General features: G+C 28.5%; 30 protein-coding genes and 4 pseudogenes. 4 read left to right on the top strand and 30 right to left on the bottom strand.

The annotated features are described in order from the left end of the window. The 3 genes and pseudogenes from HF850_RS09365 to galU form a co-directional block, all read right to left on the bottom strand. Positions 1 to 90: pseudogene (locus HF850_RS09365) on the bottom strand (IS607 family transposase); the annotation flags it as partial. Between the two features lie 141 nt (positions 91 to 231). After that, a complete protein-coding gene (locus HF850_RS09360) occupies positions 232 to 1,281 on the bottom strand; it encodes a diguanylate cyclase (RefSeq protein ID WP_169105175.1) in 1,050 nt (349 codons plus the stop codon). A gap of 519 nt (positions 1,282 to 1,800) precedes the next feature. Next, entirely contained in the window at positions 1,801 to 2,682 is an 882-nt protein-coding gene (gene galU, locus HF850_RS09355) for a UTP--glucose-1-phosphate uridylyltransferase GalU (protein ID WP_169105174.1), read from the bottom strand. A gap of 351 nt (positions 2,683 to 3,033) precedes the next feature. On the opposite strand from galU, the gene brnQ reads away from it, so the two are divergent. Beyond that, on the top strand, positions 3,034 to 4,317 hold the full coding sequence (gene brnQ, locus HF850_RS09350; RefSeq protein WP_169105173.1) for a branched-chain amino acid transport system II carrier protein: 1,284 nt from the start codon (positions 3,034 to 3,036) through the stop codon (positions 4,315 to 4,317). A gap of 45 nt (positions 4,318 to 4,362) precedes the next feature. Here brnQ and HF850_RS09345 read toward each other — a convergent pair whose 3' ends face one another. The 10 genes from HF850_RS09345 to HF850_RS09300 all read right to left on the bottom strand — a co-directional run bounded on the left by HF850_RS09345 (position 4,363) and on the right by HF850_RS09300 (position 17,361). Next, complete coding sequence (locus HF850_RS09345) at positions 4,363 to 5,490, bottom strand: Gfo/Idh/MocA family oxidoreductase (protein WP_169105172.1); 1,128 nt, start codon at positions 5,488 to 5,490, stop codon at positions 4,363 to 4,365. A 115-nt stretch (positions 5,491 to 5,605) separates the two neighbouring features. Then, positions 5,606 to 6,211 carry a sugar transferase gene (locus HF850_RS09340; protein WP_169105171.1) on the bottom strand — a complete coding sequence of 202 codons (606 nt, stop codon included), beginning with the start codon at positions 6,209 to 6,211 and terminating at the stop codon, positions 5,606 to 5,608. Between the two features lie 52 nt (positions 6,212 to 6,263). Continuing rightward, entirely contained in the window at positions 6,264 to 7,514 is a 1,251-nt protein-coding gene (locus HF850_RS09335; protein ID WP_169105170.1) for a glycosyltransferase, read from the bottom strand. Positions 7,515 to 7,932: 418 nt separating this feature from the next. Continuing rightward, positions 7,933 to 9,375 carry an O-antigen ligase family protein gene (locus tag HF850_RS09330; protein ID WP_169105169.1) on the bottom strand — a complete coding sequence of 481 codons (1,443 nt, stop codon included), beginning with the start codon at positions 9,373 to 9,375 and terminating at the stop codon, positions 7,933 to 7,935. A gap of 9 nt (positions 9,376 to 9,384) precedes the next feature. Next, entirely contained in the window at positions 9,385 to 10,266 is an 882-nt protein-coding gene (locus HF850_RS09325) for a LicD family protein (RefSeq protein ID WP_169105168.1), read from the bottom strand. 244 nt (positions 10,267 to 10,510) lie between these two features. Further along, positions 10,511 to 12,454, bottom strand: coding sequence for an MBL fold metallo-hydrolase (locus tag HF850_RS09320; protein ID WP_169105167.1), 1,944 nt, complete (start codon positions 12,452 to 12,454; stop codon positions 10,511 to 10,513). 18 nt (positions 12,455 to 12,472) lie between these two features. Then, positions 12,473 to 13,459 carry a glycosyltransferase gene (locus HF850_RS09315; RefSeq protein ID WP_169105166.1) on the bottom strand — a complete coding sequence of 329 codons (987 nt, stop codon included), beginning with the start codon at positions 13,457 to 13,459 and terminating at the stop codon, positions 12,473 to 12,475. Positions 13,460 to 13,565: 106 nt separating this feature from the next. Next, positions 13,566 to 15,035, bottom strand: a complete 1,470-nt coding sequence (locus HF850_RS09310) for an oligosaccharide flippase family protein (RefSeq protein ID WP_169105165.1) — start codon at positions 15,033 to 15,035, stop codon at positions 13,566 to 13,568. Positions 15,036 to 15,081: 46 nt separating this feature from the next. After that, positions 15,082 to 16,068 (bottom strand): glycosyltransferase, encoded by a 987-nt coding sequence (locus HF850_RS09305; RefSeq protein WP_169105164.1) that lies wholly within the window; start codon positions 16,066 to 16,068, stop codon positions 15,082 to 15,084. A 72-nt stretch (positions 16,069 to 16,140) separates the two neighbouring features. Further along, positions 16,141 to 17,361 carry a glycosyltransferase family 4 protein gene (locus tag HF850_RS09300; protein WP_169105163.1) on the bottom strand — a complete coding sequence of 407 codons (1,221 nt, stop codon included), beginning with the start codon at positions 17,359 to 17,361 and terminating at the stop codon, positions 16,141 to 16,143. Between the two features lie 288 nt (positions 17,362 to 17,649). On the opposite strand from HF850_RS09300, the gene wecB reads away from it, so the two are divergent. After that, entirely contained in the window at positions 17,650 to 18,720 is a 1,071-nt protein-coding gene (gene wecB / locus HF850_RS09295; protein ID WP_169105162.1) for a UDP-N-acetylglucosamine 2-epimerase (non-hydrolyzing), read from the top strand. Positions 18,721 to 18,806: 86 nt separating this feature from the next. Here the strand turns inward: wecB and HF850_RS09290 are convergent, their stop codons facing one another. From HF850_RS09290 to HF850_RS09280, 3 genes and pseudogenes are all read right to left on the bottom strand, one after another. Beyond that, positions 18,807 to 20,669 carry a nucleoside-diphosphate sugar epimerase/dehydratase gene (locus HF850_RS09290; protein WP_169105161.1) on the bottom strand — a complete coding sequence of 621 codons (1,863 nt, stop codon included), beginning with the start codon at positions 20,667 to 20,669 and terminating at the stop codon, positions 18,807 to 18,809. A 469-nt stretch (positions 20,670 to 21,138) separates the two neighbouring features. After that, positions 21,139 to 21,792 (bottom strand): annotated as a pseudogene (locus HF850_RS09285) (sugar ABC transporter permease); the annotation flags it as partial. After that, positions 21,786 to 22,238, bottom strand: a pseudogene (locus tag HF850_RS09280) (PTS transporter subunit EIIC); the annotation flags it as partial. The pseudogenes HF850_RS09280 and HF850_RS09285, both read right to left, overlap by 7 nt. A gap of 6 nt (positions 22,239 to 22,244) precedes the next feature. Between HF850_RS09280 and HF850_RS09275 the strand changes: the two are divergent. Together HF850_RS09275 and HF850_RS09270 are read left to right on the top strand one after the other, a co-directional pair. After that, entirely contained in the window at positions 22,245 to 22,460 is a 216-nt protein-coding gene (locus HF850_RS09275; RefSeq protein ID WP_169105160.1) for a hypothetical protein, read from the top strand. A gap of 88 nt (positions 22,461 to 22,548) precedes the next feature. Then, entirely contained in the window at positions 22,549 to 23,283 is a 735-nt protein-coding gene (locus tag HF850_RS09270; protein WP_169105159.1) for a MurR/RpiR family transcriptional regulator, read from the top strand. A gap of 82 nt (positions 23,284 to 23,365) precedes the next feature. Here HF850_RS09270 and HF850_RS09265 read toward each other — a convergent pair whose 3' ends face one another. From HF850_RS09265 to HF850_RS09200, 14 genes and pseudogenes are all read right to left on the bottom strand, one after another. Beyond that, positions 23,366 to 24,337: a DMT family transporter gene (locus HF850_RS09265; RefSeq protein WP_169105177.1), complete on the bottom strand. Its 972-nt coding sequence runs from the start codon at positions 24,335 to 24,337 to the stop codon at positions 23,366 to 23,368. Between the two features lie 257 nt (positions 24,338 to 24,594). Next, positions 24,595 to 25,296 carry a sugar phosphate nucleotidyltransferase gene (locus HF850_RS09260; protein WP_169105158.1) on the bottom strand — a complete coding sequence of 234 codons (702 nt, stop codon included), beginning with the start codon at positions 25,294 to 25,296 and terminating at the stop codon, positions 24,595 to 24,597. A gap of 128 nt (positions 25,297 to 25,424) precedes the next feature. Beyond that, positions 25,425 to 27,275, bottom strand: coding sequence for an NTP transferase domain-containing protein (locus HF850_RS09255; RefSeq protein ID WP_169105157.1), 1,851 nt, complete (start codon positions 27,273 to 27,275; stop codon positions 25,425 to 25,427). A gap of 159 nt (positions 27,276 to 27,434) precedes the next feature. Continuing rightward, a complete protein-coding gene (locus tag HF850_RS09250) occupies positions 27,435 to 30,554 on the bottom strand; it encodes a cadherin-like beta sandwich domain-containing protein (RefSeq protein ID WP_169105156.1) in 3,120 nt (1,039 codons plus the stop codon). 276 nt (positions 30,555 to 30,830) lie between these two features. Further along, positions 30,831 to 31,229: a hypothetical protein gene (locus HF850_RS09245; RefSeq protein WP_169105155.1), complete on the bottom strand. Its 399-nt coding sequence runs from the start codon at positions 31,227 to 31,229 to the stop codon at positions 30,831 to 30,833. Between the two features lie 194 nt (positions 31,230 to 31,423). After that, positions 31,424 to 33,652, bottom strand: coding sequence for an N-acetylmuramoyl-L-alanine amidase (locus tag HF850_RS09240; protein WP_169105154.1), 2,229 nt, complete (start codon positions 33,650 to 33,652; stop codon positions 31,424 to 31,426). A 441-nt stretch (positions 33,653 to 34,093) separates the two neighbouring features. Further along, positions 34,094 to 36,367 (bottom strand): N-acetylmuramoyl-L-alanine amidase, encoded by a 2,274-nt coding sequence (locus HF850_RS09235; RefSeq protein WP_169105153.1) that lies wholly within the window; start codon positions 36,365 to 36,367, stop codon positions 34,094 to 34,096. A gap of 247 nt (positions 36,368 to 36,614) precedes the next feature. After that, positions 36,615 to 38,207 carry a peptide chain release factor 3 gene (locus HF850_RS09230; RefSeq protein WP_169105152.1) on the bottom strand — a complete coding sequence of 531 codons (1,593 nt, stop codon included), beginning with the start codon at positions 38,205 to 38,207 and terminating at the stop codon, positions 36,615 to 36,617. Positions 38,208 to 38,581: 374 nt separating this feature from the next. Then, a complete protein-coding gene (locus HF850_RS09225; RefSeq protein ID WP_169105151.1) occupies positions 38,582 to 39,628 on the bottom strand; it encodes an InlB B-repeat-containing protein in 1,047 nt (348 codons plus the stop codon). Between the two features lie 51 nt (positions 39,629 to 39,679). Further along, complete coding sequence (locus HF850_RS09220; RefSeq protein WP_169105150.1) at positions 39,680 to 42,685, bottom strand: Ig-like domain-containing protein; 3,006 nt, start codon at positions 42,683 to 42,685, stop codon at positions 39,680 to 39,682. Between the two features lie 197 nt (positions 42,686 to 42,882). Then, a complete protein-coding gene (locus tag HF850_RS09215; RefSeq protein ID WP_243159451.1) occupies positions 42,883 to 44,733 on the bottom strand; it encodes an N-acetylmuramoyl-L-alanine amidase family protein in 1,851 nt (616 codons plus the stop codon). Positions 44,734 to 44,996: 263 nt separating this feature from the next. Next, positions 44,997 to 47,240, bottom strand: coding sequence for a cadherin-like beta sandwich domain-containing protein (locus tag HF850_RS09210; RefSeq protein WP_347564424.1), 2,244 nt, complete (start codon positions 47,238 to 47,240; stop codon positions 44,997 to 44,999). Between the two features lie 251 nt (positions 47,241 to 47,491). Beyond that, on the bottom strand, positions 47,492 to 48,916 hold the full coding sequence (locus tag HF850_RS09205) for a cadherin-like beta sandwich domain-containing protein (protein WP_169105148.1): 1,425 nt from the start codon (positions 48,914 to 48,916) through the stop codon (positions 47,492 to 47,494). A 228-nt stretch (positions 48,917 to 49,144) separates the two neighbouring features. Beyond that, positions 49,145 to 49,420: pseudogene (locus HF850_RS09200) on the bottom strand (choline-binding protein A); the annotation flags it as partial.

Below are 49,420 nucleotides of genomic sequence, written 5' to 3'. Positions count from 1 at the left end.
CTTTAATATATTTTTCTTGTCCCAGTTCCTAAGAGTTTGAATAGTCTTTCCTATTCTGTTTGCAAATTCTCCTATTGAGTAATATTTCACAACTTATCACCTCAATAAGATTATATCATAAATAGAAATATATTTTTATATATTTTTATAGATTATTTTTAACAGTTAAAAGCCCCCTTTATATAAAAAAAGCATTCTTACTTTTATAATAAGCTTGCTTTTAAAAATGGTTTATTTTTTATACACATGATTACAACTTATAGTATTCTTTCCGTTCTTCTTAGACATATATAATAAATCGTCAGCGCATTTTATCAAACTACTTATATCTTGTCCATCAGCAGGAAAAAATGCAATTCCAAAACTGCCTGTAATGTTAATTGAATTATTATTATTAACTATACAAGTTTCTTCTAATTCTCTTCTTATCTTTTCTATATTATTATATACATCCTCTTTATAATTATAATTATTAATACATATTATTATTTCTTCTCCACCATATCTAGCAACAATATCTTTTTTACTAATATTTCTCAAAATAACATTAGTAAAAGTCTTCAAAACTTTATCTCCAAACTGATGACCATAAGTATCATTAACTTTTTTAAAGTCATCAATATCTATCATTATTATTGCAAATTTTTCTGAATTTTTTTTATTAATTTTCTTTTCTAAACTGTTAAAAAAATACTTTCTATTATATATGTCAAGTAATGGATCATACATTGTCATCTTTTTAAGCTGCTTATACAAAGAAGCATTTTCTATGGATATAGCAACCTGATTTGCTATAGACCTTAAAAATAACATTGAATCATCTGTAAGCGAATTATATACTTCATGTTCAACTAAAATATATCCTAATGGCTTTTCTCTTAATTTAATAGGCATACCAAGAATACAATGTATATCATTTTTTGAACTGCCTTCAAATTTAATAGCTTCTTTTTCATTAATCAAGAAATCTTTATAATGCATTATATTATATCTTTCTATATCAGTCAGATTTATATTTTCTATATTCTTATTTGTTGACTTTATTTTTATTTTATTATTTTCAACAATAAATATAGTAGAATATGATACTCCTAATATCCCTATAATCATATCATTAATCATATCTATTAAATTTTCACTTCTAAAATATATATTAATATAATTACTTATCTCTACTATATTATATAAAGAATCAACCTTTTTCTCTAAGATTCTATTTTCATTACTAATATCTATATATCTCTTTTTTATATTATTATAAAGACTCTTGTACCGTTCCATATATTATCCACTTCCATTTAACAACTATTACTTATATTGAAATTATACGTTATTTTTCCCTATTTTTCCACCCAGATATTCATTTTTATATGAAAAATTATTATTTTTTACTAAAATAGGTTATTTTTATAAAAATTAACGGAGTATTTATATTTATAATCTGGAGATACTAGTCTAATAAAAATCAAAGGAGAATATAATATGAATATCTTTAAAGCAATTCTAAGCTGTTTAGTTTTTTTACTTTTCTCTATTTTATTTTTAAAATTTGGCTGGTATATTTTAAATATTATTTTGATAATATCACTTTTTATTTTAAGCATAGAATTCTTTTACCTTAAATTCTACAATAATTAATTTAAGTGAACCTACAGCAAAAAACTCTAGGAATATAGTAAATACATGCTATAAAGCACTTTATATTTCCCAGAGTTTTACCTAAAATTTATTATATTTTTTTAATATAGAGTTATACATATTAAGTATTAACCCAATATTATTTATTAATATGACTAAAAATTAATCTTTTTTATATACATCCCATGGTCTAGTATTTAAGTACTGTATAAAACCATCTCTAAGTTCTTCTTTCTTTAAAGCAAATTCAACATTAGCCTCTAAAAATCCAAGCTTATCACCTACATCATATCTCTTTCCATCGAAATTATATGCATACATTGCTTCTTTACTTATTAAAGTTTTAAGAGCATCTGTAAGCTGGATTTCGCCATTCTTACCTGGTACAGTATTCTCCAATATATTAAATATTTCTGGAGTTATAATATATCTTCCTAAAATTGCAATACTGCTTGGAGCTTCTTCAATAGATGGCTTTTCAACAAGATCTCTTACCTTGTATACTCTATCCTCAATATGGATACCATTTATTATTCCATATTTAGATACACTCTCTTCTGGTACCTTCTGTACACCCAGTATTGTAGTTTTATACTCATTAAAACAATCAAGAAGCTGTTTTAAACATGGCTTTTTACTATCAACTACATCATCACCTAATAGTACTGCAAATGGTTCATTTCCTACAAAAGTTTTAGCACAATGAATTGCATGCCCTAATCCTTTTGGCTCCTTTTGTCTTATATAATGGATATCAATCATATCAGAAATATTCTTAACTATCTCTAATAATTCTTTTTTGCCACTTTTCTCAAGTTCTAATTCTAATTCTATTGATTTATCAAAGTGATCTTCTATACACTTTTTATTTCTTCCATTAATAATAAGAATTTCTTCAATTCCAGAGGCAACTGCTTCTTCAATAATATATTGAATAGTTGGCTTGTCAACAATTGGAAGCATTTCTTTGGGTTGAGCTTTTGTTGCTGGCAAAAATCTAGTTCCAAGCCCTGCTGCTGGTATAATAGCCTTTTTTACTTTCATTTTTATCGTCCTCTCATTAGAGATTTTAATCCTTTTCATCATTATGTTATCACTTTTGTACTACCAAATCAATTCACTTGAACATATCCCCTAGTATTCCTTCTACATTATTCCTATTTGAAATAATGAACTACTTAACTATATAAATTTACAAATAATTCACACAAATATAATATTCAATACATAATATTTAATTTTTTTGATGTTTTGTTAACGCTATCGTCTCTTTTTGTATTTTTTTGTTGATAAATTAATAATTAAGTGTTAAGATTAGTACATAATTATTTAGGTATTGAAAAAAGAATCAATTTATGAGAATAGTATATAAATTAAATTTAGGAGAAACACGTTATGAGAAAAAATTCAAAAGATATTTTAATAATAGGTTTTGCACTATTTGCTATGTTCTTTGGTGCAGGTAATTTAATATTCCCTCCATTTTTGGGAAATGCTATAGGAAGTCAATATATAATTGCAAGTATAGGATTTATATGTACAGGGGTAGGTCTACCACTACTTTCCATAATTGCTGTAAGTAAAGGTGAGGGAACATTTGAAGCAATGGCCTCAAGAATAGGTGTTAAATTCGCTATTGTTCTAAATACTATTTTATTTATTGCTATAGGACCAATGCTTGCTATTCCAAGAACAGCAGCAACTACGTATGAATTAGCTATATCACCTAATTTCCCTAAAATACCAGCAATTGTATTTATGGTGATATATTTTGCAATAAACTTAATTTTTGTATTAAAAAAATCATCAATTGTAGATACAATAGGTACATACCTTACACCATTATTATTAATTCTTCTTGCAGTAATAATAATCAAAGGTATAATATTTCCAATTGGTAATGTAGTAGATACTGGTGCAGTTAATGTATTTGCTACATCATTTACTGAAGGATATCAAACAATGGATGCACTTGGTGGTCTGTTATTTGCTACTATGATTTCTTCAAGTATCTTGGCAAAAGGTTATTCAAAAAAAGAAGTTATACCTATGACATTAAAGTCAGGATTAGTTGCTACAATAGGTTTAGCATTTGTTTATGGTGGATTAATGTATTTAGGTGCTCAAACAACTGGCGTTTTTACAGGAGAACTTACTAAATCAAATCTGTTATTATTTATTTCACATAGTGTTTTAGGAAATATGGGTCCTATAATCATTGGATTAGCAATGGCTCTTGCATGCTTAAGTACATCAATAGGATTATTATCTGCTGGAGCATCTTTTTTTGAAACACTTACAAAAGGAAAGTTATCATATAACTTTAATGCAATAGTAATTTCATTAATAAGTATTGTAATTGGATCACTTGGTGTAGATAAAATAGTTGGTATTTCAGCTCCTGTATTAAGTATCCTATATCCTGTTGCTATTACATTAATATTCACTACATTATTTAATAAAATCATAACTAATGATAAAGCAGTAAGACTAGCCGTTTACGTTTCACTAATATTTGGTATATTAGAAATAATACCTATCATAAATCTTTCATTTATTCCTTTAGGAAGTGCAGGATTTGCATGGTTATTACCAACAATTGTTGCTCTATTAATAGGATATATAATTTTTCCAATGAAGAAAAATCCACATATAAAATCATCAGCATTAGAAGATTAAACAAAAATAAACCTGAGTTTTCTCAGGTTTATTTTTGTTTAAAAATTAATTATTTTCCTTATTTCTAAATTCAATTCTTCCACGGAATTGTTCTTCCATATCAGTTGTCTTAAATTCAGTAAATGGGAATTGTACAGGCATTCCAGTCTTTCTTGATTTATAAGCTGCAAGGATTATAGACATAGCCTTCTTACCTTCTTCACCACTAACTAATGGCTCTCTATCTTCATTTATAGCATCTATTAAATCTTTAAATAATGGAGTATGACCTTCTCCATAAACATTTTCGATTTTAACATTTACTTCTTCTTTTATAGCTTCTTCATCATCGCCTTCAAATCTCCAAGTTTCTAACTCATTATTTGCAAGACCACCTATACATACAGCACCATTTTGACCAAAGATACTTAATGTTTCTTCTAAATTTTTAGGATATACGCATGCAGAACCTTCTACAATACCAATAGCTCCATTTTTAAATCTTATAATTATAGCACCAAAATCTTCTGCTTCTATATCTCTTAAAAATGTATCACATTCTGCATAAACTCTTTCAATTTCTCCACCCATCATCCATTGAAGCAAATCGATATTATGTATACATTGATTCATTAAAGTACCACCATCTAAAGCCCATGTACCTCTCCAAGGTGCTTGGTCATAGTAGCCCATATTTCGGTTCCATAAGATTCTAGCAGTACCATTTACTAATTTACCAAACTTTCCTGCTTCCATTGCTTTTCTTAATTTTTGTATAGGCTTATTAAATCTATTTTGATGACATACACAAAGTTTAACATTGTTTTCTTTAGCTACTCTTATCATTTCATTTGCATCATCAATTGACATAGCCATTGGTTTTTCAACTAATGCACTTGCCCCTTTATTCATGCAGTATATAGCTATTTCAGCATGATATCCACTTTCAGTTGCTATAGTAACAACATCAATATCTTCTTTCTCCATCATTTCTTTATAATCAGTATATACATGAACTGAATCTGCAGATACACCTGTCTTTTCTATATACTCACTTTTCTTAGCTTCTGCTTTCTCTAAAACAACATCACAAGTTGCAACTAATTCTGCTTCTTCTATATTCTTTGATAAAGCTTCAACATGTTTATAAGATATTCTTCCACAGCCAATTATGGCAAATCTTAATTTTTTCATTATTTCTCAACCTTCTTTATATAATATTAAAATCTACTTCTTTAAAATTATACACATATTTTATAATGCAAACAAATATTATGCACAATATTAATATTATCTGTTAATTATTTTTCTACAGACATTTTATAATTGTTTCTATTATTATGTATATATCATAGAATACATTACTCTTCTTTATATATTCCATATTTAGTGCAAGTTTATCAGGCATTATAGTATTAATGTAAAATTCATCTGGATTCTCTGCCTTACCTAAAAGTTCATTTTCATCTCTATATCTTATAGAAGCTAAATCAGTTATCCCTGGTTTTACACTTAATACTTTTCTCTGCTCTTCTGTATACATCGCTACGTATCTTGGTACTTCTGGTCTTGGTCCTACAAGACTCATATCTCCCTTAAAAACATTAAAAAGTTGTGGAAGTTCATCTAACTTATATTTTCTTAAGAAACCTCCCACTTTAGTAATTCTATTATCAGCTCCAACAGTAATTTGTCTTCCAAGCTTTTCAGCATTAACTACCATTGTTCTAAATTTAAGTATCTCAAATTCCTTACCATCTTTCCCAACTCTAACCTGCTTAAAAAATACTGGACCATCTGAACCAGTTTTAATTCTCAATGCAATTATTAAAAGTAGAGGACTTAAAACTATTATTCCAATTCCTGAAGCTACTATATCAAATAGCCTTTTTATTATTCTATTAACAATATTCATCTCTTCTCTCCTTTTTATACAGGAAACTATATATACTAGATATATAACTCATCTATTTAATATCACTAGTAAACTTTTTAAAATTATTTTCTCCAAAAAAGTGTTCCTGCCAAAATTCACGGCATCTTTTTCTGTAAGCAAGTTCTTCATCCTTACTCATTAATGCCATCTTTTTGATTCTATTACTTAAATCTTCTGGCTTAAAATCTACATCTAAAAGCATACCAGTTTTATTTTCTATTACTATTTCTGATGTACCACCAACATCTGTAGCTATTATAGGAATTCCAAAAGAACATGCCTCCATTATGCTTACTGGAAGACCTTCAGAACTACTTGTATTAACAAATAAATTTATAGATTCATTCTTATAATAATTCATAAGTTCTACATTCTTTACATTACCTTTAAAGTCAACATTTATATTAGTAAGATTTTCTTGTGCATAAGTTTTAATTTCATCTAAACCAGCACCATCTCCAAAATGAATCCATTTAATCTTTAACTCTGGATCATCATTTAATAATTTTAATGACTTAGCTAATAAATCCACACGTTTAACTGGAGACACATGACAACAGCTTGCTATTGTATACTCTTTGTTATCCTTTAATTCTGCAATCCCATGATCCTTAGTCCCTAGATATGATGTTTTAATTTTATTAGAATACTTCGGATATAATTTCTTTAAATATCTACTACCATCGTCAGAACATGGATATACAGAATCAATATTCTCTAATATATAATATCTAAGTGGTATGTAGTTCATAGAATTTTTATCTGCATATAAATCATATCTATGAGCTCTGCTTACTGTTTTTTTTCTTTTGTTATTATACAACTTGTTTAATTTTATTGCAGCTAAAGCTGTATCATATAGCCAATAACTATAAAAAGTTATGTTTTCATATGATGATATATCTGTTTTCTTCAAAATATTCATACATTCATCATATACACTTAAGCCTTTAGCAATAAAATACTCTAAATAAACTCTCTTTTTTAATGACCCTTTTACATCATATTTTTCATCCTTTGATATGTACTCTTTATCTTGCCCTGTACAAAATAGTTTAATAGAATTCTTAATTATCTTCTTCTTTATAAAAGAAGATTTTATTCTATGTACTTCAAAATTTTCTGGTACTTTTCTAGTCATAACTGCATTATCAGCTGTACTAGTAGCTATCAATATCACTTTATCAAAAGCATTTGATAATTCTTTTATTTCATCTTCTATGAATTCTTCTCCTTTGTCAAAAGGATATACTTTAGTTAAAAGCACTAAACAATTTCCCATTTAAATCACCTCTGTCAATATTATGAGAATACCATAGACTATTAGCTATTTCAATAATTAATTCCTTTCATATCATTATTTAAGATTTATTATATATTGGAAATATAATTAAATTATTCAATTTCCAAAAATGAAATAAATCAAAAACATTTTTATTCTTAAATTAGTTCATCTCCAGTATTGATATTTCTTTATTATAATTAACAATATTAATAATATAAACACTACTGTTCTTAAATATTCAGTTCTAATATGAACATACTTATACCCCTATAGATTATAGAAAAATATTATTTTAATAAAAGCAAAATAAAAAGTGTAGCAATAATTAGTTATTCTACACTTTTTATCATACATATGTGTTACTTATTATATTTTAATATTAATATTTGTTTAAATATAATATATGTGTTAAAAATTATCTATTCTTATATACTTGTATTGTAGAAATTGATAATGCTATTAATAACCAATATGAAAATACATATGTTATTGAACTTGGTCCAAAGCTTGCTGGTGCAAATATCATTAAACCTGCAAATGATGCAAAGCACGCAACACTTTTATTTTTAATAGCTAAAATTAAATTCTGAATAGATAAATATAAGTAATAAACTCCATAAAGTAATATTCCAAACACTCCAAAGTCCCCAAGTATCTCCATAGCATAACAATGTGGACTATATATATTACCTGTATTTCCTTGATCTTTTATAAATTGCTCTACATTACCTACACCATAACCTTGATATCTATGTCCTTTAATAACTCCATTATAAACATCCTGAATTATAGTAAATCTTACATTAAGAGATCCTTCTCCACCAACTGTAATTTGTTGTTCTTCTAAAGTATTCATTTTATCTACTAATCCATTTTGAGTTACTGTTTGGCCTTCAACTGGTTTTACATTCATTATAAGATGACTGTACTTATATGATAAAACTAAGCATACAGCTAAAATAACAGGAAATACAAGATTCTTAACTCCAATTCTTTTCACACTACATACAGAATATATACAATAAATCACAACTCCAACAGCAGCTGCTATAAATCCTGTTCTTGATGTAGTAGTTCCTATTAAAACAAATGATATACATGAAACAACAGTAAACCATACTTTTCCTATTATGCTTTCAATCTTATATATTGCATAATAACAGAAAGGCATTAATATAGCTAAAGTAGCTGCAAGATTATTAGGATTAAATGAAAATACTATAGGTCTTGCATTTATTTGATTTTGGTCCTTCTGAGGCAGATATTCCATAAAAGCATCAGCATAATGTTTTATAGGTAATTGCTTTCCTAATAAAACTTCTATAAATCCAATTATTGTAATAAGCGAAATCAAAAATAATACAATCTTAAATGTCTTTTGCATTCTTTCTTTTGAAATATTGTATATCATAATATTTCCTATAAATGCAAACATCATTAAATATATTGCAATATATTTAATAGAAAGTGATTTACTTAAACACCAAGTTATACTTAAGCACATATAAATAAACCATATTATATATATTACAATTATCTTTTTATCTAGCTTCTCAAATATAGTTCTATCTTTTATAAGCTTATATATTGATAGTAATGAGAATATTCCAAGTACTATATGAAACATATATGCACTAGAAACCCTTGGGACATATAATGCATAATCATAAAAACTTGCTACTAAAAGTACCATGTATAAAGTATCATATATCTCATTATCTACAAAATATGAACCTGCTAATAATGTTAGTATAAACATAACAGGAATTATATAATTACCATTAAATACGCCCATTATAATAGCTAAAATAGATATTAATAATAATACTTTAATCTTGTTGTTAATTTGACTAGTCATAATTACTCCTTAATTTATATTAATATTTTTTAATTTTTTTAGCTCTTTTGCATGCCAAACTCTATCTTCTTCTTTAGGAAGAGTCATATAATCTCCATATAACCTTGACAGAATAGCATCATAATTTTTAGGTGCACAAAATCTTTCACCTTCAAATTCTAATCTTACTAAATCGAAATAATCCTCCTTTTTATGAATATATTCACTCCAGGCAGTATCTACTCCATATGTAATATATGGTGAGTTAATATCATTCCATTTTATTAAGAAATCAAAGAATTTTAATCTATTTTTAGTTTTAAATATACTTGTTATAACTCTATAAATTGTAAAAGTTATTTTATTCTTAAAGGAAAGTTTTTCAGGTTTATCTCTAAGTCTTACATAGCTTCTTAAAATGAATTCACTTATTTTTCTTTGTACCTTGTAAACAGTCTTAGATTTTGGTAGACTGTCAAATGGAAATACATCAACAAATAATCCATTATTCATTTTTTCATTTTTAGGTACATGTTCTTCAAATATCAATGTTCTACTATCCCTGACTTTAGAAGGTGTTTGATAAATATCATAATACTTATCAGTTTCAAAAGTCTGAAGGAACAAATAATCTGGAAGCTCTTTTTGGGCTATTTCTAAAAACTTTCTGTAATCTTCTCTAGGCATTCCAATATCTACATCATCATCCCATGGAATAAATCCTTTATGCCTTACTGCTCCTAGTAATGTTCCTGCATCTAAGAAATATCTTAAATTATGTTTAGTACATATTCTATCTATTTCCTTAAGAATATTAACCATAATCATCTGAGCATCTTTTAATGTTAAATTTTCATACTTTTCTTCCTGTACAAAGCCTTTAAAATCTGGCACATTTGAAAAATTGTCCATATCTATTCCTTTCTAATTTCCGCTAAATATATTGTCTTCATTTTTTATAAATATATTAGTTTATTAGCTTCTATTTTTTTACACTTTTAATTATAAATTCCATGATTTAAATTCATAATTAAAAGTACCAACATATTTTAATATATAACAATTGTACATAACACTTCAACAATTATTTCTTATTTGTTACATATTTCATATATTGATACTTATATTTTATTTATTCATAAATATTAATAATTTATTATTCTTCTGATGATGATTTACTTACAATAGTCCAGTTATCCTTAGTAGCATATAATGACACTCCATTATCTTCACTAGTTTCATATTTATCAACTCCACACACTGCAAATGTATCATTAATATTTTGTGCATTACTTCTATCTATAGCATCTTTAGTTCTAGATATAACTCCTACTTCAGGTTGTACATAACTTATAAAAATATAAGAAGACGAACTATCATTTCCATGGTGTGGAACTTTCAATACATCTACTGGTTTACCATGCATTTCCTTTCTATTGACAAAATCAATCTCTGCATTCCATTCAATATCAGCAGTAAACAATGCTTGTAAATCTTCATAGTCTAAATAAACTATTGCTGAATTATTATTATATGCAGCATATTTAGCATATCCATGTTGATTAGTCATTTGTGTAAAGTCCACATTATTGTTTTTAAATTGTAATATTTTATTAGAATCTATATAAGATTCTGGTACTATTTCTGTCACCTTAACGTTACTATTTTTTAATGCTTCAATTGTATCATTGTAAATCTTATAATCATACTCCATAATCTTCTTATCAGCTAAGTCTTTTTCGCTTGTTCCTGTAACTGTTGAAGAATAATCAACCAATTTAAAATTCTTAGGTATAAACACTTGTCCTACTGTATAATTTTTCAATAATTCAATCATACCACCAATATGGTCTGAATGTGGATGAGTTAAAACGACATAGTCGATAACTCCTCTTTTACCAACCTCATCATCTAAAGTCTTGTCCTGTTTTTGCGATTTATTTATATAATCAGCTAAGGATTCTTCTTCATTTATATGTAAGTTATCTGGAACAACATCTGTTAATTGAACCTCATTATCATTATTATTTACCAAATCAGTTCTCTTAAATAATGATGTCTTTAAATTTTGACTTTTTAAGAAGTTTAATAATGTTTCTGTAGTTGAAACATCTCCTGTATCTATTAATACAGTTTCACCACTTGGCAATTTTATAAATGTACAGTCTGCATCTCCTACACTTAAAAATTCAATATATAATAAATCTTCTGATTTATCTGAAACATCATTTAATTTCCCACTATTACTAAAGTTATATATCTTTCCATCTAGATAAAGATCCCCTTCAGCTAAACTTCCATCTGATTTAACATAGTATTTATTCTTTTTAGTATCAACCCATTTATCTCTTACCATTACTCCATCTTCATCGGAATAATACATTTTTCCATTATTTATATACATTCCTTTTTGAAGCCTTCCTTCAGCATCGAAGAAATAAAATTTATTATCTAATGAAACTTTTCCAGTTAACATCTTTCCATACTGGTCAAAGTAATATTTTTCTCTATCTATTTCATTCCAGCCTGTTAACATTACACCATCATCATCGGTATAATACTTACCACTATCAAGGTCTATCCATCCGTGCTGAAGAATTCCTTCACTATTAAAATAGTACCAATTACCACCGATTTCTTTCCATCCTGTAGCTACTGAATGATCATCATTTAAATAGTACTCATCTTTATTATTTTTCTTTCTTACTACGTCACTTTCTTTAAACCATCCTGTTTTATTTATGATTTCATTATCAAGAACGTAATACTTTTTACCATTAATTACATTCCAACCATCTTCCATTCTTTCTTCTTGAACTTCTTCATCAGGTTTCTCATTTTCATCATTAACATCTTCATGATCTTTATTTTCTTTATTATTGCCAGTATCATTTTTGATGTTATCTTTATCATTTTGTTTCTTATCATCTTTTTTATCTTCTAACTCAACATTATTAGTCTTTTCACTACTCTCTGACTTTACCAACACCGTATCCTTTTCTGGAATACCTGATGCATATACTGACAGTGGTACACTAGACCACAACATAAGGGCACTCACAGAAAGTACCAAATACTTTTGTATTTTCTTTAATATCATATTATACTTCCTCTCCTATCAACCATTTAATTTATTTATTATAAAATTATATAAATTAGGATTTATCTTAAATATTGTAAATAATGCAACCCATTTTGTTTCTTTCCCTTTTGCTCCTAAATACATTGAATATGCTTCTTTAGCTCTTCTATCAATCATATCTAGGGTTTCTTTATCATCTTTTAGATTTTTATGACATTCAAAATAGAGATTAATAACTTTAAAGAAATACCACTTTAATGTTTTTGCATATAAATCATCATTATTAATTTTACTCATGTATTTTATTTTTTCATCAAACACATCTAATATATTAAGTCTTTTCTTATTAAATGCTGCATTAGTAATACTATTTGGTGTTTGTCTGTAATAGTAATATTTTTGATTTGTATATACTATCTTTTTAGCATTAAATATTAATTTATATGTAGTTCCTTCATCTTCATGAATCTTTCCATTAGGATATCTTATTTCCTTAAATAAGGAAGTTTTATATAGTTTGTTCCATGCAACAACTGTAGATACATACATATCATTATATAAGTTATTTAATCCTTCTATGTTAGTAAAAGTTTTTATAACTTCCTCTTCAGGTTGAATTTTTATATCTTCATAAGGTGCATTTATAAATTCACATTGAGCTATATCAGCATTGTAGTTTTCTATTAAATAAACTAACTTTTCATACATTTCACTTTGAATCCAGTCATCACTATCAACAAATCCTATATATTCACCCTTTGCAATGTCTATTCCAGCATTTCTCGCTGAACTTAATCCACCATTTTCTTTATGTATTACAATTATTCTATTATCTTTTTGAGCATACTCATCGCATATCTTTCCGCAGTTATCTTTTGCACCATCATCAACTAAAATCAATTCAAAGTTTTTATAAGTCTGATTTAATATACTCTCAATACACTTAGGTAAATATTTTTCTACATTATATATTGGCACTACTATACTAATTAACTTATGTTGACTTGCTCTTTCTTTGTCCATATTATTTATCTCCTATTTATCCTGTGAAATCACAATTTTCATTATATCCAAATTATGAAAAATTCACAATGAATAATACATATTATTCATTGTAAATTAAGATTATTTATGATTTTTTTAATTTTAATTTTATTAGCATCTTATCTACTAATTCTAAGAACATTTTATCTTTAGTAAAGAATAGTATACCTAAATATAACAACCCACATGCAGCCATTATACATATACATGATAAATAAATATTATCTATTGCTTTGTCAATTACATATGCAACTGGAATAAATAATAATGAATAATATAAATACTTCATATTATCAAAAGAAAACATCTTTACGTTAAGTTTCATTTCTTTTTTGACAAATATATACTCTAAGCATAATAGTATTAAATTAGCTACAAATGTAGTTGAAATTGCAGTAACTGCATTAAGTCTTCCTATAAATATAAGTATAATATTTAAGACTACATTTATAATACCACCTATTAATACTAAATAAACGTCATCCTTTTCACGCCCATTAAGGTAAATCATTTGTTGAGATATAACTGTTTCTATTCCACCTATAATCATGTAAAGTGCAAAGACAGCCATAACACTTCCGCCTAAAACAAAATCAGGTCCTCCATAAATACCCATAGCTTGTCGTGATATTGTAAATAATCCTATTGATGCTGGGAAAAGTAATAAGAAATAAATTTTTATTACTTTATTTAAAAGAGCTATATAATCTTCTTTTTTATTATTTCCCAGGTAATGTGATAATCTAGGAATAGTAACCTGTATTATTGTAAACACAAGTGTATTTATTATAGTCATTATTTTTTGAGAATTTCCATAGTATGCTAGTCCCTTAACATCAGCACCACCTGGTACATTAGTAAGCATTATTTTATCTACTTGAGTATATAAAACACCTATATTAGATAAAATAACCACAAAAAACATTGGCTTAATATGTTTAAGAATCTGCAAATCTGAAAAGTCAAATTTAACACTTTTTCGTACATATATATAACTTGCAATATTATTTATGAAATTAAATGCTACAACTATGTATATATAAAGATTAAACTTTTCTGTCTCTGTTATAAGAGCAATTATTAAAATAGAATATACTATTCTTATTATTATTGTCTTTACAGTTATAAAACTGTAATTCTCTAATGCTTCATTTATCCATTCTACATAGAATGTATTAGAAAATAAATTAAACCCTAAAACTATACATGTATAATAATATTCTCTATCCTTATAGCATGTTGTCATAAAGACCAAATATATTATTGTAACAACAATATTAGTAAATACCGTAATCAAAAATAGACTTGTAAATGTCTGGCTAAGCTTTTTTTCATCACTTCTTGCCTTACTTATTTCTCTTAACCCATATTGATATATTCCAAAACTCGCAAATATTAAGAAATATGATGTATAAGATTCACCAATTGTTATGTATCCTATATTAGTAGCTCCAAGGGCTCTGTTAACAGATGATGTTACTAATATAGGCAGGATTATATTAAATAAATTTAATGCTGCTTTAAACATAGCATTCTTTGATATCGATTTATGCATTTTATCCTCCACTATAAAATAAACAATATGAAATCACTAATTTTGTTTATTTTCTAAGCTTTCCAAATACTTTCATCATAAATTCTGGGCAATGTAGCATTCCCTTACTTTGAATCAAGAATCTTAAATTATATAGATTTAGTTTTTGCATCTTATATTTCTTTAATGCTTTCTTTATATCATCTCTTTCTAAGAAATCCATAAGATTTTCAGTAAAATTTTCATCCTTTGTAAATACTGAAAATATGTGCGCTATTGAATAAGGAATTTTGAATTCAACAAGATATTTTGTTATAGGTTTATATTTTTCATCAAATTCCACATATTCTAATAAATCTATGTATGAATTGTAACAGTCAAGATGTTTTAACGAAACATTTTGAGTGACTGAATTACTCCATATTACATAATAAGCAAGAACTTCGTTTACTGAAATAACCCTGTTAGCAAATAATAATGCTTTAACAACAAAAATCATATCTTCTCCGTACTTTCTAGTACTGTCAAATGTAAGATTATGCCCTTTAATAAGAGATGTTTTATAAATTGCACTTCTCATTCCTATTGTTATTTCATCCTTAAGCTGTCTTAATGCTGCATCTTCTCCTCTTATAGGACTGTTTAAATAATTAGTTCTATTTTTAACTAATACATTTCCATTTTCATCAACTTCACTATAATCACAGAAAACAATCTCGCAAGATGTTTCTTTAGCCTTATTATACATTTTTTCTATAAATGTATCTTCAAAATAATCATCTGAATCTAAAAATGTAATAAATTCTCCAGTAGCTTCTCTTATACCTCTGTTTCTTGCTGCACTAACTCCAGCATTTTCTTGAGTTATGATTCTGTAATTAAGTTCTGTCTTTTCTAATAACTCTTTTGCAATTTCAATACTTCTATCTTTAGATCCATCATCTATAAGCAGAAGTTCAAAATCACTGCATGTTTGATTAATGATAGATTTTATACATCTTTCAATGCATGCTTCAACATTATATACTGGAGTAATTATTGATATTTTAGCCACGGTAAAAAACCTCCTTTAAATTGAAAAATTAAAATTTAAATTTGGAGCATATTAAATGTGAAATTTGGAGCATCACTTAATTGCATTTAAAAATCTTTCAGCTAATGGATGGTACATATGATTTTCTAATACATATTCTCTTCCGCGTTTTCCCATCTCTACTTTTTCTTCATCACTTAGCTTTTTAATTTTCATAACAGCTTCTACTACTGCTTTTGGGTTTTCTGCTGGTACACTTATACCACATCCACAATCTTTAACAGGATCATTTGATGCTTCTACAGCATATATAACAGGTCTTGCAGCCATCATATAATCAAATAATTTATTAGGACTTACACCATAATTAAATAAATTTTGCTTTTTTAAACTTATAAAACATATATCTAATAGTTGAAGTACATTATCCATATTATCTTTAAGAACTGGATCTAAGAATTCTACATTACTAACATTATTTGCTTTTGCATATTCAATTAATTCATTTTTAACATTTCCCTTACCAACTAAAACATACTTAATTTTTTTATCAGTTGTTTCTTTTCCTGCATCAATAAGAGTATCTAAAACATTTGCAGGAGAATGATTTCCTGTATATCCTACTAAGAAATATCCTTCTTTCTTCAACTGTTCTAATCTCTCTATTGTCTTTTCTTTTGGAGGATTTTTTTTCTCATCATTTACTATTATTCCGTTTGGAACATATACAAACTTATCTGTACTAAAGCCTCTTTCTTTAATATGTTTATCTGCATCTGGTAAAATAGAAACTATAACATCTGAATTTTTAAATGCAAAATCCTCTGCTCTTTGAAGTATGACTATAGCAGGATTGTTTTTAGAAAATCCTCCTATTTCCATTGGACTAAGTGGCCATAAATCATGTATTTCAAAGCAAAGTTTAGCATTGCATCTATTTGCAATTCTATAAGCTGGATAAACATCTAAAGGATAAGTTGATGAAGCTATTACTGCATCTGGTTTATATTTATCAGCTATCATTTTATAATTAGTTCTTAACTTCCACATAAATGTCGAAATATTTTTTATTCTTCCAACACCATTTCCTTGATACTTAGGTGTCTTAACCCATACATATCTTATTCCATTTACCATTTCCTCTTGAAAATCTCTCTCTATAACAGGATTGTTCTTTCTTAAATGTGAAAAGTCTGCACCTAATATAGTTACATTATGCCCCATCTCTTTCCATTCTCTAGCCATATAATACGGTCTAAATTCCATTCCATGATAATCTGAACCTGCATAATGATTTATAAGTAAAATGTTCATTTTAATTTCCCCTTTAATCTAAAATAATACTATCTAAATATAATTTAACCATTCTATGATTAAATCAACCTTTAAATAGATAATTATAACCTGTACATATTTTAATAATTTATTTTATAATTAGATTTTATTAGTATAGATCTAATCACAAATCATAATTTTGCTTCAACCTATTAATTATATCATAGGGTATTAGCAAAATCTATTACATGTTCATTGTATATTACGGTTTATATATGATAAAATATATCTAGAATTATTACAAAAAAATTCAGAGGAGGTAAGTACATGAAAGTACTAACTGTCATAGGTGCTAGACCACAGTTCATAAAAGCAGCTACGGTATCCAATAAAATAAGAAAAAATAACAACACTGAAATTCTAGTACATACTGGACAACATTATGATAATAATATGTCTGATATATTTTTTGATGAGCTTGGAATTCCAAAACCTGATTATAATTTAAGCATAGGCTCATCTAACCACGGCCATCAAACAGGCAGCATGCTTATTGCCCTTGAAGAAATATACTTGAAAGAAAAACCAGATATAGTTTTAGTTTATGGTGACACAAACTCTACTCTTGCTGGTTCACTTTGTGCAAGTAAACTTCTTATACCTGTTGCTCACGTTGAAGCTGGTCTTAGAAGTTTTAACAAAGCTATGCCTGAGGAACAAAATAGAATTCTTACAGATCATATTTCAGATCTTCTATTTACACCAACTCAAACAGCTGTAGATAACTTAAAAGCAGAAAATATAACAAACGGCGTTTATAATGTAGGTGATGTTATGTATGATGCTATAAACTTATTTAAAGAAAGAGCAAAAGAAGTTTCTACAATAACTGAAGATTTAGGTTTAGATAAAGGAAGCTATATATTATCTACAATCCATCGTGCTGAAAATACAAATAGCCAAGAAAGATTAACATCAATAGTTAACGGATTAAATGAATGTGGACAAAAAATAGTTCTTCCACTTCACCCAAGAACAAAAAAATATATTGATCAATATGGTCTTAAACTTGGAGATAATATAAAAATAATAGATCCTGTAGGTTACTTAGAAATGGTTTCTCTTCAAGAAAATGCTTGTAAAATAGTTACAGATAGCGGCGGAGTTCAAAAGGAAGCTTATTTCTTAAAGAAACCTTGTATTACAATGAGAGATGAAACTGAATGGGTTGAAACTGTTAATAACGGATGGAATGTTCTAGTTGGTAGTGATTCTAATAAAATAATAGGTGCTATTACTAACTTTAACCCAACAGGTACTCCTCCATCAGCATTTGGTAATGGAGATACTTCTACGTTAATTACTGATATAATATTTGAAAAATACGGTAACAAATAATAACGAGTTCAAAATTTTATATAAAAAAGAAAAAGCCAAAACTGGCTTTTTCTTTTTTATATTCAAATTCTTAATTAATCTCTATTCTACTCTTTATCAGCATTATCAGCCGCTATTTCTTCTGCATTCTTATAGTGGTATGTTGGTACTATTTTCTGCATTTGACGCTTAATCTCTGATATATCATCCATCTGTAACAGTATTTTCAACTGTTCAAGTTTTTCTTCTAATGTATCCATACTTTCAAATGTTGGTTTACCAACATGAATTTTTTCATGTACTGTATCTTGTAAGCCTTCTTCACTCATTAGAAGTTCTTCATATAATTTTTCACCTGGTCTAAGTCCTGTAAATACAATCTTTATGTCTTTTCCTGGTTCTAATCCAGAAAGTCTTATTAAATCACATGCTAAATCATAAATCTTAACTGGTTTACCCATATCCAATACGAATACTTCTCCACCTTTAGCAAATGCTCCTGCTTGAAGAACTAGCTGAGCTGCTTCAGGAATAAGCATAAAGTATCTTATTATCTTCTTATGAGTAACTGTTACAGGGCCACCATGTTCAATTTGTCTCTTAAATAATGGTATAACAGATCCATTACTTCCTAATACATTACCAAATCTTACTGCAACAAATTCAGTTTTCGATTGCTTATCCATTGCTTGAATAATCATTTCGCATAATCTCTTAGTTGCACCCATTATATTAGTAGGATTAACAGCTTTATCTGTAGATATCATTACAAATCTCGATACGCCAGCATCACTAGCTTCTCTTGCTAAATTAAGTGTTCCAAATACATTATTTTTAATAGCCTCTTTTGGACTATCTTCCATTAATGGAACATGTTTATGAGCTGCTGCATGGAATACAACATCAATCTTATATTTAGTAAATACTTCATGTAACCTTGCTCTATCTCTTATAGATCCAATTAATACGCTCATTTCAAGATCTGGATAATCTTCTTTAAGCTCATTTTGAATATCATAAACATTATTTTCGTAAATATCAAATAATACTAATCTTTTAGGATTATATACTGCTATTTGTCTACATAATTCAGATCCTATTGAACCACCAGCTCCAGTTATTAAAATAGTTCTTCCTTCTATATAATCAGCTATTCCTTTATTATCAAGTTGAATTGGATCTCTTCCTAATAAATCTTCTAAATCTACATCTTTTATTTTACTCACTGTGGCTTTTCCACTTATTATTTCATACATTCCTGGAACTATTTGAAGTTTACAATTAGTCTCTTTACATATATCAATAATTTCAGACTTATTTTTAGCATCAAGTGATGGTATAGCAATTAAAATCAAATCAATTTCTTGCTCACCTGCAATATAAGGAATATCGTATCTATTTCCTTCAATTTTTACACCTGATATTCTTTTTCCAAGTTTACTTTTATCATCATCAATCAATACAATTGGATTGTATTTAAGTTCTCTTCTTGCCATCATTTCATTTATAAGCATAGTTCCTGCAGATCCTGCTCCAACTATCATTACTCTTCTTTGATCACTTGAATATTTAAATGGAATATAAAGAAGAGTTCTTCTGTATACTCTATACAAAATTCTATATCCTAGCACAAAGAAAATACTTAATAATATTCCAACGACACAAACATTTAAAGGTATTGTTGAACCCAACAATCTAGTATATGCAATTGATAATATCCCAGCAGATATATTTCCTCCTACCCCTAACAAGAATTCATCTGTACCAGTTAAATGCCATAAGCTTTCATACATTTTAAATAAATAAAAACATACAACATAAATTAAACTCAATGCTACAACATCGTGAGCATATATTTGTGATATTAATCTAAATTGCTCTCCCTTTACTATATTTATAGAAAATAAATATGCCATGTTAACCATGAATATATCTATAATCATAACTATTAACGTCTTCCAGTATTTCATTTAAGCTTTCCTCCAATCTGGAAACATATTTTCTAAAAAGCAAATTTTATTAATTTTGTTATTTCTACTCTTTGAATTATACTAATATTATTTTTCTTATGCAATAAATAGTGGTTTTCTTAAGTAAAAAGTCATATTTTCCAATTATACATAAAATATTAAGCAATTTAATATCATAATTAGCATCCAATCAATTTATTTTTCCAGAATCCAATACAATTATACATACTATTTTATTATAACATAAAAGCTGAAGTAATTATGAAAAATTTCATATTACTTCAGCTTATTTTATATATAATTCAATTTTAATACTTGTAACTTTGCAAACTTCTTATTTAATATCAGTCCTCCTATTTATTACATAAAAAACTATTCTTTTACACCACTGCCCCCTACACCTTTCATAAACCATTTTTGAGCACATAAAAATAGTAACAAGAAAACAATTACCTCAATGCATTCAAGTTTAATAATGCACCCATTTTTTTGATGTTATAAATTGTATTCCTGATAATATCCCTATAATTATCAACATTACAGTAGCAACTGCTGTAGCTTCTCCAATATTAAAATTCTCAAATGCAGTCTGATAGTAATAATACAATAATGTCCTTGTACTTCCTGCTGGCCCCCCTTGAGTTAATACCTGAATTTGGTCATATGCCTGAAGAGAATTAATAGTTGTTATAATTGTAAGAAAGAAAGTAGTTGGTGATATTAATGGTATAGTTATATTTTTAAATTTTCTAAATGAATCTGCTCCATCAACAGAAGCAGCTTCATATAATGAATTTGGTACTTTTTCCAATGCTGTCAAATAGAATACCATTGCCCATCCCAATCCTTTCCATACTGTAACTATTATTACTCCTAAAAGAGCAGTATCTGAGCTTTTAAGCCACTGACATGATGGCATATTCAAAAAATTCAATACTTTATTAGCAAGTCCATAACGAGGTTCAAAAATCCAACTCCACACTATAGAAACTGCAACTGTCGGTGTAATCCATGGTGAAAAAATTATAGCTTTATATATTGAACTCCCACTTAATTTATCTTTAATAATATATGCAATTGCAAGTCCCCCGGCTAATGTAGGAATAAGAGTTCCTGAGGAATAATTTCCGAAGAAATAGTAAAGTAAAGTATTAATGCATTTAATGGTGGTACTATAATAAATGGTACAGCCATTAATGGATTCATTACTATTGGAGTACCGAATAGTATTGGCTCATTAATATTGAATAAGTTTGGAACTATTGCTAGTTTTCCCAACTGTCTATATTGAGCAGATTTTGCTAAAAATAACATTACAAGTGTAAGACCTAATGTTTCACCGCTACCAGTTAAATTAATGAAACTATCATAGAATTGTTGAGTAACTATATGAGCACCATGAGCTAAATCTAATTGACCTGCTACTTGAAGAGCTGCATTATCAGCAGTATTTGGAGTTAAAATACCATTTACAACACCTTCTGGTACACCTTCTGGCATATGAATCTTAATATCCTTTTTAATCATTGAATAATATACCCATCCAACTAATAATCCTATAATAATTGCACAAAAATGCAAACATTAATTGATACAAAAACAACATTATTAAATATTCCAAAAGTAATAACTGAAACTGTCCCAGAACTTCCTGGGGAAAAAGTATCAAACGATATAAATAAATTTATAAATACTGTTCAGGAGAAAGCTTCTATTACATTGAATTCAGATAGACTAGTTGGTGAAACATTTTTCTATAAAAGAACACCTATAGTAATCAAAATGTTATAATATAGATTATTAATAGTAAATATTTATTTATTAATGAAATTTAACCCAATAAATAACTACTGACTTTTGAAAAAGGTGGCTGAATATAATGTTTAATAGTGAAGTAATACAAAGTTTTAATGATATAGAATTGTTATTATATAATTATATAATAAGAAATAAGGACAAGGTTATATATATGACCATAAGAGAATTAGCTAAGGAATCACATGTATCAACTACTACAATTTTAAGATTTTGTAAAAAAGTAAATTGCGATGGATATTCCGAATTCAAAGTAAAGCTTAAGATTTTACTTGAAAAAGAAGAAAAGTATACGATAAATAAAGATAATTTCTTCTTAATTGATTATTTTAAAAAACTTAATAAATCAGAACTTGATACAAAAATAGAATCCATATGCAACTTAATAATCTCATCTAAAAATCTTATTTTTATTGGTTCAGGAACTTCTGGTATCCTATGTAAATATGCTGCTAGATATTTTTCTGCAACAGGAAGATTTGCCACATATATAGATGATCCTTATTTTCCTACAAATTATAAAGCATATGAAAACAGCCTTATTATTGCTTTATCGGTTTCTGGAGAAACACCTTCTATTATAAATCTTATGAATACATTCAAAAAAGCAGATTGTTCAATTGTAAGCATAACCAATAGTGAAAATTGTACTATCTCTAAAATGTCTGATATTAATATTGCTTATTATGTTCAACCAGAATCCATGGGAATTGCTAATATTACAACACAAGTTCCAGTCCTTTATATAATTGAATCAATCGCAAAAACACTGCACTTTAGTCAGACAATACTTTCTTAACCTAAAAAGACTCAGGATGTAAATAAAATCCTGAGTCTTTTATTAATTTATAATATTTTATAATTATTCTTTATATCTTAGATTATATTAATTCAGCACTTTCCGCATTATCATTATTTTCAGATACAGGTTCTTTTGCTACAAAATATACTCCAACTATAACTAATATACTGCTTATTATTGTTGATACTCCAATATCAGTTCCAAGGAATAATTTATCAAAAACTATTGACCATACTACGTATGTAATATTTAATCCCATAGCTCTTGTAGCTCCAATTCTATATATAGCATTATAATAGCATAGATATGAAACTGTTCCTGCTAAAGCCGTACCTGCAACCCACCATAATACACTTGTTCTTAATATTTCAAAGCTTAATCCAATTCCTCCAACTACAGGAATTATTAATAGCCCATAAACAATAGCTGATGTCATTTGTCTTATTTGAAGTGCAAATTCTGATGATACTTCATCTCCCTTCATTCCATAAGCACAAATAACACATTCACTTCCCCATCCTATTACACAAAGGAAAGCACATAAAAAACCTGCTATACTAACTCCATTTTCACCTGATGAATATCCTAATATAGATACACCTATAATTGCAGATATTAAACCAATCCAAGCTTTTTTGTTCATCTTTTCTTTTAATATAAAATATGCAAGTATTGCACCAACAGCAGGATATAATGAAGATATGATTGCTGTATAAGATGGTCCTATAAGCTTAACAGCTAATAAATATCCAGTCATACCTACTGGTCCACCCATTAATGCAGCTATTACTACAAATAATGCACTCTTTGTTCTCATTGCTCTAAATAAATTTCCCCACTGCTTCTTAATTCCTAAGAATATAAAAGTCCATATTGCTGAAAAAGCATCATGGAAAAATGCTGTTACAAAGGGTGCTAAAAATACTGCTTCTTTTGGTAAAAAAGGAGCCATACCAAGTACAATTCCCATTAAAACTGTATCAAGTCCCCAACATACCGCTGATGAAATTCCACTTATAACACCAATTTTATAATTATTCTTGCTCACAATAAATCCCCCTTTATATTATTGAACATATATTACTTAATTTCTATTTTATTATTCTAACTTCCTTAAAGTTCATTTTTTGAACAATTTTATATTATCATTGTTCATTGTTCATTACAATATGTTCAAATCAAAATATATTATTAATCAAAAAAACTTATATGATAAGATGCTCCATTAACAATAGGTTACCTATCACATAAGTTTTTATTAATAAATTATTTATAAAAATCCAAGATAAAAATAATATTATATTAACCTTATTTACTTATTTTTAGTGTTGATTTTAAATATTCAAGATCGTCAAGAGTATCTATTTCAAAGATATCATTAGAACCGATTTTCTCAATACGAACATCCATATCATCAAAACTATCTACAGCAATATTATCCCAGTAAATATCCATAAGTTTATCTTTTTCTACTGCTTCTTTTACTCTTCTAGCTATAATTTCGCCATCTTTAGCAGTCCAATAAGAAGCTCCACTCATTATATAATCTGGTTTATCGCCTTCTTTTCCTATTTCAATACCATATATTCTTCCGCTTTCATCATATTTAAAAATCCATTCATTAGCAATGTTCTCTTTACATGCTGAATAGTATATTGATGTTTCTGGTTTCTTTTCAGGAATAAAATTTCTAGTTAAATAGTTATCTGCATCAATTACAAATGCATCTCTTAAATATTCTCTTACAAGATACATTGTATAGATATTATTATAAACATCATATTTATCATTAACTATCTTTATAAGATTATACTTCTTAACTATATCATCAAATTTCTCATGCAGATATCCAGTAAGAACTATTATTTCTTCAATACCTCTTTCTCTCAAGTTTATTATCTGCCTTTCAAGAAGGGACATTCCATTAACTTCTATTAAAGATTTTGGTGTATTTTCAGTAAGTGGTCTAAGTCTTGTGCCCATTCCAGCGGCCATTAATATTGCTCTCATTTTATCCTCCAAACTTCTTCAGTTAACAGTTAAAAGTTCACAAGTAACAATTAACAGTTAGTATTGAATTTTATTTAATAATTTACTTAGTTTAAACTATAAATTCATATTTATTATTTAGTTCTGAACTAAAGTCTTTTTAAATATTCTTTAGCTCTATTATATCTATCTATCCCATAAGTTCCAAAATCATCGCCTTCTGCTTCTTTAATTAATGTCCATACTGCCCATAAGAAATCCTGGCATATTTGATGTATTAAAAGTCTTCTTCTTGCACTTTCATCTACTTTATCTCCATTAAAATACAATCTAAACATCAATTCTATATCATCTTCTGAGAATTCATTTTCTAATGATAATGCAGCCAAATCCCACATATCATCATTAGTTCCACTATACTCCCAGTCTATAAGATAAATTCTTCCTTCTGTATCCTTAACAAAGTTTTCAGATACTAAATCATTATGTGATGGAACTGAAACTGCATTGCATCTTTTAAGCTCATCCTCAAGTGCCATTACTTTACTTCTAACTTCATCATAATCTTCAAAGAAATCGCCATTATCTTTTTTCAATATTTCTTCATATTTTTCTAACTCTCTGAACATATTAAATTCATTATCCATATGGAAATCCTTGCATTCATGAAGATCTCTTAGTATTTTCGTAACCTGTTTTAAATTTTCTTCCTTTTTAATGCTTCTATTAGTAAGTGTTTCTGCATTTTCAATAAACTTAGAAATTTTAACCCCTGTTTCAAGATTGAAATATGGTACTTCTACATTAAATCCTTTTTCAGATGCAATTGCTGAATTGAACATTTCCGTATTTCTATTTATCATTCTATCAGTTCCTGTACCTGCAACTCTTAATATATATCTTGTACCCTTAACACAAATTCTATAATTTTTATTAGTCATTCCACCTGCTGATGTCACTTCAGTTATATCACTTTCATTTACCTTTAATGCTTCACATACAATCTTTTTTATACTGTTTATTTCATAACTTAACTCTCTTCTTCTTATCGTAGGATAAAGGTGATTTTTTATCTTTTCATATTCCTTTAATGTATCTGCATCTCCCCATGCAAGGTCATCAATTTTTACAAATCCTATATTATAATTTCTAGCAACATCTAAAAGAACATATTCATAATTTAAATATGGATTAACATTTCCTTTAAATTCTTCAAGCATCATTTGATATAATTTATAAGAAATCTTCGTTATCCCAATCATTTCTCCATCTATTCTATTGAATTGATGAATATCCTTTGACATTTTGAATAAGTGATTATCTCTTATTTCAACAAATGCTTCATCTCCAGATCCACTTTCATTAGTAAATAAGATACAATCTCTTTCAGGACTTTCCACTAGTTCCTTTATTGCTCTTCTCTCAAAAATAAGGTCATTTTCAATAAGCAAGAAATCATCATCAACATATTCTTTAGCTAAAGATAAAGAATGCATTGTACCAGTCCATTTATATACATCACTTTTAACAAGCTTTACATTTTTACTATTCTTAAAATATTCTTCATATTCTTCACTCTTATAACCTGTTATAATAACAATCTTAGTTACACCATTTTCTTTTAATATATTTAAAGTTCTATCTATAAGTTTAAAATCTTGAATCTCTAGCATTCCTACTGGTTTTCCAAAATCATCAGCTCTTCCAGCTGCAAGTATTACTGCTTGTTTAACACTTTTCTTTTCTTCTTCATGAAGCTTTAATCTTGTATTTTTTGCCGATTCAAGATTTTCCTCTAAAAATTTCATTCCTTTTTCTGTAACCTTATATAATATTCCTCTGTTATTTTCAATCCTATTAATAAATCCCTCTTCTGTGAATTCCTTTAATACAGAATTAATCTTTCCAAGAGACATATTTGTTCTCTTAGCCAACTCTCTCTGATTAATATTAAAATTATCATTTAAAGTTTTTAATACTTCTAATCTATCCTCTAACATTGGAACTCCCCCTCATTTATTAGCTTTGTTTCCTACAAATAATTAATAGCTTAATAAATAAATTTAAAATTATGTTCGTTTTTTGAACTATAATTATTATATTCCCAAAAATTCCAAAAGTCAAACCAAAATAAAAAAGCTCCGAAGAGCTTTTTTATTTTAATAATACATTGCACCATCTTGCGCAAACTTATATAATTGTCCATCAATATACATTGATGTATTTACTAACATTTGTCCATTTTGTGTGAAATAATACCACTTGTTATTTAAATTTAACCATCCTTTTTGCATTATTCCTCTTGGATTTAAGTAATATGTAGAACCATCTACATATATCCATCCAGTTTTCATTTCACCAGTTGATGGATCTAAATAATAAGTCTTTCCATCAGTATCTACTTTCCATCCAGTTGCTCTGTATCCAGAACTATTTAAATAATAATATTTATTATTAGTCTGAACCCATGCATTCTTAACTTGTCTTCCTTTTTTATCATAGTATACTACTCTTCCATCAGATGTAGTTCCCCATTCATCATACTTAGTATTATCTATCCAGATGTTGTTATCATAATCATAATAAGAGTCATCTTTATTCCCATAATCATTATTATTATCTGAACTTGATGTAACTCTCTTGACTATAAGAGTATATGTTGTTTTACTCTTACCATCTTCTGATGTAACAACAATTTCTATTTCTTTCTTTTGAGTTCCTACAAGACTAACACTAATTGCTGTGCTTACATATATCTGACCGTTTACTGTAACCTTTGCTTCAGGATCTTCTGCAATTGGAGAAACTGAAATTTTATTGACAGTTTGATCTACATATACATTAGTTGTATATTGAGAAGGATCAAATTCATAATCTCCTGTGCTTAAAGCAATACTTTTTAATTTAGAATTTCCACCTTTAGTATTGTTAGTTATTCTTACCGAATAATTTTTTGTACTTTTTCCATCCTGCGCAGTTACTTCAATATTAACAGTTGTAGTTCCTGATTTATTCAGTGAAAGTTCAAGTTCCTCACCTGAATACAATTCATATTGTTCACCAGTTTCTTGTATAGTAGCTATCATTGATTTTACATTTTCATCTTCTGGTATAACTGTAATTAATGATGATTTTTTATCTTTATCAACTTTAACTTCATAATCAAAATTTTCACTACTAAATCCTTTTTTCCCAGATAAAGTTTCTAAAGTTTCTCCTTTAATTTTTATACTGCTTAAATTCGCATTGTCAGATTTTATTACTCCATTATTACCTTGATTATCTTTTATATTAGCACGAATATTAAAAGTATATTTTCTACCTACAGGGTAACTTTTTATAACTTTATATTTTGTTTGTCCATTTTCATCCTCATATTTTTCAACTTCATCATAATAAGCTTGAACAATCATGCTCTTTGCATTACCAAAGTTTATAGTTAAATCACTATTTCTAGCACCTGAATTTTCATTAATTGTATTTTCCTTTGATTCTTCAGCTTCCTTAGCACTTCCACCATTAACACTGTCTGATAAATAAACTTTTAAATATTCATTAGTTTCAGTAGTGCTAACAAGACCAATGTCTACAGTTCCTTGTCTCTTAGTATATAAATCATAATTAGGTCTATCTTTAGAGAATTTTATTTGTTTAGATTTTGCTTCATTTGAGTCATTTTTTTCGCATGCCCCTTCCGCTGTTAAGAATGTGTTATCTCCTTCATCATTTCCATCAAATTTTAAATCCATATTAAAATTTTCTGTAGCTGTATCTGGAGAAAGAACTTTTAAATTATATCTACATACAAGCTTACCTTTGTTATAAACCGATAATACAATAGTATTCTCATCACCCTTATTAAATGGTATAAACTGCTTATTATCAATAAGTTCTATATTAGGATCTGTATATTCCTGTCCATTTAATGTATACTTTAAAGATAATTCATAAGTCAAATCTACACCTTGTCCACTTTGAGCTACTAAAGTAGGATTAAAGCTTATAAGCCCTGCCTTAGGATCTATATGTACTTCACCATTATATTCTAAAATAGTTCTTTCTTCATCTTTCTTTTCTTCTATTTCAAATCTTTTACCAATATATGCTTTTACATCTTTATTATCATTATATTGATATTTTGTAAGACCAGCTTTCTGCATACTAAAGTCTTCTGCTGGTGATTTAGGTGGATATCTAAGTTCAATAGAATATAATTTACTAATAGGTCCAATGACACCATTTTCTGTTCCAGTACCATTTATATTTACTACTATTAATTCACTAGTTGAAATTTTGCTAAGACTACCCTTTATAGAGTTATTTTCAATTTCAGTATTTGTCTGTTCTGTTCCGTTTTTATAAACTTTTACAGTACTACTATTGTTAATTTTCATACCAAAAGTCATGGTATATGTAAGTGTTTGTAATGAATCTGGTACTTCCCATGTATATCTTAATGGAATTTCACTATCAGCCTTAGCATCAGCTTCATATAAGAAAGGAGCTTGGTTATTTTCTTTATCAATTTCTAGATCTCCTATTTTATCAGCTCCAATATATTGATAAAATCTTAGTTGTTGTATTTGATTGATAACGAATTTTTTACCGTTATTTATTATTATTTCTTGTCTAAAAGTTTCACTATCTGAATTTTCATCTGAATATGTAACCTTATTAGTAGTAGTATCATAAATTGCTTTTTGCTTTTTTATTGTTACTTCATATTCAATTCTATTTACTCCAAGTGGTAAATTTACAATAGTTTTTCCTAATCTTTTTTGTCCTATTACACTTCCACAATCCTCTATTGTTACACCTATTTGTCCAATAGATGCTTTACCAGCACTTAACTCTGATGGATCAGCAACTAAGCCGTCAATATACTTAATTTTAATTTCTTGACTAACTATCTTTTTTTCAGTTTCATATGTTTTTTGAGAATACCCATTTCCATTAAATCCTTTTTCAGCTAACTTTTCAGCTTCTTTTCCCAATTCATCTTTTGTAACCGTAATATTATTTACAAATATATCAAAACCCTTTTGAGGCGCAAAATCTGTACTATAAACATCAATACTGCTATCAACAGAATCCTTATAAGGTTTGATTTCCTTAGGATTATTTGCCTCACTGACTTTTATAGTCGCTGCTGCAATTAAATCATCACTACTAGCTGCATATGCTATTTTCATACTATGAAAATAATTAACAGGCAACAATGATATTATACTTACAAAAACAACTAATAATGATATAATTCTTTTTCCAATTTTTCTCATTATTCTTTCCCTCCCCTAATTTATTTACCTTTTAATATTCTCAAAATTATAATTAGTTAGCTAATTGTATATTAAATAAATTTTTAATTATACTACTATGCTTTATATCGATATATTTAACAAATTCTTTAATTTATTACAAAAAAATATCACTATAGAATTTATCTATAGTGATATTTTTCTTCCCAAAATAAAATATAAAAGATTTTCTATAATAATATACAACATAATTTTGATTTTTGGGTACCTTTTTTATTATTTTTCATAAATACATACTTACGATTTTCTCTTAAATTGTGTATTACATTTTGGACATGTAATAGTAATTTTTCCATACCCTCTTGGAACTCTTAATTTTTGCCTACAGTTTGGACACTTAAAATACTTATGTGTCTTACTACTCTCTAATTTCTGTTTATATAATTTAATCTTAGAAAGCGTAGAATTTTTAAATGCTAAATATTTATAATTTTCCTGTTGCCTTTTAAAAATATTCTTTGAAAATGTTCTATATATATAATAGAACATAGGTATATATGATAAAATTGATAAAAAACCTAGTGACTTTGGCAAAATAGTCGAAATTAAAACTAATATTAAGGCTAAAATAGCCAGTGCTGATGAAAATTGATCTACACCATATCTACCATACATAAATTTTCTTAACCAATTCATTTACTCACCTCAAAACCAATTTTAGTTATTAATTTTAATATATCACAGTTAAAATTATACTTCAAACTCACTCTTTATAATAATATTAAGAAGCATTTTCGCAGTTTGTTGCGAAAATGCTTCTTATAACATATCTTTAAATATATTAAAAATAGTAAGGATATAACCTATCCTTACTATTAATAATACTTATTTTACAAACTTCTTGCAATTGCTTCAGCTATACCATCTGCTAATAAATTCTGATAAGCTGGATTTGCACACTTAGATGCTTCATCTGCATTTGATATAAATCCTAATTCAACTAATACTGATGGCATTTTTGTATTTCTGCATACAAATAAACTTGAATCCTTAGCACCTCTATTATATGCTCCAGTTTTATTAACTATCGAATTATTGATATTTGTTGCAAAAGTTCTGCTTGTAGATACTTTCGTAGCATCATATGAACCACCAAATTTTGAATCTTGAGCTCTTGAACTATAGTAAGTTTCAACTCCATTTGCTGATTGTGCATCAGCTGAATTGTGATGTAAACTTACAAAGAAATCTGCATTTAAATTATTTGCCAAATTAACTCTATTAGTTAAACTTTGTGTTACAGGTAAAGTTTCTCTATTTGACTCTGTTCTTGTAAGAACTACTTTATATCCCTTTGATTCAAGCTTTGATTTTAATTTTAAAGCTGTCTGCATATTTAAATCTCTTTCAGAATATGTTATTCCATTATGAGTTGAATATGCTCCATCATCTCCTCCAAAATTATGACCTGGATCAATTACTATAAGTTTTGAAGTATTTGTATTCGTATTTACATTTACTTTATTACCCATAACTCCATCTGGACCTATTTGCCAGCCATCTATAACTGTATTTACAGCCATTTTACCTGTTGAAGGATCCATATAGTACCACTTACCACTTATTTGAGTCCAACCTGTAGCCATATCTCCAGAACTATAGTAGTAGTAATAACCCTTATCTCTTTCAAGCCATCCTGTTACCATTTTACCTGATGCTGGATCCATGTAATACCATTTACTATATGGCTTTATCCATCCTGTAAGCATAGCACCACTATTAACACTAAAGTAATACCAGTGACCACCAATTAAATCCCATCCTGTCACCATTTCTCCAGAGTTATAGAAGTAATACCAGTTTCCACCTTTTGCAAGCCAACCTGTTGCCATTACTCCATTGTCATACATGTAATACCAATTACCATTTGGTTTTATCCATCCTGTAAGCATAGCACCACTAGTATTAAAGTAATACCATTTACCACTTACTTCTACCCATCCAGTTCTCATAGCACCTGACTCATCAAAGAAATATGTACATCCATTTATACGGTAAAACCCTGTAACCATACTTCCATCACCTTGGAAATAGAACCATTTACCGCTGTATGGAGATTTAAACCAACCAGTTTTCATATCACCATTGCTTAAATCCATATAATACCACTTACCACCAAGTTGAGTCCATCCTTTTGCCATTGCTCCATTACTATACATATAGTACCAGTAACCATTAGGATTTATCCATCCTGTAGCTTTGCTTCCATCGGATTTGTAATAATACCAACTTGAGTTTTCATATCTCCATCCTATTGTAGATGAAATATTCTTTTCACTTACTGTTGGAACCTTCATTGGTTCTGAAACTGTTGGTCCTGCTGGTGCTGGAGTATCCTCTGGCTTAACAACAACCACCTCAGAATTATTACTTGAGTTAGAATTACTTCCTGAGTTGTTACTTGATCCATTATTGTAATTAGGCTGATCTTTATCTTGATCATTTGTAGAATTATTTACATTACCTGATGACACCAATAAATCATTGTATAACTTATTAACATCTTCTCCATACGTAACACTTGGAGCCCACTTGCCACCAAGTGAATTAACAGTTGTTGCTTTTCCTTTAATAGTTGCAAAATGTCTTGGATCATATGTATTGAGCTTAGGATAACCATTTGCTCCTGCATAAAGTGCCAAATGATCTAAGTGAGCTTGAACACCTTCATCCCATGAGTTAAATCTTTGATGAGCATCTGGATCATAATCTCCACCACCTGAACTCTTCTTAAGTCCACATGGGTTATGATAACTTTCATCTAAAACCCCACCAAATTTTCCGTATCCAGTTTCTTTAGCTGCTTGAACATAAGCAATTCCTGGATTAACATTACCGCATTTTTCTGCATACTTCCAATACAAATCTGCCAAACTAATAAAAGTATCTGTTGCACCTTTTGATTTTGCCCATTCTTTTGCCTGTTTTGCTGTAACTGGTGTATTAGAAATTATATTAATATCACTTAACGTATCAGCCTGTACCTTTATAGACGGCAAAAAGGTTAATATCATGGCAAATGCAAGAAAAAATGCTGCAATTCTCTTTCTTGTATTCAAACCAATTTTCCCCCGTTCCCTGTTTCTATATTACTAAACATAAATTTATAAATAACAAAATAAAATTACTTAAAAAATATGAATTGTTTGACTAATTTCAAAATTATATTTTCTAACTAATTTAAATTTTTGATAGTTATTTTATGTTTACATAATACTATACAAGTATAACATCTATTTTCGGTACTTTATACGATAAATTTGACTTTTTTCTTAAGTTTTTTTCAAAAAAATTATACCTACACTTTATTATTATGTAAAAATATACATTTTTTATCTTTAATATATTGGAATATATGTTTTATTTTTTTAATAAACTTAACATATTACAAAAATGCAGCTATACGAATTTTAAAGCTACAAACTTATTTAATTCATATAACTGCATTTAAATTTAATATATTATTTATTATTTTCAATAATTCATATTGAAAATAATAATTAAAAATTAGACTCTATAACTTCAGCAATTGCTTCTGCAACTTTCTGCTGACTTACTGGATCTGCACATCTCTTAGCTTCTTCTTTATTAGTAATAAATCCTGTTTCAACTAAGACTGCTGGCATCTTTACATTTCTACATACATAAAGGTTTTGATCTTTTACACCTCTATTTACTAAGTTTAACTTGTTAGAAATATTATTGTTAATTGATGTTGCAAGACGTTTACTAGTTGCAATTCTTGAACTATCATATTTTCCACCAAATGCACTATCTTGGGATCTATCACTATAAAGTGTTTCTATACCTTGAGCTGTTTCTCCAGCTGAATTATGATGGATACTTATAAATAAAACTGCATCTGAATTATTTGCTTTATTAACTCTATATGAAAGACTTTCAACTAATGATGAGAACGAAGGCTTTTCACCTAATTCTCTTGTCATAATAACATTATATCCTCTGTTTTGAAGTTCTTTCTTTAGTTTATCAGCTACTTGTATATTTAAATCACTTTCACTGTATTTAATGCCATCTAATGTAGTTTCTGAACCATAATCCTTTCCATAATCATGTCCAGCATCAACATAAATTGTTTTACCATTTCCTGTTGAAGGCTTAAATGGTGTGTTTGGACCTTGACTTGGATTCTGATTTGGTTTTGTGCTATTACTTCCACTCGAACTTGATACTTTAGATCCTCTCTTACCATTTGAGCCTATTTTATATCCATCAACTGTCGTATTAGTAAGCATTCTACCTGTAGCTGGATCAAGATAATACATATCGCCATTAGATGTTACCCATCCTTTTGCCATAGCTCCATTTGCATTTAAGAAGTACCATGAACTACCTAACTTAAGCCATCCTTTGGCCATAGCTCCATTATCATATAAATAATATGAAGTACCTCTATCATTTATCCATCCAGTTGCCATAGCTCCACTATTATTAAAATAGTACCAGTTATTATTGATAGACTTCCATCCTTTTTCCATAGCTCCGCTACTATTGAACGAGTAAATTTCTCCATCAATTTTATTTAGACCAGTTACCATACTTCCATCACCTTGAAGGTAATACCATGTATTATTTTCTTTATACCATCCTATAGTAACTCGACCATTACTTTGCATGTAATACCACTTGTTATTTATTTTTTTCCATCCTGGAGTTGTATTCATTGCACCAGAGGATTCTAAATAATAAAGATGACTTCCATCATGCTGAATACCTGTTTCCATAACACCAGTCTTCATATTCATGAAATACCATCTACCACCAACAAGCTTCCATCCTTTAGCCATTGCCCCTGATGATTCTAGGTAATACCAGTTATTATTCAACTTAAGCCATCCAGTTTTCATTTCACCTGTTTCACTATCTAAGTAATACCAATTAGAATCAGGCTTAATCCAACCTACTGCCTTTATTCCATCTTCTTTATAGTAATACCATTTTCCATTTTCCAACTTCCAACCCTTTGATGAAGTTATTAATGGTTTATCATCTGATTCAGAGTTATTTGTTTCAGGCTTTACTTCTCCTAAAACTGAATTCACCTTTAAATCTTCTGGTTTTTTTTCTACTGAACCTGGATTTGGTTCTTCATTTGATGAACTATCAGGACTCTCAACGTCTACACTTGAATTATTATTATTTGAAGAACTATATTTTACTCCAGCATAATCCATAAGATTCATATATAGTTTTCCTACTTCTTCACCATATGTGCTACTTGGTGCCCATCTAGTGCTTAGTTCATTTGTTGTATTTGCTTTACCCTTGATTGTTACAAAGTGTCTTGGGTCATATGTATTATCCTTTGGATATCCTTTCGCACCTGCATATAGTGCTAAATGATCCATATGCGCTTGAATTCCTTCATCCCATGAATTAAATTTCTGATGCGCATTCTTATCATAATCGCCTCCACCTGCACTTGTTTTTAGTCCACATGGATTGTGATAACTCTCATCCAACACCCCACCGAATCTTCCATAACCAGTTTCCTTTGCTGCTTGTACATATGCAATTGCAGGATTTACATCTCCACACTTATCTGAATACTTCCAGTAAAGTTCTGCTAAATTTGCAAAAGTATCAGTTGCACCTTTTGACTTAGCCCAATTTTTAGCTTGCTTCGCAGTAACTTTTGTACTTGATATAATATCAAAATCAGTAGTAGCTGCCTGTACACCTTTAATCGGAACTAAGCTTACAATCATAGCTAATATAACTACAAGTGTAATAAGTTTCTTTTTAATATTCAAAACTTTCCTCCACCTCCCTCACATCATTTTACCAAAATAACACATATTTTTAAAGGTATTAAATACTATTTATATGTTATTTTTTCATTAATCATAATTTTGGTTTTATATAATACAATGAAAATAGCAGCAAAGTTTGATTATTTTCAATCAATACTCTACTGCTACTTTTATAAATAACTTATAGTCAATTTAATTAATATTAACTATTATTTATTAGCATTAATTTTCATTTTGACTAATAAAATTAATCATTCTTACCTACTGCTGATAATACTAAGCCATCATTATGTTCTAGAGCCCAGTTAATACCCCAGTCATTTTGGAATATAAGAAGATTTCTATCTTTCATGTCTTTAACTTTCTTAGTATCAGAAGTTAAGTTTAACTTATCCATATCAATATTTTGATCTTCTATCCATCTTACATATCTATAGTCTAATCTATCCATCTTAATTTCAACGTTATATTCGCTCTTTAATCTATATTCAAGAACTTCAAATTGAAGTACACCTACAACTCCAACTATTATTTCTTCCATACCTATATGGATTTCTTTAAATACTTGGATAGCTCCTTCTTGAGCAATTTGTGTACATCCCTTTATGAATTGTTTTCTCTTCATTGTATCTACAGGACGAACTCTCGCAAAATGTTCTGGTGCGAAAGTTGGAATACCTTCAAATTTAAATTTCTTTGATGGTGAACATAATGTATCACCAATTGAGAATATACCTGGATCAAATACACCGATTATATCTCCTGCATATGCCTCTTCAACAATTTCTCTATTTTCAGCCATAAATTGTTGTGGTTGAGCAAGCTTAATCTTCTTACCACCTTGCATATGATATACATCTTCACCTTTTTCAAATTTACCTGAACATATTCTCATAAAAGCAATTCTATCTCTATGAGCTTTATTCATGTTTGCTTGAATCTTAAATACAAATGCAGAAAACTTATCATCAAATGGATCTATATCTCCAATATCTGAGTGTCTTGCAAGTGGTGATGTAGTCATTTCAAGGAAATGTTCAAGGAATGGTTCAACACCAAAGTTAGTTAAAGCTGATCCAAAGAACACAGGCGTTAACTGACCACTTCTTACTGCTTCAATATCTAACTCATCTCCAGCAATATCTAAAAGTTCAATATCCTCCATTAATTTATCATGAAGAGCATCTCCCAATATTTCTCTGAATTTAGGATCATTTACATCTCCTTCAATAGCATTTACTTCGTTTTGACCATGATTACCACCATTAAATGCTATTATTCTCTTGTTATCTCTTTCATAAACACCTTTAAAGTCCTTACCAGAACCGATTGGCCAGTTCATAGCATATGTCTTTATTCCAAGTTCATTTTCAATATCATCAAGTAATTCAAATGGATCTTTTGCTTCTCTATCCATCTTATTTACAAACGTGAATATTGGCATTTCTCTAAGTGATGCAACTTGGAATAGTTTTCTTGTTTGATCTTCTATACCTTTAGCAGCATCAACAACCATAACAGCTGAGTCAGCCGCCATTAAAGTTCTATATGTATCTTCTGAGAAGTCTTGATGTCCTGGAGTATCAAGAATATTTATACAATGTCCACCATAATTAAATTGCATTACAGATGAAGTAACTGAGATACCTCTTTGCTTTTCTATTTCCATCCAGTCAGAAACAGCATGCTTAGATGCTTTTCTAGCTTTAACAGAACCTGCAAGTCTTATAGCTCCTCCATATAATAGGAACTTTTCAGTTAATGTTGTTTTACCAGCATCGGGATGGGATATAATTGCAAAGGTTCTTCTCTTTTCAATTTCTTTTATATAATCAGCCAAAGCTAAATCCTCCATTCATTTTAAATTAATATATAAATAAAAATAGACTAATATAATTATCCATACAATAATCTTAAATTAATCTTTTGTCAATTTTAATTTAGTATCTAAATTTTAACCGTCAATTGCCTAAAATATTATAGCACATTCACATTTTTATGTATATAAATATAAACTGTACATTAAATAACATTTATTCAACAATATTATATGCTAAATATAACAATAGTTTATATTGAAATTTATTTACATATGTCAAATTAATATAATTTGTGCAAGAATACAAATTAGAATTTACATTCTAAAATAGGAGCATAAAAATGCTCCTTTTTACAAAATCCTAAAATTCAATGTATTAAGACTATGATTTAATTTTACTCTATAAGTATTTTTCTTTCTGCATATGCTCCATCCTTTGATTTAGCAACTACTGTAATAAATCCTTGTGATGTAGTTGTAAGAACTCCATTACTACTAATAGTAGCCTTTCCTCCAGTAGTTGATGGCTGAATTGACCATTCTACTTTTCTATCTGTAGCATTACTTGGAGTAACTATTGCAGATAACTGTACTTTACTATCATTAGAAATTGTGGCTACTCCTGAACTACTAACATTACCTGGCACTTTTATATTTATTGAAGTAACTTTAATTATTTCATTTTCAGCATCTGTATTATTATCCTTTTTACGCTCCCATTGAGCATATAAAGTTATATCCTTAGTCAACGTTATTAATTCATCTGCTTTATATGACTTTCCATCACCATCTTCATCAGTATTCCACTCAACAAAGTTATAACCATTTTTACTTGGCTCATATATTCTTGCTTTTTCATCAGCATTAAATTTTCTTACTTCTAATATATTATCTTTATCCTTATAAGTAATTTTATACTCTATTGTTTTTTCTTGACCATCTGAAGGTAATTCATTTGTTATCCCAACATTTGTATTTATAATCTGACTAGGTATGAATGGTACTGTAGGAGTTCCAAAGTAATCAAAAGCAATCTTTGGCATAGGTATATCATTTCCAATACATGCCCCATTATCAGCAAAATTATATTCCTTTCCGTTTACGACTGCTAAACCAACTTGCATATCTCCACTATTTGACATAAGATAAACTTTACCTTCAACTTGTATTACGCCAGTCTGCATTACTCCATTTCCATCGAGATAATACCACTTTCCACCATCATTTATCCAACCTGTCATCATATACCCATTAGAATTAAAATAATACCACTTTCCATCTATCCATTTCCAGCCTGTAGCTAAATGATAGCCATCACTATATGCCCATCCGCCATAGTAATTACTTATCCATGCAGCAGATGCCTTCTTAGGCATTGCTGCAATAGCTGTAATTGAAATCAAACTAAATGCAATTAATCTATTTATTAATTTAGACTTCATTTTTCCTCCTAATTCTATAAATAAATAATAGTTTAAAATCTATTCTTTATTCTAATTATTTTGTGTAGTCCCCTGTGTATTGTTCTGAATTGGTGCTTTAGGTGAAACCTTAATTATATTATGTGCTTCTTTTCCACTACCATCTAATGCTCTTACTGTAACAGATATATCTACAGGACCAGATATATCCCCTATTCTCTTTATTTCTAAATATCCACTATCACTTATTTTTGCCACTAAATTTTTATTAGAAGATTTACATTCCCATTTATATTTACTATAGGCATCTATATTGGATGTAGCTGTCATTTGAATAAATCCAGTTTCATCTTTATCTAGTTCTATGTTATACTTATCTGCTTTTAAATCTATATCTGTAGTTATAGGTAAAATTCTAACAATTCTATGTGTTTCTCTACCTGTTTTATGTTTTGCAATTACTTTCACATCTCCAGTTTTTACAGCTAAAAATGATTTTTTTGAAACATTTCCAATTGATTGATTTTGATTGTTACTGCCAAGGTTGTCTAATCTAACTTCTGCATCTCCATTAATATTTTCAACACTCCAAATAATATCACTTCCTAGTGCATCTGAAGGATTTATTATTGCTTCAAAATCAATATCTTTACCTTCTGCAACCACATAATCAATTCCTTGTACGTATGGAACTAAGCCTGTTTTAGAACTTAACATTATAGATGTGGCAGTTCTTATAGCATTAATATCTTTACTCGTAGATATTCCTGCTCCATTATCTGCTGATGCAATCACTCTAAATTTACCTGGATTTATAACTTCTAGCACATATTTATTATTTTCTTTACTCTTTTCCTTAACAAAATCTTTTCCTTCTGCAATTAACCATGTTATCTTTTTGTTAGTTGCTGCATCATCGACAGAAGCATCAAATTCTATTGTGTCACCTGTATATACTTCAAAATGGTCTTCTGGTTTTACTTCTATGTCAATTCCATTCCTCTTTATTGTAATTTTATCTATATTAATAGACGTAGCTTTCACAGGTTGTCCTGAAATTTTAACCTTTAATTCTCCATAAACTTTAGAATTGTCTTTTGCAGTTGCTCTGATAGTTATATTTCCATCCTTTTTAGGAGTTAATGTTGGATGTAAATCATTTGTTGAGCTGAGTGTTGCAATAACTGAATCATCATTAGAATCTTCATTTACAATACTCCATTCAACACCTTTAGTTTCAGTATCATTTGGACCAAGCTTAGCACTTAAATTCAACACTTGTCCCTCTTTTATAATTTCAGCTTCTCTTACTAAAGTAGCCCCATTTCCTGTGTTGTCTTGGCTTTCTTTACTTACTTGCTTTCCAGTATCATCTGTAGCAATTATTTCAACACTTTCTGCATCTTGAATCACACGAACTGTTCTACTTGAATATATTTGAGGATTTTTCTTGCTTACAGCTTTAACTTCAATTTCTCCTTTTTCATCTGTACCAGTTAATATAATTTTAGTATTAGATTCTTTATTAAACTTAACATCTTCTCCTTTATTTACTCCACTTATGTACTTAGCACTCCACTCTAATTCACTTTGTTCATTAGATAAATCAGTATTAGGTGTAAGGAATGCATTGAATTCAATAGTCTTTCCTTTTGATACTTTGTAAATATTATTATTTGTAGCTATATTTATACGTTCTAATTTAGGTTGTTGATTTGTTATAGTTATAATATATGGCTCACTAATTTTTCCTGAACCATCAATAGCTTTAGCAACTACTTCTACTTCACCATTTGCAATAGCTGTAATAAGACCAGTTTCTTCATCAATTGATGCATACTTGCTTCCACTATTAATTATCCACCTAATATTATTGTTACTTGCATTATCCGGTTTAATTTCAGCTACTAATTGAGCTGTTCCACTATCAATATCTATTGATTTTGGTCCAGTAATAGTAATAGATTCTACTAAGTTTTTAGCTTCAATAACATTTATTACATAATCCTTTGATCTAATCTCTGGATTATCTTCTGCTTCAGCATAAACAGTTACAGTACCAGTCTTTATACCTTCTATAATGCCAGTATTATTATCAATTACAGCTTCTCCAGTCCCATTAATAATATTCCATTTAACATTCGTATTAGTTGCACTAGAAGGTTTAATATTTGCAATTAATTGCACCCTATTTCCTACTTCAACTTCATTTTCTCCCTCTATAGAAATAGATGATATAGGAGTTACTTCTGCTTCCTGTTTATAAACTGCATATAGATTTAAGTCAGAATGTACTCTTATTTGATCATCCTCATTATATCCATTTCCTGAACCATCTCTCTTAGTATTCCATTCAATAAATTTAAAGCCTTCTCTTTTATTTGCATCAATTATATCTACTGAATTACCTTCTTTTACAGTCATTTTATCAATCTCATCACCATTATAGTCTCTAAAGGTTACTGTAAACTTTCTTATAGGAGCATCAAAATCACCTACTTCACTAGTATCAACAAGTTTTTGCATATTCATAGACTCAATTGGGGATATATTATTTTCAGATAATGATGAATTTGATTGTACACAGTTTCCAAATGCATCAAAAACTTTATCTGGTTCTGGAACTCTTGCTCCAACTACACTTCCATCATTTGCAATTGTATAAAATTGTCCATCAATAATCATATTTTTTGTCTGCATTACTCCATTATCAGCAAAGCAATATGTTTTTCCGTTAATTTTAATAATTCCAGTCTGCATTATTCCAGCAGAATTAGAATAATACCAGTTATTATTGAAATTTATCCATCCAGTTTTAAGTGCTCCACCTTCATCTAAGAAATACCATGCATCATTATATTTAATCCATCCTTTTTGCATAACACCATTATTATCAAAATAATAAATAACATTATTAATTTTTTTCCATCCAAATGAAAAGCCACTTCCATCATTAAAATAATAATTTCCTTGACTATCAACTCTCCATTGACCATTTGCTCTAAATGAGGTTCCACTAAATAATGTTGTAGTAATTACAGTACCAGTTATCAGTTTAAGTATGAGATTTCTCTTCATAAAAAATATCCTCCCTAAAATTATTGATATTACTTCAAATTTATAAAATCTAGACTTCTATCCATAGGATTTTTAAGTTATTATACAAATTTTACATTTTATTTCTATTATCGAATGAAACCTCTTCAACTAAATACTAATAAAAAAATGATATCTTAAAACCATTTTATGATTTTAAGATATCATTAAATTTATTTCTATACTAATGCTCCATTACTATTGAATGTATATTTAGTTCCATCTATATATCTGTTTCCTGTAACCATCATTCCATTTACATTGAAATAATACCAATTTCCATTAGAATATGCCCATTCGTTTTTCTTCATCTTACCTGAACTAGTATCTAAATAGCACCAGCCACCATTACAAGGTACCCATCCAGTTTGCATAGCTCCATTACTATCGGCATAATACCAATTTCCATCAGCTCTAAACCAACCTGTTTCCATTTGAGCACTTTCTTTTTTGAAATGATACCAGTTTCCATTTATATATTCCCAGTCATTTGCAGCAGCACCATTACCTTTTACATAACGCCATTTGCTATCATTATCATATAAAATCCATTGTGAAGAAGCCATAGCACCATTTCCTGGATTAAAATAATACCAGTAATCATCAACTTTAAACCATTCCTTAGCCATCTTTCCATCAGCTTTTAGATAATACCAATTACCTCCATAATTAAGCCATTGAGATTTTTCTACAGCACCATCAGCACCCAAGAAATACCAATCCTCTCCATCTTGTACCCATTGTGAAAATAACTCATATCCTTTTTTCTTATCAAAATAGCATTTCTTTCCGTCAACAATCTGCCATCCTGTTTCCATAGCACCATCTATTCTATTGAAATAATAAGTCTTTCCATTAATTGTTTGAGGTCCTTTTAGACTTATTCCATCTTCATCATAGTAATAGATATATCCATCTCTCTTACCCCAGCCTGGCTCATTATCAAATCTATCAAAGACTTTGTCCCAAGCATCATCAACATCATCACTCTTATCATTTAACGAATCTGCTAAATCATTAAGAGAATCTGATAAATCTCCAACAGCATCTGTTATATTACCAACAGTATCTGTTATATTACCAACAGTATCTTTTACATCATTGATTATATCTTTTATTCCAGTTGATTGAATTATAGATCCTAAATTATTTTTAATTGCATCTATAAGAGCATTCTTAATATCATTGGTCATCGGACTATCATTTGATATATATATTGGTTCTCCAGTAGCTTTAGCCATTGCTGCTCCAATATTTCCTCCTACAAAATAGCCTTTGTCCTTAACTGTAGTTCCGTTAATTGCTGTAAAAGGATAAATTGGTACTTGTGTATTGTTATATGATAATGCCATATCATACACTGCTTTATAAACAACAGGTTTAATATTATTATTAATGTAATCATCACTCATACTATCAATTACAGAATTAATATCAATGTTATTTATAATAGTATTCATTAAAGTTTGATTTCCTTGTAAAAATGCAATTATATCATTGATATTAATACTATTAATAGTATCATTAAGTTTTCCAGCTGCAACAATTTGTTGAACCATACCTGCCGCCTGCTCTTCGCTCATCCCTTTGCTCATCAGATTTTTAATTATTATCCCTTTGGCCAACTCAGGATTTGCTTGTAGATAGCTTTTAACAACATTAGGATTTTGTTGTAAATATCCTAATACAATATTAGGATCCTTTTGTAAAGTTCTCTTTACTAAATCTGGATCTGCTTTCAAAATTTTTCTAATATTAGAAGGCGAACTGCATACATTAGTAGCTATAGTATTAGCTATAGTATCATTTATTACTATAGGCACATATACAGGATTTCCAACTTGAATAGTACATCCTGGATATACGCTTTGTATTATAGATGCATCTCCTTGATTTGAACTTGTTCCTGCATCGGAATTACTATTAACAGCTGCATTTGCAGCAGTATTCATTAATCCTGTAGGCACTATACTTGTAATAGCCGTTGCTAATAGTATTAACGAACATGTCTTTTTTACTCTTTTTATCATAATATCCCTCCCAAACTATACTAACATTATATCACTTATACTAATCAGTTTAAATAATTTATGACCAAAATTCATTTTTTACTTACCACAAGATATCACTATAAAAATATAAATATCTAAACTATTTTAATGTGTCTTCGTAAAAATATATTTAATTGAAGTTAAATATTATAACCAAACACTTCACTTTAATATAATTTCCTACGCAATAAAAGAATCTTCCTAAATACATATTGTATTTAGAGAAGATTCTTTTTTAATTATTATGCATTACCTAAGTTTATCCACTTTCCATCAAGGAACATCATTCCTGTTTTCATTGCTCCTGACGAATCAAAGTAGTATTTTTTCCCGTCTATTGTTTGCCAACCTATTTTCATTTGGCCATCTTCACCAAAGTAATACCATACTCTTCCATCAAATAACCAGCCAGTTCTCATACTTCCATCATCATTTAGATAATATTTGTTCTTATCATATGTTATCCAGCCTTTTTGCATAATACCTGTGTCAGACATATAATACCAATTCCCACCATATTGATGCCATCCTGTCTGCATTTCTCCAAGTTCATTAAACAAGTACCAATTACCATCGTACATTGCCCATCCATTAGTCCTTAGAGCACCGTTTCCTTGCAGATAGTACCAATATCCTTTATCATAAATCCAACCAGTTTGCATAATTCCATCTGAATTAAAGTAATACCATATTCCCCCTATAAGCTTCCATCCAGTTTGCTTATAGCCGTTAATGTCCATATAGTACCATAAGTTATCATATTTAACCCAGTCATTTTTAACCTTAACACCATACCCATTATAATATGTCCATTGATCGCCTTCTACAACCCATTGATACTTTCCTTCTACTTTATCTCTAATTATACTCAAAGAATAAGTTGTATGTGAAGTCCCATCTTCTGCTATCACTTCAACTTTAACATTATTAACACCAAGATTAAGTTTTATCTTATCTGATTGGCCAGTCTTATATTCAACACCATTAATTTTTACAACTGCTTTATCATTTTGAGTAGAAAATTTTAATCTTACGTTATCAATATTTCTAGCAACAGTAACACTATAAAGATAAATTTCTGGATCAAATATTGGATTTAATTTTCCATCACTTACAGATAAACTACTTAAATTAGCATTATTTTTTGGATATCTTCTTGTTATATTAACAGTATATGTCTGCTTATTATTTTTTGTATCTGTAACAGTTATGGTAATAATGTTTCCACCTTCATCTAAATTAATATAAGGTGATGTAGCTCCACTTGGAACCACTTTTCCATCAATTTTTATTGTCGAGTTTTTATCCTCTGCAATTGGCTTAACTCCAATTGATGTAACATTATTATCTACTATTGTAGTGTACTCATAAATACCCTTATTAAATACTGGACTTAATGTACCACTTGTCAAAGTTAATCCTGTAAGCTGATTACTTCTAAATTGTTCTGTTCTTATTACTGTAATAGTATATACATTTACATCTTTATCTGAAGTAACAGTTATTGTAATGTTGTTTTTTCCTTCTTGCAAGCTAATATCTGGACTCTTCTTCCCACTTGATACAGTTGATTTATTTACCTTAATTGTTGAGGAATTATCAACTGTAACTGGTGTAAATGATATTTTTTCTTGTGTAGTTGGAACAGTAACTTCATAATCAAATATTTGAGAATTAAATGCTGGAGATAACTTTCCAAATGACGGTGTTAAAGATTTAAGCAACGCCTGTCCTTTTTTGTTTAATACTAAAGTATATATTTTAGAAATTCCATTACTTGAAACAATTATATTAAACTCATTTCTCCCACCAACTAAATCTACACTTTTTCCACTGTGACCTTCAATTTTAAAATCCATTGCTAATCCACTTGAATTAATTAATTGAATAGATGCTTTTTCATATTTAGAATCTATAGGTCCTTGTACATATTCACCATTAGAATTTGTAACTCCAAACTCAATAGAGTCAGTATATGTAGATCCCTGTCCTGAATATGTAATTGATATCTTTTTAAACTCTAATGAAGAATCTCCTCTAAAATCTATATTAATATCATAAGAAGTTTCTATACCTTCTGAATTTGCTATTTTTACAGTAAGTACAAAAGCACTATAGTCCTTAATATTTACTAATGCATACTTCTTTTTGTCATTACTCTCAGTTACAGAAAGCTCCATATTATTGGGCTTTTTAACATCTACTAAAGTATATCCCTCTTCTGCTTCCAATGTATATTTTTTTGCCATTTGAAGCTGTCTAATAACATATTTACTTTTATTATCAGCAGCCTTATCAACTATTCTAATATCTCCATTCTCATCACCTACACGAAATATAAGGCCTGGAATTTGCGTGCCTTCATTTCCTGGTGTCACTGTAGCTGCTCTAACACTCTTTATATTGCTTACCTGCATTAGACTAAAAATCATTGCAAATGCAAGTAAAAAAGACATTATTCTTTTCAATTTTCCACTTTCTTTCACCAATAATTCCTCCCATTTACTTGTCAACATTAGAAATGACATTAACATATCATAGCTTTATTATCGTATGCTTTGAAACTTTCTTTATCCTCATACTCACTTAATCAAAAATTTCATAATAAACTATATTTTCGTATACCATCAAAAGTTATTTATGAATATAATTTTCCATGCAAAAATAAAAAGAGATTATAAATCTAAAAAGTTTAGTTCTATAATCTCTTTAATCCTTTATATATTTTAGTTGAAAATTATACAAAATTTACAGATCCGTCATCATTAAAATAATAAGTGTATCCATCTATTTCCTTAGTAGTCTTATTCATAGTTCCATCTTCATTAAAATAATAATATTTATCATTTTTGAAAAGCCATCCACATCTCATAGTTCCAGAATAATTAATATAGTACCAATTTGACTTATAATATAACCAATCTCCAGTTCTCATACTACCATCTGGATTCATGTAATACCACTCATCTTTATAGTAATACCATCCTGTTTTCATAGAACCATCTTCATTAAGTAAATACCACTTTTTATCGTATAACATCCAACCTGTCCTCATTTGACCATTCACAGAAAAGTAATACCATATACCATTAATTTTCTTCCATCCTGTCACCATTGAACCATCATCATTTAAGAAATACCAGTTTCCATTCTCATAAATCCATCCGGTTTTCATCATACCATAATAGTTCAAATAATACCAATGATTATCAGTATACACCCAACCTGTCTGCATCTTTCCATCTGTACCAAGATAATAGTATGCATTATCATAAACTTCATACCATCCTGTTTGCATATTTCCCCTATTATCTAAATAATAATACCCATTAGTTTTCTTATCATAAAACCACTGATTTTTCAAAGGTTTTCCTTCACTATTATTATATCTATATCTTCCATTTACTATTACCCACTGATTAGGCTTTAATATAGAATTTACATAACCTTCAACATCTGGAGTTACTGGAATCCCAACATAAATATTTAATGTATAAGTATTTTCCATAGAAGTTTGTTTATCTATTAATCGTATTCTTACTATATATTTTCCTAATCCATCAAATTTAATTTTAATTGATTTACTAGGATCAATTTCTTTCCCATTAATCTCTACCTCATAGTTTTCATCAACTGTAAATAGCTCAAGAACTATATTATTATCTTTTTTATCACGTTCTATATTATAAATATTTACTTTTTGATTATATCCAATTTCATTATAATCAATTTTTATATTATCAAAGAAAACAGCATTCTTTCCGCCTCTATATACGTATACAGTATAAGTTGTTTTAGATCTATTGTAACAATCTATAACATCTATAGTTATCTTATTCTTACCATAAACCAAATCTATATCTGCTCTATAATTATCTTCTTTTGCTGTTAAAACTCCATTTACATATACATTATCATTAGTAAATGAAGGTCTAGCCTTTACTGTTATTTCATCTACACTTTCTCTTACTTCTGTGATATAGGTATATTTATTACTTGAAAAATTTAAATCTTCTCCCTCACTAAGTCGTAAATACTTAAGATATGAATTAGTATCAACTGAAGCATTAGCTTGGCTAATATTTAAAATATTAAGTATATTCAGCACAAATATTATAAGTATAAATCTTATAACAAAATATATAGCTTTTTTCTCCCTCATATCTACCTCCTTATTTACTACTTAATAAACAAACTAGAGTTTTTCAATAACATTCAGCCTATATTTTATATTATCATTCCATATAAGAAGTGTAAATATTGCCATAATGAATATGATATTAAATTTTTCTTAAATTTTTTATGAAACATATACAAAAAATCCCACATATTTATTATATGCAGGATTTTTCAAAGTAATAATATAAATAAATTTTATTATTTTAGATGATTATCTAACCCAAGCTCCGTCAGCACCTAAAACATAACCATTTACAGTTGTGTTTGTAACCATTGCCCCGTCAGAACCCATGTAGTACCATTTTCCGCTTACTGGAGATTGTATCCAACCAGTCATCATATCACCATTTGATGGGTTCATGTAGAACCATTTTCCGCTGTATGGAGATTGTACCCAACCAGTTTGCATGTCACCATTTGATGGGTTCATGTAGAACCATTTTCCGCTGTATGGAGATTGTACCCAACCAGTTTGCATGTCACCATT

The sequence above is a fragment of the Clostridium sp. SM-530-WT-3G genome (assembly GCF_012843905.1).
In the GTDB taxonomy this organism is placed as follows: Bacteria; Bacillota; Clostridia; order Clostridiales; family Clostridiaceae; genus Clostridium.
Note: the sequence above shows the minus strand (reverse complement) of the source record. Positions and strands in the feature narration are given on the sequence as shown.

What these genes read in the sequence shown, in the direction of transcription:
- HF850_RS09315 (WP_169105166.1), bottom strand. Translation starts at nt 13,459, where the DNA reads ATGGACAAAGAAAGAGCAAGTCAACATAAGTTAATTAGTATAGTAGTG.
- HF850_RS09345 (WP_169105172.1), bottom strand. Translation starts at nt 5,490, where the DNA reads ATGAAAAAATTAAGATTTGCCATAATTGGCTGTGGAAGAATATCTTAT.
- HF850_RS09225 (WP_169105151.1), bottom strand. Translation starts at nt 39,628, where the DNA reads ATGAAGTCTAAATTAATAAATAGATTAATTGCATTTAGTTTGATTTCA.
- HF850_RS09330 (WP_169105169.1), bottom strand. Translation starts at nt 9,375, where the DNA reads ATGACTAGTCAAATTAACAACAAGATTAAAGTATTATTATTAATATCT.
- HF850_RS09205 (WP_169105148.1), bottom strand. Translation starts at nt 48,916, where the DNA reads ATGAGGGAGAAAAAAGCTATATATTTTGTTATAAGATTTATACTTATA.
- HF850_RS09335 (WP_169105170.1), bottom strand. Translation starts at nt 7,514, where the DNA reads ATGGGAAATTGTTTAGTGCTTTTAACTAAAGTATATCCTTTTGACAAA.
- wecB (WP_169105162.1), top strand. Translation starts at nt 17,650, where the DNA reads ATGAAAGTACTAACTGTCATAGGTGCTAGACCACAGTTCATAAAAGCA.
- HF850_RS09270 (WP_169105159.1), top strand. Translation starts at nt 22,549, where the DNA reads ATGTTTAATAGTGAAGTAATACAAAGTTTTAATGATATAGAATTGTTA.
- HF850_RS09255 (WP_169105157.1), bottom strand. Translation starts at nt 27,275, where the DNA reads ATGTTAGAGGATAGATTAGAAGTATTAAAAACTTTAAATGATAATTTT.
- brnQ (WP_169105173.1), top strand. Translation starts at nt 3,034, where the DNA reads ATGAGAAAAAATTCAAAAGATATTTTAATAATAGGTTTTGCACTATTT.
- HF850_RS09360 (WP_169105175.1), bottom strand. Translation starts at nt 1,281, where the DNA reads ATGGAACGGTACAAGAGTCTTTATAATAATATAAAAAAGAGATATATA.
- HF850_RS09310 (WP_169105165.1), bottom strand. Translation starts at nt 15,035, where the DNA reads ATGCATAAATCGATATCAAAGAATGCTATGTTTAAAGCAGCATTAAAT.
- HF850_RS09220 (WP_169105150.1), bottom strand. Translation starts at nt 42,685, where the DNA reads ATGAAGAGAAATCTCATACTTAAACTGATAACTGGTACTGTAATTACT.
- HF850_RS09290 (WP_169105161.1), bottom strand. Translation starts at nt 20,669, where the DNA reads ATGAAATACTGGAAGACGTTAATAGTTATGATTATAGATATATTCATG.
- HF850_RS09260 (WP_169105158.1), bottom strand. Translation starts at nt 25,296, where the DNA reads ATGAGAGCAATATTAATGGCCGCTGGAATGGGCACAAGACTTAGACCA.
- HF850_RS09340 (WP_169105171.1), bottom strand. Translation starts at nt 6,211, where the DNA reads ATGAATATTGTTAATAGAATAATAAAAAGGCTATTTGATATAGTAGCT.
- HF850_RS09215 (WP_243159451.1), bottom strand. Translation starts at nt 44,733, where the DNA reads ATGATAAAAAGAGTAAAAAAGACATGTTCGTTAATACTATTAGCAACG.
- HF850_RS09245 (WP_169105155.1), bottom strand. Translation starts at nt 31,229, where the DNA reads ATGAATTGGTTAAGAAAATTTATGTATGGTAGATATGGTGTAGATCAA.
- HF850_RS09275 (WP_169105160.1), top strand. Translation starts at nt 22,245, where the DNA reads ATGCAAACATTAATTGATACAAAAACAACATTATTAAATATTCCAAAA.
- HF850_RS09325 (WP_169105168.1), bottom strand. Translation starts at nt 10,266, where the DNA reads ATGGACAATTTTTCAAATGTGCCAGATTTTAAAGGCTTTGTACAGGAA.
- HF850_RS09250 (WP_169105156.1), bottom strand. Translation starts at nt 30,554, where the DNA reads ATGAGAAAAATTGGAAAAAGAATTATATCATTATTAGTTGTTTTTGTA.
- HF850_RS09300 (WP_169105163.1), bottom strand. Translation starts at nt 17,361, where the DNA reads ATGAACATTTTACTTATAAATCATTATGCAGGTTCAGATTATCATGGA.
- galU (WP_169105174.1), bottom strand. Translation starts at nt 2,682, where the DNA reads ATGAAAGTAAAAAAGGCTATTATACCAGCAGCAGGGCTTGGAACTAGA.
- HF850_RS09320 (WP_169105167.1), bottom strand. Translation starts at nt 12,454, where the DNA reads ATGATATTAAAGAAAATACAAAAGTATTTGGTACTTTCTGTGAGTGCC.